Source organism: Pigmentiphaga soli (assembly GCF_039541095.1).
Classification (GTDB): domain Bacteria; phylum Pseudomonadota; class Gammaproteobacteria; order Burkholderiales; family Burkholderiaceae_B; genus Pigmentiphaga; species Pigmentiphaga soli.
In genome coordinates this window covers 1-56,417 of the sequence record NZ_BAABFO010000020.1, presented here as the reverse complement: position 1 = coordinate 56,417, position 56,417 = coordinate 1, and the positions used below count along the sequence as shown (strand labels likewise).

Genomic DNA, 56,417 nt, shown 5'->3' with positions numbered 1-56,417 from the left:
CACCTGGGCCACCGTGGGCTCGTGCGCGCAGATCGGCAAGAACGTGCACCTGTCGGGCGGCGTGGGCATCGGCGGCGTGCTGGAGCCGCTGCAGGCCAACCCTACCATCATCGAAGACAACTGCTTCATCGGCGCCCGCTCCGAAGTGGTGGAAGGCGTGGTGGTGGAAGAGAACTCGGTACTGTCGATGGGCGTGTTCATCGGCCAGAGCACCAAGATCTACGACCGCGAAAGCGGCGAGATCCTGTACGGCCGCGTGCCGTCGGGCTCGGTGGTGGTGCCGGGCAGCCTGCCGTCGGCCGACGGCAAGTACAGCCTGTACTGCGCCGTGATCGTCAAGCGGGTGGACGCGCAGACGCGCGCCAAGACCAGCATCAACGATTTGCTGCGGACCTGATGAACCCACCCCTACGCGCTTCGCGCGCCCGTAGGGAACGCCCACCCCTACGCTTCGCGCGCCCCTCAAGGGGCGATGCGGGCGGACCGGCGGAGCCGGATCCGCCGCATCCTGGAGGGGGCGGCGCGGTGGAGCAACTGAGACCTTCTTTTTTCCAATCGCCATGACCTCGCCTGTTCTTTCCCTGGTCGAAGACCTCATCCGCCTGCCGTCGGTCACGCCGGCCGATCTCGGCTGCCAGCCGCTGCTGGTCGAACGGCTGCGCGCGCTGGGCTTCGCCTGCGAAACGCTGGAAAGCGGCGGCGTCGTCAATCTCTGGGCGCGGCGCGGCACGCAAGGTCCGCTGGTCGTGTTCGCCGGCCATACCGACGTCGTGCCTCCTGGGCCGCGCGAGCAGTGGAATACCGACCCGTTCGTCCCCACGCATGTCGACGGCAAGCTGTACGGCCGCGGCGCGGCCGACATGAAAAGCTCGATCGCGGCCTTCGTGGTGGCAGTGGAGGAATTCGTGGCGCGCCGTCCCGACGCGCCCGGCTCGATCGCTTTTCTGCTGACCTCCGACGAGGAAGGCCCGGCCACCGACGGCACGGTCAAGGTGTGCGAAATGCTGGAGGCGCGCGGCGAGCGGCCCGACTTCTGCATCGTGGGCGAGCCGACCTCGTCGGCGCGGCTGGGCGATACCATCAAGAACGGCCGGCGCGGCTCGCTGTCGGGCCGGCTGACGGTGATCGGCATCCAGGGCCACGTGGCTTATCCGGAGAAGGCTCGCAATCCCATCCACCAGGCGGCGCCGGCGCTGGCCGAACTGGCCGCCACCCGGTGGGACGACGGCAACGAATATTTCCCGCCAACCACCTTCCAGATATCCAACTTCCACGCCGGCACCGGCGCCAGCAACGTGGTGCCAGGCACGGCGGTGGTGGATTTCAACTTCCGCTTCTCCACCGCCAGCACCGCCGAGTCGCTCAAGCAGCGGGTGCTGGAGATCCTGCATCGCCACGGGCTCGAATTCACGCTCGATTGGACGCTCAGTGGCCTGCCCTTCCTGACGCCGCGCGGCACGCTGTGCGATGCGCTGTCTGGCGCGATCCGCGCCGAAACGGGCATCGAGACGGAGCTGTCCACCACCGGCGGCACGTCCGACGGCCGCTTCATCGCGAAGATCTGTCCGCAGGTGGTGGAGTTCGGGCCGGTCAATGCCAGCATCCACAAGATCAACGAACACATCGAGCTGGCCAGCCTCGAACCGCTGAAGAACATCTACCGGCGCACGCTGGAAGCGCTGCTGGCCCCGCCAGCCGGCTGACACCCCTCGCCACCGAGGCAAGCGGCAAGGCGTCGACCGGACGCGCAGCAGATGAGTATTTTTCCGGGCAGACAGGAATAGGACCGGGGCCTGTCGAAAGAACGCCAAGCCTTCTAGGGTGGAACTCCCTTTTCAGGAAGATTCCACCATGCGCCTTTCCGCATCTTTCCATCAGGCCGCTCGTTCAGACTTTTCGCCGCTCCGCTTTTTATCGGAGTCCGAACCCCCACCCTATTCCCCGGAAACGCCCCCGCTCATGGACCTGCGCAACGACGCGGTGTTCAAGATGGTGTTCGCCGATGCGCCGGAACTGCTGACCGACCTGATCAACGCGGTGCGCTATGACGAGCCGCCGATCAAGGTGGTGCGCATATTGAATCCCCAGATCGATCCCAAAGAACTGGGCGGCAAGCTCATCGTGCTGGATCTGCTGGTGCGCGATGCGGCGGGGCATTTGTACAACGTCGAATTGCAAGTGCGCCGCCGTGGCCGTTGGTCGCCTCGGAGCACGTACTACCTGGCGCGTACGCTATCGAACCAGATTGGCAGTGGGGAAGGCTACGTACGCGATGGGCGCCTGCCCGCCGTCGTGCTGGGACGTGAGCTGGTGCTTCATATCGTAGAATTGCCGAAGGCGGATCGGCTGGGGAAGCATCCCGCAGCGCTGCCCGCGTGGATCACCTGCTTTCAGCATAGCCAGGAGGACGCCAGAATGGACGAAATCACCCACCCGCCGGTACGCCAGGCGCTGGAACGGCTGAAGGTGCTGCAGATGGACGACGAAGCCCGGCGGCTGGCGTTCGTGCGGCAACTGGCCCTGATGGACGAAGCCGAGGCGCTGAAAGAGGCTCGCGAAGAGGGGCTTCAAAAAGGCCAGGCCAGTCTTCTGGAAGGCCTGTTGATTCGCAAATTCGGCCCCTTGCCCGAATCCGTGACCCAGCGTCTACGCTCGGCCCCCGTCCAAGATCTCGAAGCCTGGGGCTTCGCCCTGATCGACGCCGCCACGCTCGACGACGTCTTCACGACTCCTCCCGCCTCCGCCGAGCGCGCATAACGCTTGAATCAATCCGCCGATTCACGATATTGGCCTTCCATGTAGGCGGCGCAACGATCCAGGGCCTGGCGCAGGGCCGTGTCCACCTTGCGCAAGGAAAGGCCGTGGCGCAGCGCCGCCTCGGCGCGCGTGAGCCCGTCCACTCGCAGTGCCATCAGCAGTGCCTGGTGGCGCGGCGGCAGGGCTTCGATGGCGCGGATCGCGCAGGCCAGTTCCGATCGGGCTTGCGCGATCCGTTCCGGTCCCGGGCCTAGATCGGGGGTACTGTCCAGCATGGCTTCGCCGGCCTGCAAATAACCGCGGTCGCCGCGCAGGCCATCCATCGCCAGGTTGCAAGCGACCCGGTACACGTAGGCGGCCGGGTTGCGCACCGACGCCGGCAGCCGCGACTCGCCCAGCCGCAGCCAGGCGTCGTGCAGGCAGTCGCTGGCGCGGTCGGGGCAGCCGAGGTAGCGCAGCAGGCGCCGGTGCAGCAGCGCGTAGTTGGCGGCCAGGCAGTCGCGCAGTGCGATGCCGTCGGCCTGGGCGGCATCGGAGCAGCGATACCCCCAGGCGCTGCGCCACCTCTTTCTGCTCCATGCCTTCCATGTGCACCAGCGCCATTACTTCGCGCCGGCGCGGCGGCATGCGTTCTATCAGTTCCTGCATGAGCGACAGGTCGGCGCGCGCCTCGGCCACTTCGGCCGGGCCGGCGGCGGGATCGGCCAGGTCCATCAGCGCATCGACCTCGTCGAGCGACAGCGACCGGGACTGGCGGCGCTGGATGTCGAGCGCGATGTTGACCGCCATCCGCACCAGATAGCCGCCCGGGCTCTGCATCGGCGCTTCGGGTTCGCGCCCCTGCACCCGCAGCCAGGCGTCCTGCAGGGCGCCGCCGGCCAGGTCGCCATTGCCCAGCAGCCGCGTCACGCGCAGCTTGAGGTTGGCATAGTGCTTGGTCAGGTAGTCGACCAGCAGCAGCGGTTCGTCGTCGGTCATGGCGTGGCCGCCCCGCCGCAGCCGGCGGCCGGCGGTTCCGTGGCGCCGGGCAGGATCAGGAGGGTGACCGGCTGCGGCATCGACGCCGGCGGGCGGTCCAGGCCGGCGCCGTCCAGCGCCGCGCGCAGCAGGGCGTCGCGGCGCGCGGCGCCGGTCGAGCCCAGCAGCCGCGGGCGCCGGATCCGGCCGCCCTCGTCCACCTCGAAGCGCAGCAGCGCACGATAGGCGCCAGGCGCCGCGCCGGCGCTGCGCCACAAGACGCCCAGCACGCGCGACTGGATCAGCGCGGGATACCCGGCGTCGCCGGCCATGCCCGCCGGCCCGTCATCGGCGGCGCGGGGACGGCGCGCAGCACGAAGGCGGCATCCGGGCCGGGCCCGGCCGGTTCGGCCGCCAGGCCGGAGCCTTCCAGCAGCAGCCGCAGCGCGGCCGCGGCCGTATGGCGGCCGCGCACGGCGGAAGACGTCCGGCCGGCCACCACCCCGCTCTGGTACAGCGCGGGCTGCCGGCTCTGCGAGGCGTAGCGGCGCAGCGCATCGGCCAGCGGCTGGGCGGGAATGTCGAAATCGACAAGATCGGACTGGGCCGCCGCCGATGCGGCCGGTAGCGCCGCGACAGGCGGCCCGTCCTCGCCGCCGATGGCCAGCGCCGGCGCGGCGAGCCCGCACAGCATCCAGGACGCCAGCCCACGGCGGCGCAGGCGGGACGGCGGCAGAAGGAGACGGGTCGGCAAGAGAAGGCACCATCGATGAGGCTGCGATCATCCCAGCCGCGCATGACGCTTTTGCTACAACGGCCCCGTGGCGCCGTTCCGCCCGCGCAGGCGCGGCGCGCGCCATTCCGCACCCGGGCTACACTAGCGGGCTGACGAGAACCCAGCGCCAGCCGCCGCCCTTCCAGGAAGGCGCGGCCCGGCACCGCGCCGCCGCGGCCGGGCCCGGCGCTCGCCCTATCCGCCATGCAGCCCACCGACACCCATCACCTCCGCACCATCCGCGACCTGCTGCGCTACGCGGTCAGCCGCTTCAACGCAGCCGGCATTGCGCTCGGCCATGGCACGCTCGACGTGTTCGACGAAGCCGCCTACCTTGTCCTGCACACGCTGCGCCTGCCGATCGACCGGCTCGATCCCTTCCTCGACGCCGCCGTGCTCGACGGCGAACGCGAACAGGTGCTGGCCATCGTCGAACGCCGCATCGCGGAGCGCCTGCCCGCCCCCTACCTCACCAACGAGGCATGGATGCACGGCCACCGCTTCTACGTGGACCGCCGCGTGATCGTGCCGCGCTCGCTCATCGGCGAGCTGCTGAACGACGCTCTGGCGCCGTGGATCGAAGACCCCTTCGCCGTCGAGTGGGCGCTCGACATGTGCACCGGCTCCGGCTGCCTGGCGATCCTGGCGGCGCTGGCCTTCCCGCACGCGCAGGTCGACGCGGTGGACCTGTCGGCCGACGCGCTGGCGGTGGCCCGCATCAATGTGGACGGCTACGGCCTGCAGGACCGCGTCGCGCTGCACCAGTCCAATCTGTTCCAGGACCTGCCGCCCACCCAGTACGACCTGATCCTGTGCAACCCGCCCTACGTCAATTCGGAATCGATGGCGGCGCTGCCGCCCGAGTACCGGCAGGAACCGGCGCTGGCCCTGGACGGCGGCAGCGACGGCATGGACCTGATCCGGCCGCTGCTGGCGCAGGCCGCCGACTACCTGCGACCCGGCGGCCTGCTGGTGCTGGAGCTGGGCCACGAGCGGCCGTATTTCGAACAGGCGTTCCCGCACCTGGACCCGATATGGCTGGACACCTCCGCCGGCAGCGACCAGGTATTGCTGCTGCGGCAGGAACAATTGGCATGATCCGCGCGTCCGGGCTGACGCTTCGACGCGGCACCAAAGTACTGCTGAACGAAGCCGAATTCGTCGTCCATCCGGGCGAACGGGTCGGCATCGTGGGGGCCAACGGCGCCGGCAAATCGACGCTGTTCGCGCTGCTCGACGGCCGGCTCGACGCCGACGCTGGCAACCTTTCGATCCCGGCCTCGTGGCGCATCGCCTCGATCGCGCAGGAAATCGACGACACCGACCGCGCCGCGCTCGACTTCGTGATCGACGGCGACGGCCGGCTGCGCCGCCTGCAGGCCGACCGCGCCGCGGTCGACGCCGAGCGCGACGGCGTGCGGCTGGCCGAGCTGGAAGCCGAGCTGTTCGACGCCGGCGCCTTCACGGCGCAGGCCCGCGCCGAACAATTGCTGGCCGGCCTGGGCTTTGCCGAATCCAGCTTCGGCGACCCGGTGGCGAGCTTTTCCGGCGGCTGGCGCATGCGGCTGAACCTGGCGCGCGCGCTGATGGCGCCGTCCGACCTGCTGCTGCTGGACGAACCCACCAACCACCTGGACCTGGACGCGATGCTTTGGCTGGAACGCTGGCTGGCGGCCTATCCTGGCACCGTGCTGGTGATCTCGCACGACACCGAATTCCTCGACGCGGTGGCGCGCACCATCCTGCATTTCGACGACGGCAAGCTGGTGCGCTACAAGGGCGGCTACCAGGACTTCCTCACCCAGCGCGCCGAACGGCTGCGGCAGAACCAGATCGCCTACGAACGCCAGCAGCGCGAGGCGGCCCACCTGCAAAGCTTCATCGACCGCTTCAAGGCCAAGGCCACCAAGGCCAAGCAGGCGCAGAGCCGGGTCAAGGCGCTGGCCCGCATGCAGATGCTGGCGCCGGTGCGCGCGGCCTCGGGCATCGACATCCGCATCCCTTCGCCCGACCACATGCCCGACCCGCTGCTGTCGCTCGACGCCGTCGGCGCCGGCTACGGCGACCATCCGGTGCTGCGCGGCGCGACGCTGTCGGTGCGGGCCGGCGCGCGGATCGGCATCCTGGGCGCCAACGGCGCCGGCAAGAGCACGCTGGTCAAGACGCTGGCCGGCGAACTGGCGCCGCTGGCCGGCCAGCGCAAGGCCGCGCGCGGGCTGGAAGTGGGCTACTTCGCCCAGCACCAGCTCGACATCCTCGACCCGGAAGCCACGCCGCTGCTGCACCTGGCCCGCATCGCCGGCGACACGCGCGAGCAGGAGCTGCGCAACTACCTGGGCGGCTTCGGCTTCTCCGGCGACTTCGCCACCTCGCCGGTGCGGCCGATGTCGGGCGGCGAAAAGGCGCGGCTGGCGCTGGCGCTGGTGGTATGGAAGAAGCCGAACCTGCTGCTGCTGGACGAACCCAGCAACCACCTCGACGTCGACACGCGCGAAGCGTTGACGGAAGCATTGGCCGAATTCGAAGGCACGATGCTGCTGGTGTCGCACGACCGGCACCTGCTGCGCACCACCGTCGACAGCTTCTGGATCGTGGCCGACGGCGTGGTGCGCGAGTTCGACGGCGACCTGGAAGACTACCGCGACTGGCTGGCCGGCCGGCATGCCGCGGCGCCGGCGCAGAAAGCGTCCGACGCACAGCCGGGCCAGGCGGCCGCCCCCGAACTCGACCGCAAGGCGCAGAAACGGCTGGAGGCCGAACAGCGCCAGCGGATGTCGGCACTGCGCAAGCCGCTCGAAACGCAGCTCAGGCAGATCGAACAGGCAATGGCCGCGCTGGAAGCCCGCAAGCAGGCGCTGGACGCCGACATCGCCGACCCGGCGCTCTACGACGACGCCCGCAAGGAAGACTGCCGCAGGGTGCTGGCCGAGCACGGCGACGTGCTCAAGCAGCTGGGCGAACACGAAGAACGGTGGCTGGCCCTGCAGGAAGAGCTGGAAGGACTGGCGTGATGCGGGCGCCGGGGCAAGCCCCGGGAGGGCCCGTCCTGGTGGTCGCCAAAGGCCTCGCGGCCATCAGCTGCCGCGATAGGTCGTCCAGCTCCACGGGCTCACCAGCAGCGCCACATGGTAATGCGCCCCTGGCTCCGCCACGCCGAAATCGATCGCGATGCGGTCCACATAGCGCGGCTCGGGCAGCATCACGCCGCGGCGGGCAAAGTAGTCGCCGGCGGCGAACACGAGCCGGTAACAACCGGCCGACAAGGCATCGCCTTCCAGCACGGCGCCATCGACCCTGCCGTCGGCATTGGTGCGCAGGCTGCGCAGCGGCACGGCGCGGCCCGCCTCGATCCGTTCGAGTTCGATCTGCACCCCGGCGGCGGCGCAGCCATGGGCGATGTCCAGGACGTGTGTGGTGATCTTTCCCATGGCGGCTCCGGCGCGTTCTGCAACGACGAAAAGTGTATATAGTTTCACGTACCGCGGCACGCCAGCCGCGCGTCTTCAGCCTTGCCCGCCATGCCCGAAGCCAGCTCATCCTCCCTGCCCTCCTATCCCCGCGACATGATCGGCTACGGCCGCCGCCCGCCCTACGCGGCCTGGCCAGGCGATGCGCGCGTGGCCTTGCAGTTCGTGCTGAACTACGAAGAGGGCGCCGAGAACAACGTGCTGCACGGCGATCCGGGCTCCGAACAATTCCTGTCCGAGATCGTCGGCGCGGCGGCCTATCCCGACCGCCATCTCAGCATGGAATCGATCTACGAATACGGATCGCGCGTGGGCGTATGGCGCATCCTGCGCGAGTTCGAGCGGCGCGGGCTGCCGCTTACCGTATTCGGCTGTTCGATGGCGCTCGAACGCAATCCCGAGGCCACCGCCGCCTTCGTCGAACTGGGGCACGAGATCGCCTGCCACGGCTGGCGCTGGATCCACTACCAGAACGTGGCGCCGGAGGTCGAGGCCGAGCACCTGCGGCGCGGCACCGAGCTGCTGCGGCAACTGACCGGCGGCGCGTGGCCGCTGGGCTGGTACACCGGCCGCGACAGCCCCAACACGCGGCGGCTGGTGGTCGAGCATGGCGGCTACGAGTACGACGCCGATTACTACGGCGACGACCTGCCGTTCTGGGTCGAGGTCGACACGGCCGGCGGGAAGAAGCCGCACCTGGTGGTGCCCTATACGCTGGACGCCAACGACATGCGCTTCGCCACGCCGCAGGGCTTCAACACCGGCGACCATTTCTACCGCTACCTGCGCGACAGCTTCGACGTGCTGTACGCCGAAGGCGCCGACACGCCGCGCATGATGTCGATCGGCATGCACTGCCGGCTGCTGGGGCGGCCCGGCCGGCTGCGCGGGCTGCAGCGCTTCCTTGACCACGTGGAGCGGCACGCCGGCGTGTGGGTGTGCCGGCGCATCGACATCGCCCGGCACTGGCGCCGGCATCATCCGCATCCGGCGAAGGCCGCCGCCATGCCGAATGCCGTGCCGGCCCCGGCGCCGCGCGCCTCATCGCCCTCCGGCAGAGGAGCGGAACAGCCGTGACCGCGTCCGCTTCCCCCGCCCCGCTCACGCTGGAACGGCTCAACGCGTGCGGCGCCGCCGAATTCGCCGCGCTGCTCGACGGCCTGTACGAACACAGCCCCTGGGTCATGCAGCGCGCCGCCGCGTCCCGCCCCTTCCGTTCTGCCGCCGCGCTCAAGTACGCGTTGTGCCGCGCCGTGCGCGAAGCCGACCGCGACGAGCAGCTGGCGCTGATCCGCGCCCATCCCGAACTGGCCGGCAAGGCGGCGGTGGCGGGCCGGCTCACGGCTGCCTCCACCGGCGAGCAGGCACGGGCCGGCCTGACCCATTGCACGCCGGAGGAATTCGCGCTGATCGGCCAGCTGAACGCCGCCTACGCCGCGCGCTTCGGCTTTCCCTTCATCATCGCGGTGCGCGGCCCCACCGGCGCCGGCCTGACCCGGCACGAGATCATCGCCGCCATGCAGCGCCGGCTGGGCAATGCGCCCGACACCGAGTTCGCCGAGGCGCTGCGCCAGATCGACCGCATCGCCGAGATCCGGCTGGCCGACCGCCTGCCGCAGCCGCGCGGCTACGGCGAGCAGGCCATGGCCTGGGCCGAAGCGTTGGCCGCGCACTCCGACGCGCCGGGCGAGCTGACCTGCACCTACCTGACCCCGGCCCACCGCGCCGCCGCCACGCTCATCGCGCAATGGATGCGGGAATCGGGCTTCGACAGCGTGCGCCTCGACGCGGTCGGCAACGTGGTGGGCCGCTACCGCGCCGACCCGGCGGTGGCCGCGCCGCCGCTGGTGGCCACCGGCAGCCACTACGACACCGTGCGCAACGGCGGCCGCTACGACGGCCGGCTGGGCATCCTGCTGCCGGTGGCCGTGGTCGCCGCGCTGCATCGCGGCGGCCGCCGGCTGCCGTTCGACCTGGAAGTGGTGGCCTTCGCCGAGGAAGAAGGCGTGCGCTTCGGCAGCACCTTCCTCGGGTCGTCGGCCTACATCGGCCGCTTCGATCCGGCGCTGCTCGATGCGCGCGACGCCGGCGGCGTCTCGATGCGAGAGGCCATGGCCGCTGCCGGGCTGGATCCCGCGCAGGCCTGCGGCGCGGCCGCGGCCGGGCGGTTCCGTGCCGCTGCCGGCGACGACACGGTCACCGCCTCACACGCCGTGGCCGCAGGCCTGCGGCTGGAGCATTATTTCGAGATCCACATCGAGCAGGGTCCGGTCCTGCTGGAACGCGGCCTGCCGGTGGGCGTGGTCACTTCGATCGCCGGCAGCGTGCGGCGCATGCTGAGGCTGGAAGGCACGGCCGGCCACGCGGGCACCACGCCGATGGACATGCGGCGCGATGCCGCCTGCGCCGCGGCCGAGATCGTGCTGGCGGTCGAGCGGCGCTGCGCCCAGGCGCCGGCGCTGGTGGGCACCGTCGGCGTGCTCGACGTGCCGGGCGGTTCGGTCAACGTCGTGCCGGGCGCCTGCGTGCTGTCGCTGGACGTGCGCGCGGCCGAGGACGCGGTGCGCGACGCCGCGCTGGCGGACATCGAACGCGAGATCGACGTCATCTGCGCGCGGCGCGGCGTGGCCGTCCGCAGCGAAGAACTGCTGCGCGCGGCCGCCGCGCCATGCGCGCCGGCGCGCATGGCCCAATGGGCGCGCGCCATCGAGGCGACCGGCCTGCCGGCCTTCGAGCTGCCGTCGGGCGCGGGCCACGACGCGATGAAGCTGGCCGAGGCGGTTCCGGTCAGCATGCTGTTCGTCCGCTGCGGCAACGGCGGCATCAGCCACAACCCGCTCGAAACCATGACGGCCGACGACGCCCAGCTGGCGGGCGAGCTGATGCTGGCGTTCCTGGAAGACAACGCCGCCGGACGCTAGAGCCGGCTGCCCGCCCCACCATGGTGCCGCCGCTGCGTCACCGGATTGGTGCGCCGTCCACGAATACCTTCAACTCCCCCGGTTCGAAGGCATGCCACCGTTCGTCGGCCGTGAGCGGTTCGGTAACGATGACGGCCACCCGGTCGTCGGGCGTGGTGACCTGCGAGAAATCGACGCTGACCTCGTCGTCGGCCAGCCGGGCCGATGCGAACGGATGCTGCCGCACCAGGTAGTGCAGGCGGGTCGAGCAATAGGCATACAGCGCCGTGCCGTCGGACAGCATGTAGTTGAAGCTGCCGTGCGCGGCGATCGCGGCCGTCAGCGTTTCCAGCTCGGCGGCCAGCCGCGCCGGCGGCGGGCAGTCCGCAAAGCGTGCGGCCAGCGATTGCATGATCCAGCAGAAAGCCTGCTCGCTATCGGTCGAGCCCACCGGGCGGTACGGCCCGTCCAGCGCCGGCCGGTAGTCCTTCAGGTCGCCGTTGTGCGCGAAGACCCAGTAGCGGCCCCACAGCTCGCGCACGAAGGGATGGCAGTTTTCCAGCGCCACGGCGCCGACCGTAGCCTTGCGGATATGGGCCACGACGTTGGTGGACTTGATCGGGTAATGGCGGATCAGGTCGGCGATGGGCGAGGTCAGCGCCGCTTGGTGGTCGACGAAGTGCCGCACGCCGCGCCCTTCGAAAAAGGCGATGCCCCAGCCGTCGACGTGCTCGCCGGTGCGGCCGGCGCGCGTGGCGAAGCCGGTGAAGCTGAACACGATGTCGGTCGGCGTATTGCAGTTCATCCCGAGCAGCTGGCACATGGCGATTCCGGAAAGTGCGACACAGGCGCGGCGCGCGGCCCCGCTACGGAAAGTTTAAGTCAGGCTGAGATGGGCATGAATCCTGCTTTTTGCCTGTTGCGGGGAAGGACCGCACCGGACTGGTTCAGCGCCGAGCATCGAGCGCGGGCTGCGGTGCCGTCCGGCCCGCCGTTGTGCAGCACCCGTTCAATAACATGGCCGCCCGGTTATGCGACGGCGGCCTTCTTCGAGGACCGCTCGCCATGACCTTCTTCATCCGCCGCCCGGGCTGCCGCGCACTGCTCGCCGGCCTGGCCGTCGCATTCGCCGCCTGGGGCGCGCCCGCCGCCGCCCAGAACACGCGCATCCGGTTCCAACTCGACTGGCGCTTCGAAGGCCCGAGCGCGTTGTTCCTGACGGCGGCCAAGAAGGGATACTTCAGCGAGGAAAAACTGGACGTGACGATCGACGCCGGCAACGGTTCGGGCGGCGCGATCAACCGCGTGGCCTCGGGCGCCTACGAAATGGGCTTCGCCGACCTGGCCGCGCTGATGGAATTCCAGGGCAACAATCCCAACGCGCCCAGCATCCCGACCGGCGTCATGATGATGTACAACAACACGCCGGCCGCGGTGTTCTCGCTCAAGAAGTCCGGCATCAAGACGCCCAAGGACCTGGAAGGCAAGAAGCTGGGCGCGCCATCGTTCGACGCCGGCCGCCGCACCTTCCCGCTGTTCGCCGCGGCCACCAGGATCGACGAGAAAACCATCACCTGGATCAGCATGGATCCGGCGCTGCGCGAGACCATGCTGGCGCGCGGCGACCTCGACGCCATCACCGGCTTCTACTTCACCTCGCTGCTCAGCCTGAACGCGCGCGGCGTCAAGGACGCCGACATCGCGATCATGTCCTACCCCGCCTATGGTGTGAAGCTGTACGGCAACGCGATCATCGCCGACCGCAACTTCCTGAAGAGCCATCCGGAGGCCGTCAAGGGCTTCCTGCGGGCGGTGGCCAAGGCCACGCGCGACGTGATCGCCGATCCGGCCGCGGCGATCAAGACGGTCAAGGAACGCGACGGCATCATCGACGAAGCGCTGGAGCTCAAGCGCCTGAAGGTCGCGATCGCTACCTCGATCGACACCCCCGACGCGCGCGCCGAAGGCTTCGGCGACGTCAATCCGGCGCGCGTGGCGCTGATGGCGTCGCAGGTGGGCACGGTGTTCGCCACCAAGGTGCCCGTCGACCCCGACCTGGCGTTCGACCGCTCCTTCCTGCCGCCCAAGTCGGTGCTGTCGACGGTACTGCGCGGCAAGTAAGGCCGCCATGGATCCGTTCGTCGAGTTCCGGCACGTCTCGCTGGCCTATACCGACGCCCAGGCGCGGGCCGGCGAGTATGCGGTGGAAGACATCAGCCTGGCCATCGGCGCGGGCGAATTCGTCGCCATCGTCGGCCCATCGGGCTGCGGCAAGTCTACCTTCATGAAGCTGACCACCGGCCTGAAGGCGGCCACCCGCGGCTCGGTCAGGGTCGACGGCCAGCCGGTGACCGGACCGCTGAAGATCGCCGGCATGGCCTTCCAGGCGCCCAACCTGCTGCCGTGGCGGACCACCCTGGACAACATCCTGCTGCCGCTCGAGATCGTGCAGTCCTACCGGTCGTCGTTCCGCGCGCGGCGCGCCGAATACGCCGAGCGGGCGCGCCGGCTGCTGGCCTCGGTGGGCCTGTCGGGCTACGAGGACAAGTTTCCCTGGGAGCTGTCGGGCGGCATGCAGCAGCGGGCCTCGCTGTGCCGCGCGCTGATCCACGAGCCGCGCATGCTGATGCTGGACGAGCCCTTCGGCGCGCTCGACGCGTTCACGCGCGAGGAACTGTGGTGCGCGCTGCGCGACCTGTGGAGCGCGCAGCGCTTCAACGTGGTGCTGGTCACCCACGACCTGCGCGAGGCGGTGTTCCTGGCCGACACGGTGTACGTGATGAGCGCGCGGCCGGGCCGCATCCTGTCGCGCCGCGAGATCGGCCTGCCCCGTCCGCGCGGGCTGGAAATCACCTACACCGACGAATTCAACAGCCTGGTGCTGGAACTGCGCACGCAGATCGGCCACGTGCGCGCGCAGTAACCACGAGACCGCATGAACAAGACCGCCCAACGACTGGCCCCCGTCGCCCTGCTGGCCGCCGTCATCGCGCTGTGGGAAATCCTGTGCCGCGCGCTGAACGTATCGGAGTTCATCTTCCCCAGCCCGTCGCAGATCCTGCAGGCCACCATCGACTACGCGCCGGTCATCGCCGGCCACGCCTGGCGCACCTACTGGGTGACGATGGCCGGCTTCGGCATCTCGATCGTGGTGGGCGTGGCGCTGGGCGCGCTGATCGGCAGTTCGCGCGTGGCCTATGCCGCGGTCTATCCGCTGATGACCTCGTTCAACGCGCTGCCCAAGGCCGCCTTCGTGCCGGTGCTGGTGGTGTGGTTCGGCATCGGTGTCGGGCCGGCGGTGCTGACGGCCTTCCTGATCTCGTTCTTCCCCATCATGGTCAACATCGCCACCGGGCTGGCCACGCTCGAGCCCGAGCTGGAAGACGTGCTGCGCGTGCTGGGCGCGCGCCGGCTCGACGTGCTGCTCAAGATCGGCCTGCCGCGCTCGCTGCCGTACTTCTACGCCTCGCTGAAGGTGGCCATCACGCTGGCCTTCGTCGGCTCGACGGTGTCGGAGATGAACGCGGCCAACGAGGGCATCGGCTACCTGCTGGTGTCGGCCGGCTCGGCCATGAAGATGCCGCTGGCGTTTTCCGGGCTGATGGTGATCGGCGTCATGGCGATGGCGATGTACGAACTGTTCGCGCTGGTGGAGCGCCGGACCACCGCCTGGGCGCACCGCGGCGGGCAGCGCTGACGGCGGCCGGCGGACGGGCGGCGGTGGGTCGCGCGCCCGCCCTGGTTTATAGTCGCGAACTTGCCCCGTACATCGCGGCCGCCTGCATGATCGCGGCCGAAGTCGCCCGCCCTCCATGGACCGCTTCAAACAGATCGAAACCTTCGTCGCCGTGGTCACCCGCGGCAGCCTGTCGGCCGCCGCGCGCGCCGAGGGCGTCGCGCCCGCGGTGGTCGGCCGCCGCATCGACGCGCTGGAAGCGCGGCTGGGCGTCAAGCTGCTGGTGCGCACCACCCGGCACGTCTCCACCAGCGCCGAAGGCGCCGCCTTCTTCGACGAATGCCGGCGCATCCTGGAACACCTGGAAAGCGCCGAAGGCGCGGTGGCCGCCGGCGGCGAAGTGCCCAGCGGCCCGCTGCGCATCACCGCGCCGGCCGGCTTCGGCCGCCGCCACGTGGCGCCGCTGCTGCCCGGCCTGCTGGCCGCCTACCCCGGCCTGAGCGTCGCGCTCGACCTGAGCGACCGCGTGGTCGACCTGGTGCACGAAAACTTCGACTGCGCGATCCGCATCGGCGACCTGGTCGACTCCAGCCTGGTCAGCACCCGCCTGGCCGACAACCGCCGCATGGTGGTGGCCGCTCCCGCCTACCTGGCCCGGCGCGGCACGCCCGGCCATCCCGCCGACCTGGCCGCCCACGACTGCCTGTCGTTCGGCGCCGGCGGCAGCCAGTCGCGCGGCTGGCTGTTCCGGATCGACGGCAAGGTGGTGGCGCAGCGCGTGGCCGGCAGCCTGGAATGCAGCGACGGCGCGGTGCTGCATGCGTGGACCCTGGCCGGCTGCGGGCTGGCCTGGCGCTCCGGCTGGGAAGTGGAGGACGACCTGCGGGAAGGCCGGCTGGTCACCGTGCTGGACGACTTCGCCGCGCCGCCCAACGGCATCTACGCCGTATTCCCCCAGCGCAAGCACCTGCCGCTGCGGGTGCGGGTGTTCGTCGACCTGGTGCGGCGCACCTTCGGCGACCCGGGCTATCGCTGGTAGCGCGCCGCCCCGGCACCGCCGACGGGACGCCCGGGGGCAATGCGAAGCGATGCGCGTCGTTCAGAACGGTAGCGGCTTGATCCTCAAGAGCCTCGCGTTGCGGGCCAGCACCTCGTCCAGGGTGGCCATGCCCCTCGCCTTGGCATCGAGGGCGACCGCCAGATGCAGTGCGTCACCGGCGCGCAATCCCGATGCGGGATCCAGGGTCAGCACGGCGGCGCGGTGAAAGGTGGCCGGCTCCACCGGCAGGAGATGCAGATCGCCGGCGCACAGCCGCTCGAACATCCGCCAGGCGGCAAGACCTTGTTCGGCCGTGATTTGCGCGGTTCTCTGCTTGATGCCCAACGCCCTGGCGAACTCGGTCACGCACCAGGAGGCCGACGCCAGTTCCTCGCGCGCGGCGGCGTACCACCTGGCGACGACGTCGCTCTTTGGCTCGTTGACGCACAAGGCGACCAAGACGCTGGTGTCGACGTACAGCATCAATAACGCCCGCCGCGGCGCAACTCATCGATGACGGATTCCCCCATGGGCATGGCTTCTCTGGCCTGCTCCAGCTCGCGTGAGAATGCCTTTCGATTCCACCGGGCGGGACGAATCGCGATGCCGCCGTCGATCGTCATGCTCGCCTCGACGCGATCGCCTTCCTTCAAGCCGGTGCTGCGAACGTAGTCGGCGGGAATGCGCAACGCAAGGCTGTTGCCCCATTTCGCTATGAGCAGGTCCATGCCGGTTTGCCTCGTTGATATCCGTATTCGGATATACATTGTACCTCTTCGACACAGTCCCCGGCTAGGTCGTCCAGCTCAGGCAGAAGCCTTGCAAGCGCAGCGTTTCGGGCAGCAGGATCGCCATGTACACGGCCGCCATGCCGGCGGCGGTCACCGCCAGCGCGCCGGCGATGCGCCAGGCGGGCCGGCCGGCCAGGCGGCGCAGCAGGCCCAGCAGGCCCGACATCGCCACCAGGTTGGGCAGCGTGCCCAGGCCGAAGGCCAGCATGGTGGCGCCGCCGGCCAGGGCGTTGCCGGCCAGGAGCGCGAGCCCCAGCATGCCGATCGACATGCCGCAGGGCACCAGCCCCCAGGCCAGGCCGCCGGCGTAGCGGGTGGCCAGCGGATGGCGCATCAGCCGCACTTGCCAGCGGCGTTCTCCGCCCTGCCGCACCGTATCCAGCACGCGGCGCCAGCCGCGCGCCAGCCACACTTCGAGCAGCGTGAAGCGCCAGACCGGCGCCGAACCCGCGGCGCGCGCCAGCAGCGCCAGGCCGTACAAAGCCAGCATCGCGCCGCCGGCCAGGAACAGGCCGCGCTGCAAAGGCAGCCACGACTGGCGCCACGCCACCGAGCCCAGGCCGCCGGCGATCGCGCCGGCGATGGCATAGGTGGAGATCCGGCCGGCGTGCAGCACCAGCGTCTCGGCCCACAGGCGGGCCGGCGACACCCGGCGCAGCAGCGCCACGCGCGCCGACTGGCGCTGCCCGACCGCCATCACGATGCCGCCGCACATGGCCATGCAATGGGCGCCGCCCAGCAAGCCGACCAGGAAGGCGCCCGACAGCACGGTCCACGAGATCATCGCAGCGCCTCCGGGCCGGGCAGCAGGGCGTAGGTCATCGCGCTGGAAGCGGCCGTGATCGTCCACAGAGCGAAGAAAGCCATCGTGTAGAGCGCCTCGCGCGAGGCTTCGATGCGGCGGTCGAACACTGCCAGCGTGGCCGGATCGACGAATGCGAACAGGCACAGGAAGGCCGTGGCGCTGCACAGGAAAGAAGGCCACGCGATGGCCATCCACGGCCGCCAGCGGCTCGCGCCGCCCGGCCCGGCATCGTCCGCGCCGGCGCCGTCCCAGGCCGGAGGCGGGCCGGCCTGTTCGCCGCCGCGGCCCACCAGCAGGCTGCCCAGCTCCGCGGCGCGCCGATTGCCCGGCCGGCCCGCCGGCGCACAGCCGCGCGGGTTCATGGCCCCACCCTGCCGCGCACCTCCGCCGGCCGCGGCGCCGCCACCTTATCCACCACCAGCCCGCGCCGGCTGACCTCGTGCACGATGGGCGGATCGTCATGCGTGACGGCCAGATAGATCGTCACCACGCAACCCGCCATCGCCACCGCCGGCCCCGCCATCAACAGCCACGGCCACGGCTCGCGCCACCACGGATTCGTTGCCTGCACTTGATTCATGACGCCTCCTTGCCTCCTCTAAAGGACCGGTTTCATTCAGGAATGATGAAACTCGACTTCTCGGCTAGCCGTTTTTCTTGGCCGCCCGCCTGCGCCTGCAATTCGAAATGGATCGTATGCGTCCCGGCCTCGGCCGCGCCCACCGGCACCGCCAGCCGCACCGGCCACAGCCGGTTCGACGCCGGCGCCAGTTCGATCACCGCCGGCGCGCCGGGCTGCAGATCGCCGATGCGCAGCGCCTCGATTCCGTCGGCGCGCACCGTGACCGTCATCGGCCGCTCGGTCGAATTCATCAGCTGCAGGCTGTAGACGTTCTCGATCAGCCCGCCCTCCACCTCGCGCGCCAGCACCGAGCGGTCGCGGATCACGTCGACCCGCAGCGGCGAGCGCGTCGCCAGCATGCCCGCGAACACGGCGATCAGCGCCAGCCACAGCCCGGCATAGGCCAGCACGCGGGGCCGCAGCGTGCGCCGCCGCACCTGCCGCGCCGAAAGCCCGTCGCGGATGCCGCGTTCCGAGGTGTAGCGGATCAGCCCGCGCGCATAGCCCATCTTGTCCATCACCTGGTCGCAGCCGTCGATGCAGGCGGCGCAGCCGATGCATTCGTACTGCAGCCCGTCGCGGATGTCGATGCCGGTGGGACAGACCTGCACGCAGATGCTGCAGCCCACGCAATCGCCCAGCCCCTGGGCGCGCGGGTCCACCTTGCGCGAGCGGCCGCCGCGCGGCTCGCCGCGCTTCCAGTCGTAGGTGACGACATAGGTGTCGCTGTCGACCATCACGCTCTGGAAGCGCGCATAGGGGCACATGTACTTGCAGACCTGCTCGCGCATGAAGCCCGCGTTGCCCCAGGTGGCGAAGCTGTAGAACGCCAGCCAGAACCATTGCCACGGGCCCAGCGAGCCGGCCAGCACGCCGGCGCCCAGCCCGCGGATCGGGCTGAAGTAGCCGATGAAGGTAAACCCGGTCCAGGCGCCGATGGCCAGCCACAGCCCATGCTTGAGCGCCTTGGCGTGCAGCTTGCGCAGGCTCCACGGCGCGGCGTCGAGCCGCAGGCGCGCGGAACGGTCGCCCTCGACCAGGCGCTCCACCCACATGAAGATCTCGGTATAGACCGTCTGCGGACAGGCATAGCCGCAGAACAGCCGGCCCGCCACCGCGGTGAACAGGAACAGCCCGAGCGCGCTCGCCACCAGCAGCAGCGTCAGGTAGATGACGTCCTGCGGCCACAGCACCATGCCGAACAGATAGAACTTGCGCGCGCCCAGGTCGAACAGCACCGCCTGCCGGCCGTTCCACTGCAGCCAGGGCAGGCCGTAGAACAGCAGCTGGGTGGCGGCCACCATCGCGATCCGCCAGTTGGCGAAATGCCCGCTGACCGAACGCGCCTGGATCTTGCGCCGCACTTCGTACAGCGTCTGCTCGATCGGCTCGCCGGCCTGCGCGCCGGCCTTCTGCGCGCCGGCCACGTGTCCGCCGGCGCCGGACGCGGCCGCGCCCTGCCCGCCGGCGGCGCGCGCCAGGCGGCGCGACTCGGCCCCGCTCGACGCGTTCATTGCGGCTCCGGCTTGGTCAGGCCCCACACATAGGCGGCCAGCAGCCGGATCTGATCGGGCGTCAGCAAGTGCTCGTGCGCCGGCATCTGATTGTCGCGCCCCTTGGTGATGGTCTCGACGATGGTGCTGCGCGCGCTGCCGTACAGCCATACGCGGTCGGTCAGGTTCGGCGCGCCGACGAACTTGTTGCCGGTGCCGTCGGCGCCGTGGCAGGCCACGCAATTGGCGCGGAACGCCGAACGCCCGCGTTCCTTGCGCAGCGGGTCGGCCGCAAGGCCCGACAGCGACAGCACGTAGTTCGACAGGTCGTCGATGGTCTCGCCGTCGAGCTGCCCGCCGAAGGGCGGCATCACGCCGTGCCGGCCCTGCGCGATGGTCTGCGCGATGGTGTCGGGTGCCGACCCGTACAGCCAGTCGCGGTCGGCCAGGTTGGGAAAGCCCTTGCTGCCGCGCGCGTCGGCGCCGTGGCATTGGGCACAGTTGTTCAGGAACAGCCGCTGGCCGATCTGGCGGCCCTGCGGGTCGTCGGCGATCTGCGGGATCGGCATCGTTTCGAAACGCGCGTACAGCGGCCGCAGCTGTTCGGCCACCTGGCGCTGCTGCGCGGCCAGCGACTGCTCTCCGCTGTAGCCCAGGAGGCCTTGGAAGAAGCCCAGCCCCGGATACAGCAACAGATAGCCCAGCGCGAACACGCAGGCCAGCAGATACATCCACATCCACCAGCGCGGCAGCGGATTGTTCAGTTCCCGCAGGTCGCCGTCCCACACGTGGCCGGTGTCGGTCACCGGCCCGGCGGCGGCCGCCTTCATCTTGCGCTGTCCGAGCAGCAGCCACACGCAGCAGGCAATGCCCACCAGCGCGATGGCGCCGATGTAATAGCCCCAGAAATCGGCCTGGAAGTCGTTCATGGACGCCCCCGCAGCTGCGCCGCCACGCGGTCCTCGTCGGGCAGGCCGAACGGCAGCAGGCTCGATTCGCGGTTGGCCCGGCGCCGGCCGGACGACCAGGCCCACGCGACGATGGCGATGAAGGTGAGGAACGAGACCGCCGTGGCGATCGAGATCAGCATGTCCATGTCATTCGTTTCCTTTCAGTTGCTCCACCGTGCTTCGCACGACCCACGCCGCACGAACCCGATGCCGCCGATCCAGGGCACTGGCGGATCCGGCTCCGCCGGTCCGCCAGTGCCGCCCCCTGGGGGCGCGCGAAGCGCGTAGGGGGGTCATTTCATTACAGCCATGCCGAGCCCCTGCAGATAGGCCACCAGCGCGTCCTCTTCCGTCTTGCCGGCCAGCTCGCCCGGGGCCGCCTCGATGTCGGCGTCGGTGTACGGCACGCCCAGCGTGCGCAGCGCGTGCATGCGGGCCCGGATGTCGCCGCGCTCGACCGGCGTCTCGCGCAGCCACGGATAGGCCGGCATGTTGGACTCGGGCACCACGTCGCGCGGGTTGTGCAGGTGGATGTGGTGCCAGGCGTCGCTGTAGCGGCCGCCCACGCGCGCCAGGTCGGGCCCGGTGCGCTTGGAGCCCCACAGGAAGGGACGGTCGTACACGCCCTCGCCGGCCATCGAGTAATGGCCGTAGCGCTGCACCTCGGCCTGCAGGGTGCGCACCTGCTGCGAATGGCAGCCCACGCAGCCCTCGCGGATGTAGATGTCGCGGCCGGCCAGCCGCAGCGCGGTATACGGCTCGACGCCGGCCACCGGCGCGGTGGTGGAATGCTGGAAGAACAGCGGCACGATCTCGATCAGCCCGGCGATGCTGACCACCGCGATAGTGGCGGCGATCAGCCAGCCGACGTTCTTTTCGATGGTCTCGTGCGAGAAGAAGGAAGCCTTGTGCGGTTGCGATGACATGATTTCCTCCTCAAGCCGCCAGCGCGGGCTGCGGCGCCGGTTCCGGCACCGGCGGCGGCGGTGGCGGCTCCGCCACCGGCGGGTCGAACGCCGCCTTGCCCTGCGCCGTCTTGAAGAAGTTCCATGCCATCAGCAGCATGCCCGACAGGAAGCACAGCCCGCCCAGCAGCCGCACCCCGTAGAACGGATAGGTGGCCTTGACGGTCTCGACGAAGGTGTAGGTGAGCGTGCCGTCGGGCTCGGTGGCGCGCCACATCAGCCCCTGCATCACGCCGGCCACCCACATCGCGGCGATGTACAGCACCACGCCCACGGTGGCGATCCAGAAGTGCAGCTCGATCAGGCGCTTGCTGTACATCTCCTTGGCGCCGAACAGGCGCGGGAACATGTAGTACATCGAGCCGATGGTGATCATCGCCACCCAGCCGAGCGCGCCCGAATGCACGTGGCCGATGGTCCAGTCGGTGTAGTGCGACAGCGCGTTGACCGTCTTGATCGACATCATCGAGCCTTCGAAGGTCGACATGCCGTAGAACGACAGCGCCGTCACCAGGAACTTCAGGATCGGGTCGGTGCGCAGCTTGTGCCAGGCGCCCGACAGCGTCATGATGCCGTTGATCATGCCGCCCCACGACGGCGCCAGCAGGATCAGCGAGAACACCATGCCCAGCGACTGCGCCCAGTCGGGCAAGGAGGTGTTCTGCAGGTGGTGCGGGCCGGCCCACATGTAGACGAAGTTCAGCGCCCAGAAGTGGACGATCGACAGCCGGTACGAATAGATGGGCCGTTCGGCCTGCTTGGGCACGAAGTAGTACATCATGCCCAGGAAGCTGGTGGTCAGGAAAAAGCCCACCGCATTGTGCCCGTACCACCACTGCACCATGGCGTCCTGCACGCCGGCGTAGGCCGAGTACGACTTCCACAGCGTGGCCGGCCATTCCATGTTGTTGACGATGTGCAGCAGCGCGATGGTCAGGATGTAGGCGCCGAAGAACCAGTTGGCCACGTAGATGTGGCGCGTGCGGCGGCGCATGATGGTGCCGAAGAACACGATCGCGTACACCACCCAGACCACGGTGATCAGCAGGTCGATCGGCCATTCCAGCTCGGCGTATTCCTTGCTGGAGGTGTAGCCCATCGGCAGCGTGATGGCGGCGGCCACGATCACCGCCTGCCAGCCCCAGAACGTGAACGCGGCCAGCGGCGCGGCGAACAGCCTGACCTGACAGGTGCGCTGCACCACGTAGTACGAGGTGGCGAACAGCGCGCTGCCGCCGAACGCGAAGATGACGGCGTTGGTGTGCAGCGGGCGCAGGCGGCCGTAGCTCAGCCACGGAATGTCGAAATTGAGCGCCGGCCAGATCAGCTGCGCGGCCAGCAGCGCGCCGACCGCCATGCCTACGATTCCCCACACCACCGTCATCACGGCGAACTGCCGCACGACGGTGTAATTGAAGCGCTCCGTTGGCGGCGCTCCGATTGCATAGGCGTCCATTCCCCACCCTTTGGCTTTATGACCGGGCCATGATGCCGGTCCGCCGCGGGGCCTTCATTGACGCAAGTCAATCATCGTCCATCAGTACCGAATGGGCGGCGCTGTCGAGGTCTTCGTACTGGCCGTCGTGGACGGCCCACCACAGCACCGCGACGATGGCGAATGCCAGCAAGAGGCTGAGCGGAATCAGCAGGTACAGGGTTTCCATCAGCGTCCGAGCCTCCATGCGTTGCCCACCACCAGCAGCGACGACAGCGACATGCCGATTGCCGACAGCCAGGGCGGCACCAGGCCGGCCGCGGCCAGCGGGACGGCGGTCAGGTTGTAGGCCAGCGCCCAGCCGAGGTTCTGCCGGATCACGGCGCGCGCGCGGCGCGCCGTATCGATCGCCTGCGCCACGCCGGCCACGCCGTCGGCCGCCAGGATGGCGTCGGCGCTGGCCCGCGCCAGCGCCGCGCCGCCGCCCACCGCCAGCGACACCTGGGCCTGCGCCAGCAGCGGCGCGTCGTTGATGCCGTCGCCCACCGCCAGCGCCACCGCGCCGGCCTGCTGCAGCGCCGCCGCGTAGCGCTTCTTGTCTTCCGGGCCGGCATTGCCGACCGCGTTGGCGATGCCCAGCCGCGTCGCCCAGTAGTGCACCGTGGCCGCATCGTCGCCGGACACCAGATGCACCTTCAGGCCGCGCGCCGCCAGGCCCGCCACGAGCGCCTCGGCCTCCGGACGCAGTGTGTCGCCCAGCACGAAGCGGGCGAGCGGGCCGTGTTCGTCGCCCAGCCAGACGCAGGTGTCGCCGGACTGGCTTTCGGCATCGGCGCCGGGATGGGAGCCGCCGGCGGCCAGGCGCGGGAAGCGGGTATCGAACGCGGCCTCCGCGCCGGCGGGCACCAGGGCGCGGACGAAGGCCCGGCTGCCCAGGCGCAAGGTGCACCCCGCGCGGCGCGCCTCCAGGCCGCAGCCGGGCAGATAGCGCGGCTCGCCGGCGGGGCCGACGCCATCGATGCCAAGTCCGCCGTCATGGTCACGCCCGATGGTAGCCGCACGCAGTCCGGTGGAATCGCCGGCCGTCCCGCACCCAGGCAAGGCCTGCGCGGCCGCGATCAGCGCGCGGGCGATCGGATGGCTGCTGGCGCCCTCCAGTTCGGCGGCCAGGCGCAGGCAGTCGGCGGCCGGCAGCGGGCCCAGCGCCTGCACCTGCCGCAGGGAGAACCGCCCCAGGGTGAGCGTGCCGGTCTTGTCGAGCACCACGTCGGTCACCTGGGCCAGCGTTTCGATCGCATGGCCGCGCACCACCAGCACGCCGCGGCGCGCCAGCGACGCGGTGGCGGCCGCCAGCGCCGCCGGCGTGGCCAGCGACAGCGCGCACGGGCAGCTGGCCACCAGCACCGCGATCGCCACCGGCAGCGCGCGGGCCGGCTCCAGCCACCACCACACGAGGCCGGCCGCCAGCGCCAGCGCCATCAGCGCCGCCACGAACACCGAGGCCACGCGGTCGGCCGCCTGCGCCAGCCGCGGCTTGTCTTCCAGCGCGCGGTCCAGCGCCTGCACGATGGCGGCCAGCCGGGTATCGGCCCCGGTGGCCGTCACCCGCATCCACAAGGCCGTGGCGCAGTTGTGGCTGCCGGCCATCAGCGCATCGCCGGCCTGCCGCACGGCCGGCCGGCTTTCGCCCGTCAACAGGGATTCGTCCAGCTCGGCGCCGCCTTCGAGCAGGACGCCGTCGGCCGGCACGGCCTCGCCCGGCAGCACGCGCACCACGTCGCCCGGCGCCAATTGCACGCGCGCCACCGTCCGCACTTCGCGCGCGGCGGGCCAGCCCTCGGCGCGTGCGCACACGGCCGGCAGCTGCATCGAGGCCGCCGGCACGCCGCGCCAGGCGTCGTGGCGGGCGGCCAGCTCCAGGTAGCGGGCGCCCAGCAGCAGCGCGACGAACATCGACACCGAATCGAAGTAGACCTCGCCATGGCCGGCGACGGTGGCCGCGGCGCTGGCGGCGAACGCGGCCAGCACGCCGATCGCCACCGGCAGGTCCATGCCCGGCCGCCGCAGCCGCAGGCTGCGCCAGGCGCCGGCGAAGATCGGCGCGGCGCTGTACAGCACCACCGGCAGCGTCAGCACCAGGCCGGCCCAGCGCAGCAGCGCCAGCTGGCCCGGATCGATCTCGGCCTCGTGCGCGTACACCGGCCACGCATACATCATGATCTGCATCATCGCCAGCATCGCCACCGCCATCCGCAGCAGCAGCCCGCGCCGCTCGCGCGCGGCGCCGCGCGCCTGGGCCGAGGGCTCGAACGGCACGGCGTGGTAGCCGATGCGCGCGAATTCGCCCAGCACGCGCGCCAGCGACGATGCGCCCGCCTGCCAGCGCACGCGGGCCCGCCCGGTGGCGTAGTTGATGCGGACCAGCGTCACGCCCGGCTGGCGCGACAGGTGCTGCTCGCACAGCCATACACAGGCGGCGCAGCGCAGGCCGTCCACCGCCAGCGTCGCCTCGCGCGTGTCGGCGTCGACCTCGCGCACGTATTGCGCCTGCACTGCCGGCAGGTCGTAGGCCTGCAGCTCGCCGTCGTCCGGCGCCGCCGCCGGCGGTCCGCCGCCTTCGGCGCGATGCCGGTAATAGCCGCCCAGCCCGCCGGCATGGATGGCATGGGCCACGGTTTCGCAGCCGGCGCAGCAGAAGCTGCGCAGCGTGCCGTCGAGCCTGGACTGCACGGGATGGCGCGGATCGAGCGGCTCGCCGCAGTGGTAGCAGCGCGCCGGCGGCGCGGCGGCCTGGGGCGCGGCGCCGGCCAGGGCCGGGGAGGAGATGAGCTGGGTCACGCCGGCAGTCTGCCCGGCCGCGCCCGGCGGCGCCTTGACGCACGTCAAACCGCTGTATGCTGCGGCTGGTACGTCGTTTGCTTGGTTCTTGCCATTCTTTGTCCGAGAGTCCCATGTCCGCCTGGATCCGCCAGTTCATTCCCCCGATTCAAATCCACAAGCAGGGTCCGCTGGCCAACCGCCGCGTGGCCGTCAAGGACAACATCGACGTCGCCGGCGAACCGACCACCTGCGCCTGCCCGGAATTCGCCTACACACCCCTGCAAAGCGCCGACGTGGTGCAGAAGCTGCTCGCTGCCGGTGCGTCCCTCGTTGGCAAGACCAACCTCGACCAGTTCGCCTGCGGCCTGAACGGCACGCGTTCGCCCTACGGCGCGGTGCCCAATGCGTTGCGCCCGGAATACGTGAGCGGCGGTTCCAGCAGCGGCTCGGCCTGGGCCGTGGCCACCGGCGCGGCGGACCTGGCGCTGGGCACCGACACGGCCGGCTCGGGCCGGGTGCCGGCCGGCTTCAACAACATCGTCGGCCTCAAGCCCTCGATCGGCCTGCTGAGCAACGCCGGCGTCTTCCCGGCCTCGCGCAGCTTCGACACCGCCAGCATCTTCGCCCGCACGGTGGCCGAGGCGGTCGACGCCCTGAACGTGATGGCGGCCGGCACCACGCTGCCGATCGACCTGCGCGCGATGCCCGAGGCATTCCGCTTCGGCGTGCCGGCCAGGCCCGAGTTCGACGGCGACGCGCTGTCGGAAGCGGCGTTCGCGCAGGCCGTCCGGCAGATGGAAGCGCTGGGCGGCACCGCGGTGCCGATCGACGACGCCCCGCTGGAAGAAGTGGCCCTGTGGCTGTACGAAAGCGCGCTGGTGGCCGAGCGCTACCAGGCGATCCAGTCCTTCTTCGACGCCCAGCCGGAAGCCGTGATCGAGCCGGTGCGCACCATCGTCGGTGGCGGCCGCGGCCATTCGGCGGCCGACGTGCTGACCATGCAGATCAGGCTGGAAGAAGCCCGCGCGCGGCTGGCGCCGACATGGCAGGACATCGACGTGCTGCTGGTGCCGACCGCCCCCACCCACCCGACCATCGACGCCATGCTGGCCGACCCGATCGGCCTGAACCGCCGCCTGGGCCGCTACACCAATTTCGTCAACCTGCTGCGCTGGGCGGCCCTGGCCGTGCCGGCGTCGATGCGGCCCGACGGCCTGCCGTTCGGCGTCACGCTGATCGGCCCGGGCGGCTCCGACTGGCGCCTGGCCCAGCTGGGCCAGCGCTTCCACCACGCCACCGGCCTGACGCTGGGCGCCACCGGCCAGCCGCTGCCGGCCCCGCGCCCGATCCTTCCCCCCATCGCCAACGGCATGCCGATCGCCGTGGTCGGCGCCCATCTGAGCGGCATGCCGCTGAACTGGCAACTGACCGAGTTGGGCGCGCAGAAGCTGGCCGAAACCACCACCGCGCCCATCTACCGCCTGTACGCGCTGCCGGGCACCGTCCCGCCCAAGCCCGGCATGGTCCGCGCCGAAGACGGCCGGGCCCTCGTGGTCGAAGTGTGGCAGGTGCCCATGGCCGGGGTCGGTACCTTCCTGCGCCAGATCCCCTCCCCGCTCGGGCTCGGCACCGTCACCCTGGCCGACGGCAGCCAGGTGCATGGCTTCATCTGCGAAGCGTGGGCGATAGAAGGAGCGCGCGACGTGACCGAATTCGGCGGATGGCGGAAGTACATCGCCAGCCTGAACAAGGGCTGAAGCTTACTTCTTGCCCTAGGTGGCGTCGTGGTCGGGCGGAATCGATAGCAGCCGGACGAACGCGCCATCGCGGTAGGCCACCGCCCGGCGGGCCTGCGTGATGCGCAGGCTATAGAGAGCGTCGATGCCTGCGGGGGGTTTGACGCTGGTAATTTTTTCCCAATGCAATCCCTTGTCGCGGTACACCTGAAGCCAGGTCAGCTGGCGCAGCTTGGCCAGCATGTCGAGCGCCGCATGGCGGTCGGCCTTGGGCAGGCCGAGCAGATCGCGCTGGAAAACGGGGTTGTTCAGATCCGGCCGGACCGGCTCGTCGCGCTCAGGCACGGCGATTTCGCAGGCGCTTCAGGGTGGCATCCGCCTGTTCGTCGCTGGGCGGGTGGGACTGCGCCCAGTCCATCGCCTCGCGCAGGCCGGAGGCGGCTGGCTCTTCATGCAGCCAGCGCTCATTGTCCGGAATCACCGTAGCCGTGCGTACCAACCATACGCCGGGTTCCTGCTCTTCGATCAGGACCTGGCGGCCGGCCAGGTGCTTGCCAAGGGAAATCTGCCCGTTGGCGCCGACCACTTTCACCACGGGGGCGGAAGCAGGCGTGGACATAGTGCGCTCCACCGAATCCTAAATTAGGAAGGCACCATAGCACGAAACATGCTGTAAGCCGGCGGCCGCCGCCAAGCCACCCGGTGCGCCGGCCGTTCGCAGCGCCGTCCCGGGGATGCCTTGCTGCCGACGCTCACACGGCGATCAGCCCTCGCACCCCGCGTTCGACCATCAGCGCCGACTCCCCGCCATCGACGATTTCCCCCCGGCTCATCACCCAGTAGAAGTCCGCCAGTTCTTCGGCAAATTCGTAATACTGCTCCACCAGCAGCACCGTCATGCCGGTTTCGTCGACCAGCCGCCGCAGCGTGCGGCCGATGTCCTTGATGACCGACGGCTGGATGCCTTCGGTCGGCTCGTCCAGGATCAAGAGCTGCGGCTCGCTCATCAACGCGCGGCCGATCGCGAGCTGTTGTTGCTGGCCGCCGGAAAGGTCGCCGCCGCGCCGGTGCTTCATGGTCCTGAGCACCGGGAACAGTTCGTAGATGCGGTCGGGCACGCCCTTCGGCGCCTTGCGGCTGGCCGCGCCCACCAGCAGGTTTTCTTCCACCGTGAGCCGGGCGAAGATGTCGCGCCCCTGCGGCACGTAGCCGAAGCCCCTGGCCACCCGTTCGTACGGCGGCAGCTTTTCCATCGCCTTGCCCCGCCACGCGATGCGGCCGCTCTTGATCGGCACCGTGCCCATCAGCGCCTTCAGCAGCGTGCTCTTGCCCACGCCGTTGCGGCCCAGCAGCACCGTCAGCTTGCCCGTCGGGGCGGTCAGCGACACGTCGCGCAGGATGTGGCTGCCGCCATAGTATTGATTGATGCCGGCGATCTCTAGCACGCTCGTCATCTCCCCAGATAGGATTCGATCACGGCCTCGTCGCTGCGGACCGCGGCCAGCGTGCCGTCGGCCAGCACGCGGCCTTCGGCCATCACCGTCACGCGGCCGGCGTCGCCGGCCAGGGCCGCGACGAATTCCATGTCGTGTTCCACCACCATCATCGAGCAGGTGCCGCGCAGCCGGTTCAGCAGCTCGGCCAGCTCCATCGTTTCCTGGTCGGTCATGCCGGCCACCGGCTCGTCCAGCAGCAGCAGCTGCGGCTGCTGCATCAGCAGCATGCCGATCTCCAGCCGCTGCTTCTGGCCGTGCGAGAGGTCGCCCGCCAGGCGGTAGGCTTCGGGCTCCAGGTGCAGCAGCGCCAGCACCTCTTCCACCTTGCGTTGCGCCTCGCGGTCCAGCCGGGCGCGCAGCGAGGCCCACCAGCCCTTGTCGGCCTTCATCGCCAGCTCCAGGTTTTCCCACACCGGGTGGCTGGTGAAGACGGTGGGCTTCTGGAACTTGCGGCCGACGCCGATGCGGGCGATGGACGGTTCGTCGAGTCGCGCCAGGTCGATGGTCTGGCCCAGGAAGACCTTGCCGGCGTCGGGCCGGGTCTTGCCGGTGATGACGTCCATCATGGTCGTCTTGCCGGCGCCGTTGGGGCCGATCACGCAGCGCAGCTCGCCCTCGTCGATCGACAGCGACAGGTTGTTGAGGGCCTTGAAGCCGTCGAAGCTGACGGTGACGTCTTCCAGGTACAGGATGGCGCCGTGCGAAACGTCGATCTCGCCGGGCCGAACCAGATGGCCCAGGCCTGTGGCGCTGCCGCCGGCGGTCTCGGGATCGAAGCCGTCGCCGGCCTTGCCGGGCAGGGGAATGGCGGTCGTCATCGTTTCTTGCTCCCGGCGAACAGCCCGACGATGCCGCGCGGCAGCAGCAGCGGGACCAGCACGAAGATGGCGCCCAGGAAGAACAGCCAGTATTCGGCGAAGCTGGTGGTGAAGAAGCTCTTGGCGCCGTTGACCGCGAAGGCGCCGATGATCGGCCCGATCAGCGTGCCGCGGCCGCCCACGGCCACCCAGATCGCCATCTCGATCGAGTTGACCGGCGACATTTCGCTCGGATTGATGATGCCCACCTGCGGCACGTACAGCGCGCCGGCGACCGCGCACAGCAGCGCCGACACCGTCCATACGAACAGCTTGTAGGCCAGCGGGCTGTAGCCCAGGAACATCAGCCGCGACTCGGCGTCCCGCACGCCGGTCACCACCCGCCCCAGCTTGGAGGTGACGATGGCGCGCGCGGCGATGAAGGCCAGCACCAGCACGCCGAAGGTGGCCAGGAACAGCACCGCGCGCGTTTCGGGCAGCGTGATGCCGTAGCCCAGGATGCGCTTGAAGTCGGTGAAGCCGTTGTTGCCGCCGAAGCCGGTCTCGTTGCGGTAGAACAGCAGCATCGCGGCGAAGGTCATGGCCTGCGTGATGATGGACAGGTACACGCCCTTGACCCGCGAACGGAAGGTGAAGAAGCCGAACACCCAGGCCAGCGCCGCCGGCACCACCAGCACCAGCAGCATCGCATAGGCGAAATGCTCGGTGCCGTGCCAGAACCACGGCAGCTCCTTCCAATCGAGGAACACCATGAAATCGGGCAGGTCGCTCTGGTAGTTGCCGTCGCGGCCGATGGCGCGCATCAGGTACATGCCCATGCCATAGCCACCCAGCGCGAAGAACAGGCCGTGGCCCAGGCTCAGGATGCCGCAGTAGCCCCACACCAGGTCCAGCGCCAGCGCGGCGATGGCATAGCACATCAGCTTGCCGACCAGGGTCATGCCGTAGGCCGACAGATGCAGCGGATGATCGGCCGGCAGCGACAGCGCGCACACCGGCACGGCCACCGCCACCACGATCACCAGCACGGCCAGCGCCAGCCAGGCGCGGCGGCTCAGCAGCGCCGGCCGTTCCGGCAGGCCCAGTTCGAAGGGCGCCGGCGCGGGCGAGCCGGGCGTTACGGCGAAAGCGGGAACCGCCATGTCATGCCTCCGCGCTGCGGCCTTTCAAGGCGAACAAGCCTTGGGGACGCTTCTGAATGAACAATACGATCAGGATCAGCACCGCGATCTTGGCCAGCACCGCGCCCCAGAACGGTTCGATCAGCTTGCTGAGCATGCCCAGCCCCATGGCGCCGATGACGGTGCCGGCCAGCTGCCCCACCCCGCCCAGCACCACCGCCATGAAGGAATCGATGATGTAGCTCTGCCCCAGGTCGGGCCCGACATTGCCGATCTGCGACAGCGCGCAGCCGCCCAGCCCGGCGATGCCGGCGCCGAAAGCGAAGGCGTAGCTGTCGACGCGGCCGGTCTTGACGCCGACACACGCCGCCATCGCCCGGTTCTGCGTGACCGCGCGCACGAACAGCCCGAGCCGGGTGCGGTTGAGCACCGTCCACGCGATGGCCACCACCACGAACGAGAAGGCCAGGATGATGAGGCGGTTGTACGGCAGGATCAGGTTGGGCATGATCGCGATGCCGCCGCTCATCCATCCCGGGTTGGCCACCTGCACGTTCTGCGCGCCGAACAACACCCGCACCGTCTGCATCAGCAGCAGGCTGATGCCGAAGGTGGTCAGCAGCGTTTCCAGCGGCCGCCCGTACAGATGCCGCAGCACCACCCGCTCCAGCACGAAGCCGGCGCAGGCCGCCGCGAAGAACCCGGCCGGCACCGACAGCAGCGGATACCACGCGAACAGCGCCGGCGCGTGCTGCTGCACCTGCTGCTGCACGACGTAGGTGGCATAGGCGCCGATCATCAGGAATTCGCCGTGCGCCATGTTGATGACGCCGATCAGGCCGTAGGTGATGGCCAGCCCGAGCGCGGCCAGCAGCAGCACGCTGCCCAGGCTGAGCCCGGCGAAAACGGTGCCGGCCAGTTCGCCGATCTGCTGCTGCCGGTCCAGCTCATCCAGCCCCGCCTGCGCCGCCGCCCGCACCTTGGCGTCGGTCTCGGACGCACCCGCCAACGGCTGCAGCAACGGCCGCATCTCCAGCCGCCCGCGCGCCGCCACCAGCTTGACCGCCTCCAGCCGCGCCGCCGGATCGGGATCGTGCAACGCGGTCATCGCCCACAGCGTTTCCAGCTTGTCCTTCACGGCGGGATCCGTCTCGCGCTGCCGTGCTGCATCCACCAGTGGCTTGAAGCCCGCATCCGGATTGCTTTGCAACAGCGTATCGACCGCCGCCGCCCGCGCGGCCGGGTCGGCCGCCTTCAAGCCCAGCGCCGCCTGCGCCCCTGCCACCACGCCGCGCAGCCGGTTGTTCAGCATGATCGGATTCGCCGACTCGACCACCGATGCCGGCCCCGGCGCGCCCGTGACCGAATCGGCCACCGCCTCGCCCTGCTGGATCCACACCCGCCCGTCGTCGCCGGCCAGCGCATCGCCGTCGGCCAACGCCTCCAGCAGCGCCTGCGCCCGCTCATCCCCCACCACGGCCAGCCGCTGGATCGCCGCCACCTTGGCATCGAAATCATCTTCCGCCAGCGGCTGCACGTCCTGCTGCGTCAACGCCATCGCGCCCACGTGCCAGCACAGCGCCAGGACGGCCCACCACCCCCGGGACCACCATCTCATATCAATACTCCACCCGAGCCGCACACAACGCACCTTACCCGGCCAGCACCAAGCCCAGCACACGCCCCAAGGCCGTGCGCCGAATCCCCAATGCTCCAAACCCGCACCGCCCCCATCCAGGACGCGGCGGATCCGGCTCCGCCGGTCCGCGCGCGTCGCCCCCTTGAGGGGGTGCGGCCGAAGGCCGCGCGGGGGTGGGCCTCCCTGAAGCCGGACGTAGTGGCCTTCAGGCCACTACGTCCGGCTTGCCTTTGTTGCCCTCGATGAAGGGACTCCACGGCTGCGCGCGGATCGGGCCCTTGGTGCGCCACACGACGTTGAACTGCCCGTCGGCCCGCACTTCGCCGATCATGACGGGCTTGTGCAGGTGGTGGTTGCCGTCCATCTCGAGCGTGAAGCCCGACGGCGCGGCGAATTTCTGGCCGATCATCGCCGTGCGCACCTTGTCGACGTCGGCGCTCTTGGCCTTCTCGACCGCCTGCTTCCACATGTGCAGGCCGACGTAGGTGGCTTCCATCGGGTCGTTGGTGACGCGGCCCGCGCCGCCGGGCAGCTTCTGCGACTTGACCCAGTCGGCCCACTGCTTCTTGAACTTGTCGTTGGTCGGGTTCTTGACCGACATGAAGTAGTTCCACGCGGCCAGGTGGCCCACCAGCGGCTTGGTGTCGATGCCGCGCAGTTCTTCCTCGCCCACCGAGAAAGCCACCACCGGCACGTCGGACGCCTTCAGGCCCTGGTTGCCCAGTTCCTTGTAGAACGGCACGTTGGAGTCGCCGTTGATGGTCGACACCACCGCCGTCTTGCCGCCCTGGGCGAACTTCTTGATGTTGGCCACGATGGTCTGGTAGTCGCTGTGGCTGAAGGGGGTGTAGACCTCTTCGATGTCGCTGTCCTGGATGCCCTTGGTGTGCAGGAAGGCGCGCAGGATCTTGTTGGTGGTGCGCGGGTAGACGTAGTCGGTGCCGAGCAGGAAGATGCGCTTGGCGCCGCCGCCTTCGCTGCTGAGCAGGTATTCCACCGCCGGGATGGCCTGCTGGTTGGGCGCGGCGCCGGTGTAGAACACGTTGCGCGACATTTCCTCGCCTTCGTACTGCACCGGGTAGAACAGCAGGCCGTTGAGTTCCTCGAACACGGGCAGCACCGATTTGCGCGACACCGAGGTCCAGCAGCCGAACACCGCGGCCACCTTGTCCTGGGTCAGCAGCTGGCGGGCGCGTTCGGCGAACAGCGGCCAGTCGGAAGCCGGATCGACCACCACCGGCTGGATCTTGCGGCCCATCACGCCGCCGCCGCGATTGATCTCGTCGATCGTCATCAGCGCGACGTCCTTGAGCGAGGTCTCGGAAATCGCCATGGTGCCGGACAAGGAATGCAGGATGCCGACCTTGATCGGCGCATTGCTCTGCGCCCACAGCGCCGAGGGCGCACTGCCCAGCGACAGGGCGCCTGCCATCGAACCCAGCTTCAGCATTTCGCGTCGATTCATTTTGATTCCTTCTGTTGAGGTCTAGTGCAAGGAGGGAGGGGTAACGCGGCTTCCGATGATGCAGATACGCAAACTCAGGCCGCCGGCGTCATCGACACCAGCGGATCGCCGGCATTGATCAGCATGCCGGTCTTGCAGTGCAGGGCCATCACCACGCCGTCGTGCGGCGCGGCGATGTGGAACTCCATCTTCATGGCTTCGAGAACCAGCAGCGGCTCGCCGGCCTTCACTTCGGCGCCGGCCTCCACCACCAGCTTCCAGACGTTGCCGCTGATGTCGGCCGCCACCACGTGGCCTTCCAGTTCGGCGGCATCGAGCGGCGGCGCCTCGTCCTGCTCGGCCGCCAGGGCGTTCTGGCCGTCGGCCTGCCAGCGCGCCACCTCGGCGTCGAAGGCCGCCTTCTGGCGCGCGCGAAAGCCCTGCAGCTCGGGCTCGATGGAATCGAGGAAGGCGTTGTATTGCGCCAGGTCGAACCATTCCTCGGTGATCTCCACCGGCTGCCGGCCGGCGCGGAAATCGGCGCGCAACACGTCCAGCTGGGCCTCGCTGACCGGGTAGAAGCGCACCTGGTCGAAGAAGCGCAGCAGCCAGGGATGGCCGTCGGCGAACACCTTGTTCTTCAGGAACTTGTTCCAGATCGGCAGCGTGCGGCCCACCAGCTGGTAGCCGCCAGGCGAGTCCATGCCGTAGATGCACATGTAGACGCCGCCGATGCCGACCGTGCCTTCGGCGGTATAGGTGCGCGCCGGGTTGTACTTGGAGGTCAGCAAACGATGGCGCGGATCGATCGGCACCGCGCACGGCGCGCCCAGGTAGACGTCGCCCAGGCCCAGCACCATGTAGCTGGCCGAGTAGAGGATGTCGCGCACGTCGTCCACCGAATCGAGGCCGTTGATGCGCCGCATGAACTCGGTATTGCTGGGCAGCCACGGCGCCGTGTCGCGCACCGACTGGCGGTAGCGCGCCACCGCGTCGAGCGTGGCGGAATCCTCGAAGGCCAGCGGCAGGCGCACCACCCGGCTGCGCACCTTCATGTCGCGCACGTCGGGCAGCGCCGCCTCCAGCGCCAGCAGGCGCTCGACCAGCTCGCGCTGCGAGATGCGGCGGCTGTCGTACCTGACCTGCAGCGAACGCACGCCGGGCGACAGTTCCAGCACGCCGTCGACCGGCGTGGCGCGCAGCGCTTCCATCAGCGCGTGGATGCGGAAGCGCAGGTTCAGGTCGAGCACGTTCTCGCCGTACTCGATCAGGACGTATTTGTCGCCGGCCTGGCGGTAGACCGCCTTGGGCGTGCTGCCGGCGGCCTCGATCTGCGCTAGGATGGTGGGCGACGGCGGCTGGCCGCATACCGGCGCCGGCCGGCCGGCGAACGGCGCCAGCGGCGGCAGCGCGGCATCGGCCAGCGTCTGCGCCACGGCGTCCTGCGCGCGCTCCAGCGCCAGCGCCTGGTCGAACGAGATCGGCACGAAGCGGATCTTGTCGCCCGGCTTGACCTGGCCCACCTTCCACAGCTCGGCCTTGGCGATGGTGACCGGGCACACGAAGCCGCCCAGGCTGGGGCCGTCGCGCGTCAGGATGACCGGCATGTCGCCGGTGAAGTTGACGCTGCCGATGGCGTATTCGCAATCGTGGATGTTGGACGGATGCAGGCCGGCCTCGCCGCCGTCGCTGCGGGTCCAGCCCGGCTTGGGGCCGACCAGGCGGATGCCCAGCCGGTTCGAGTTGTAGTGCACCTCCCACGGCGAAGCGAAGAAGGTCTCGATCGACTCCTCGGTGAAGAAATCGGGCGCGCCATGCGGGCCGTACAGCACGCCGATTTCCCACTGCGTGCCGTAGGACGGAATCAGCGACGGCGGCAGCGGCGCCGGTTCGGCCACCGGCGCCGGCGTGACGCTGGCGGCCAGCGCCGGGTCGTTGACGGTCAGCATGTCGGCCGCGCGCAGCGGGCGGCCTGCATGGCCGCCGAACTGGCCCAGCGCGAAGGTGGATTTGCTGCCCAGGTAGTCGGGCACGTCGATGCCGTTGCGGATCGCCAGATAGGTACGGCAGCCGCTCTGCACCTTGCCCACGCGCAGCACCTGGCCGGCGGCCACCGTCACCGGCCGCCAGAACGGCAGCTCGGCGCCGTCCAGCGTGGCCGCGGTGGGCGCGCCGGTCAACGCGATCACGGCATCGCAGTGGAAGCGCAGCGCCGGTCCGATTACCGTGCATTCCAGCCCTGCCGCCGCGGCATCGTTGCCGACGATGCGGTTGGCGATGCGGAAGGCCCAGTCGTCCATCGGGCCCGAGGGCGGCACGCCGATGTCCCAGTAGCCGACGCGGCCCGGGTAGTCCTGCACCGTGGTGTAGGTGCCGGGTTCCAGCACTTCGACCGTGGGCGGACGGAACGTAAAGCCTTCCAGGAAGCGGGTCGACAACCGGTCGGCGCGGCGGAAGCCGTCGCTGGCGGCGATCTGCCGCAGGTATTCCAGATTGGTGGCGATGCCCGACAGCCGCGTGGCCGACAGCGCCGCCGACAGCTTGGCGATGGCCTCGGCGCGGTCGCGCCCGTGCACGATCAGCTTGGCCAGCATCGGGTCGTAGTGCGGCGAGACTTCGGAACCGGTCTCGACCCAGCCGTCGATGCGCGTATCGGCCGGGAAGCGCGCTTCTGTCAGTACGCCCGGCGAGGGCTGGAAGGACTTGAGCGGATCCTCGGCATACAGCCGCACCTCGATCGCCGCGCCCTGCGCCGGATGGGGCGCGGACAGGTCCGGCGGTTCGCCGGCGGCGGTGCGGATCATCCATTCGACCAGGTCGACGCCGGTCACCGCCTCGGTGATGCCGTGCTCGACCTGCAGCCGGGTGTTGACCTCGAGGAAATAGAAGGCATCGCGCGCGGCGTCGAAGATGTATTCCACGGTGCCGGCCGACCGGTAGCCCACCGATTCGCCCAGCCGCCGCGCCGAGGCCAGCAGCTTTTCGCGCGTGGCGGCCGACAGGCCGGGCGCCGGCGTTTCCTCGATCACTTTCTGGTTGCGCCGCTGGATCGAACAGTCGCGCTCGCCCAACGCCGCCACCCTGCCCTGCCCGTCGCCGAAGATCTGCACTTCCACGTGGCGGGCATTGTCGACGAAGCGTTCGAGGAACACGCCGGCGTCGCTGAAAAAGCTCTTGCCCAGTCGCTGCACCGATTCGAAGGCCTGGTCCAGCGCGGCCCGGTCGTCGCAGCGCGTCAGGCCGATGCCGCCGCCGCCCGCGGTGCTCTTGAGCATGACCGGATAGCCGATGCGGGCGGCCCACTCGCGCGCTTCGTCCAGGTCTTTCAGCAGGCCCGAGCCGGGCGTGAGCGGCACGCCGGCGCGCTGCGCCAGTTCGCGCGCCGCGTGCTTCAGGCCGAAATCGCGCATCTGCTGCGGCGTTGGGCCGACGAAGGCCAGGCCGGCCGCTTCGCAGGCCTGGGCGAAGCCGGCGTTTTCCGACAGGAAGCCGTAGCCGGGGATGACGGCCTGGGCGCCGGTGTCGAGCGCGGCCCGGATGATGAGGTCGCCGCGCAGATAGCTTTCCGACGGCGCCGCCTTGCCGATCGCCACGGCCTGGTCGGCCAGCCGCACGTGCGCGCTGTCGCGATCCGCCTCGGAGTAGACCGCCACGCTTCTGATGCCCATGCGGGACAGCGTGCGGATGATGCGGACGGCGATTTCGCCGCGGTTCGCGATCAGTACGGTATGAAACATGGATCCTTCCGGCGTCTGGTGGGACGGCCCGGCGCGCGAAGCGACGCACGGGTCACATGGAAGGATTTAGCAATAGCTGTGCCATCCGGTAGCACGCCGGCCGGCACCGCCGCCGCGCCGTTTTGGCGCGCGAGGCACCAAACTGGCGCGGCCCGGACGGCCCCGGTGGTGCACAGACTGGTATACAAGTTGGCCGCACCCGGCGGGCGCCGCCTTCAGTGGGTCTGCGCCAGTTCCACCGGGCCGGCGTCGTCGCGCCCCAGCAGTTCGCGCGCGCCGCGCACTTCCCACAGCTCGTCGCCGCCCGTCACCTCGCCCAGGCAGACCCGCAGCAGTTCGATATGGGCGGCGGCCGGCCGCTGCACATGGCCCGCCAGACTCAGCACCGCGCGCAGCAGCAGCGTGGGCGACGCATACTGGCGGGCGCTGTCGACGGCGGTTTCGAGCCAGGGGCGGAAGATCGCCTCGGGGAAGCCCTGGGCCGCCAGGAACTTGCCCTTGAGCCGCTGGAATTCCGACAGATTGTGGCGGTCCTGGATGTCGTCGGCCGCGGCCAGCCCGCGGCCGGCGGCGGCCAGGCCATTGCCGGCGTTGCCGGCCAGGTCGCTGGCTTCGGTCCAGAGCACCATCAGCAGGGGCGCAAGGCCGTTGACGATGCCGGACATGCGATGGGCGCTGGCGGCGATGCGCTCCGGCGCGCCGCCGTCGCCGCGGGCCGCCGCCGCCCAGTGGCGAAAGGCGGCGGCCAGTTCTTCCCATTGCGGCGTGCCCAGCGACTGGGCCAGCCGCCCGGCCTCGCCGGCCAGGCCGTCCACGGCGTCGACGTGGCCGCACAGCCGGTGCACGCCGGCCGCCTTGACCAGCGCGCCGGCCAGCGAATAGGCGTGGTCCAGGTGGCGGGCGCGTTCCACCGCCGCCGCGGCGGTGGCCTGCGCATCGCCGATGCGGCCCACGTACCAGTAGGCCAGGCCCAGCATGCCCTGGGCCGCCGCCAGGGGATCTTCGCCCAGCGCCAGGCTGCCCGGGCCGGGGCGATAGGCCGCCACGCCGCGTTCCAGTTCCTCCACCGCCTCGGCGAAGTAGCCGAGGAACAAGGCCGTCTGGCCGCGCGCCCCGTGGGCATGGCAACGCAACACCGGATCGCCGGCCGCCTCGGCCAGCCGCAACAGCGTCTGCGACAGCTCGGCCGCCATGCCGAAATCGGCCCACGAGCTGGCGCCGGTCCACAGCCCCCAGTACACCGGGAACAGGCGCGGATCGTCGCCCAGCGGCCGCGCCAGCCGCAGCGCCTCGCGAAAGGCTTCGACCGCTTCGGGCGAGCCCACGCCGTGCAGCGCGCCGAGCTGGATGCCGAATTCCATGCGGATGTCGAGTTCTTCCATCACCGCCGATGGCGTCTCGGCCGGCGCCACCACGTCGAGCGCGGTGCGGTAGTAGCCGGCCGCCTCGCGGTAGGCCAGCTTGGCGGCCGCGTTGCGGGCCGCCAGCAGCAGGTAGTCGAGCGCGCGCCGCCGGTTGCCCGCGCGCAGGTAGTGCCACGCCAGCGACTCGGGCGACTGGCGATGGGTGTAGGGATCCTGCGCCATCACCTCGGCCAGCCGCCGGTGGGCCTCGAGCCGCGCGTCGCGCGCCTGCGACTGGTAGGCGGCCTCGCGCAGCAGCGCGTGGCGGAACATGTAGCGCTGCTCGTCGAGCCGGACGATCAGGTTGTGGCGTAGCAGCGCGGCCACCGCCTCGGCCACGTCGCCGCGCGGCCGGTTCATCGCCGCCTGCAGCAGCGCCAGCGTGAACTCGCCGCCGGCCGCGGCGGCGAACTGCGCGATCGGCTTGACGTCGCCCACGCTGTCGATGCGCGACATCAGCAGATCGTTGAGGCTGCGCGGCAGCGGCACATCGGCCGGCTCTTCGGCGCCATCGTCGGCCGTGGCCGACGCCGAGCTCAGCACGTCGCGCGTCAGTTCTTCCGCGTACAGCGGCACGCCCTCGGACAGCGCCACGATACGCTGCAGCACGTCGTCGGACAGCGGCTGACCGCCGGCCACCGAACGCACCAGACAAACCACGTCGGCGCGGTCCAGCGGGCCCAGCTGCAGCTGCTGCACCGGCGCGCCGTGCTGCCACGGGGCGACGAAATCGGGCCGCGCGGTCACGAACACCGAACGCCGCGGCAGCGGCGCATCGACCAGCCCGGCCAGCATTTCGCGGGTGGAGGGATCGGCCCAATGGGCATCGTCGAACACCACCACGCCGCCTTCGGGCACGCACAGGTCGATCAAGGCGCGCAGTTCTTCCAGCAGGCAGCGGCGCATGGCCGGCGGCGGCACCGCGCCCAGGGCCTGGTCGCGCGGCGCATGCAGCAGGCCGGCCAGGCGCTCCAGATTGGGCGCCAGCCCGCGGTCGAGCGCGCCGGCGGCCTGGTCGGCGCGCAGCCGGTCGATCCAGTGCACGAAGGGATGGAACGGCATCTGCCGCAATTCGGGCCAGCACTTGAAGACGATGCCGTCGATGCGCTCGCGCGCCACGAAATGTTCGATCAGACAGGACTTGCCCAGCCCCGCCTCGCCGATCACCAGACAGGCGGGCTGGGCGTCGTCGCGCCATACGCCCGACAGGTGTCCCAGTTCGACCTGGCGGCCGCAGAAGGCCACCGGGTGGCGCGCGCCGCGCGCGGGCAGCGCCGGCCGGTCGCGGCGCAAGCGGAACAGGTCGATCTGGTCGCTTTGCTGGCGGCCGTGCAGCGTGCCGGCGAATTCGAGTTCGGCCGCATCGGCCAGCAACTGGCGGGTGGCGCCGCTGACGAAGACCTGGCCGCGGCCGGCCAGGCTGCTGAGCCGGACGGCCACGCGCGATACGGCGCCGCCGGCGTCGGCCACGCCATCGATGGCCGAACTGATCACCAGTCCGGTGTGCACGCCCACGCAGACGCCGACCGCCGAACCGGGCGGCGCCGGCCGGGCATCGGCCGGCTCGACGCATTCGGCCGCGGCGGCGACCGCATGGCGGGCCGCGTTCTCGATCGCCAGCGGATAGCCGAAATAGGCCAGCAGGCCGCCGCTGGGCGTGCGCACCGTATGCGCGCAGGCGCGCTGCAGGATCGCCTCGCAACGCGCGACGTGGCCGGCCACGGCCTCCACCACGTCTTCCAGTTCGCCCTGCGCGTCGAACTCGCACGACACGGCCGTCAGTTGCCGACGCTCGGTCATCCGCGACGGCGGGCGCGGCGCGCCGCCACACGGCGCATCGAGGATGCGGCGCACGGACTCGTCGGGCTGGGCGCCCATCTCGGCGCTCAGCATCTGCCGGTAGTATTCGAACTCCTGCTGCGCGCGCTCATGCTGGCCGGCCTTGACCAGCAGGCGCAGCAGGTATTTCCAGCCGCTGTCGTCCCACGGCGCCGCGGCCGTGAGCTGGTGCGCCCGTTCGATGGCTTCGTGCAGGGCGCCGTCGCGCTCGTGTCCTTCGGCCAGCAGGCGGATCGCGTACAGAAAGGCATTGAGGTATTGCTCGCGCCGCAGATGCACCCAGTTGCTGAACTCCGAGGCGTCGTCCAGCTCCAGCCCCTGGAGGAATTGGCCGCGGTACAGCGCCGCGGCGCGTTCGACGCGGTCGAGCCCGGCGCTGGCGCCGACGCCGCGGTCGCGGCGCGCGCTTTCGATGGCCTCGGTGAACACGCCGACGTCGGTCCAGACGTCGGCGCCGGCGCGCAGCCGGAGCACGTCGCGATTGCCTTCGAGCAGCTCGGCCCCGAGATTGTCCTTCAGTTCGAACAGCATGCGCTTGAGCCGGGCGCGGCCGACCTGCACGGAGGCCTCGGGCCACAGCAGGAAGGCCAGCGAATCGCGCGTATGGAAGCCGCGTTCGAGCGCCAGGTAGACCAACAGCGCGCGCGCCTTGTTGTAACGCAGCGCGGCGACCGCCCCGCCATCGGTCTGGACGACCAGGGGACCGAGCAGAAAAAGAGACAGCGTGGATGCCATGGGGGCGGAGGGCGATACGCTCAATCTGTGAAGCTTAGTGACTCATATACATCGATTCGAAAGTATTTACTGCAGGTAACAGACGTCGCGTCCGAGTTACGGATTTGTCATTGTGTAGTAAACGCACACCGACCAAAGATGGAATATGCCGGCTCCGGCGGGGTTGTTTCGCCGTTGCGCTCCGCCCGGATCTGCGCGGCGATCGCCGCGCCGGCGGTCAAGTCGAATTCTTGATGGCCGGCCAGGCCCGCCGCAGGTAATACATCATCGACCAGACCGTCAGGATGGCCGCGATCTCGATCAGCCGCGAACCCCACCAGCGCGTGTCGACCACGTCGAACACCGTATGGCCGTACAGCAGGCAGGGAATCGCGATCATTTGCGCCACCGTCTTGACCTTGCCCAGCCAGTGCACCGCCACGCTGGTGCGGGCGCCGATCTGCGCCATCCATTCGCGCAGCGCCGAGATCGTGATTTCGCGGCCGATGATGACCAGCGCGATCAGCGCGTCGACCCGGCCGAAGTTCAGCAGCACCAGCAGCGCCGCGCTGACCATCAGCTTGTCGGCCACCGGATCGAGGAAGGCGCCGAAGGCCGAGGTCTGGTTCAGGCGGCGGGCCAGCCAGCCGTCGAGCCAGTCGGTCAGCGCCGCGACCACGAACGTGCCGGTGGCCAGCACGTCGCGCGCATAGGCGCCGAGCAGTTGGTCGGGCAGGTAGTACAGGGCGACCAGCAGCGGGATCAGCACGATCCGCACCCAGGTCAGGATGATCGGCACGTTGAGCGGCATGGTTGAATGCTAACAGGCTCCGCGCCGCGATTGGGCGCCGCGCTCAATGAAGTTGGCGATAGATGCGTTCGGCCAGTTCGGTGGAGATTCCTTCGACGCCGGCCAGGTCTTCCACGCTGGCCGACACCACGCCGCGCAGGCCGCCGAAGCGCGCCAGCAGGCGTTGCCGCCGCTTGGCGCCCACCCCTTCGATCTGCTCCAGGCGCGACACGCTGCGCGTCTTGGCGCGCCGCGCCCGCATGCCGGTGATGGCGAAGCGGTGCGCCTCGTCGCGGATCTGCGCGACCAGCATCAGCGCGGCCGATTCCGCGCCCAGCGCCAGCGGCGGGCGGCCATCGGCGAACACCAGGGTCTCGAGGCCGACCTTGCGGCCCTCGCCCTTGGCCACGCCCACCAGCAGCGCGATATCCAGGCCCAGCTCGGCGAAGACCTGGCGCGCCACCTCCACCTGCCCCTTGCCGCCGTCGATCAGCACCACGTCGGGCATCACGCCGTCGCCGTCGGCGATCTTCTCGTAGCGCCGGGTGAGCACCTGCCGCATGGCCGCGTAGTCGTCGCCGCCGACGATGTCGCCGATGTTGTAGCGGCGGTATTCCTTGGGCTGCATCGCATGGTGGTGATAGACCACGCACGAGGCCTGGGTGGCTTCGCCCGCGGTGTGGCTGATGTCGAAGCATTCGACGCGCAGCGCTTCCAGCGCGGCTTCGTCGGCCTCCAGCGCCAGCACCTGCGCCAGGGCGCGGGTGCGGGCCTGTTGCGAGCCGGCTTCGGCCAGCACGCGCGCCAAGGCCAGTTCGGCGTTCTTGCGCGCCTGTTCCAGCCAGCTGCGCCGCACGCCCTGCGGCTGGCGCACCAGGGTGACGCGGCTGCCGGCCTGGGCCGACAGCATGCCGGCCAGGTCGGGATCGGGCAGTTCGTGCGACAGCACGATCACCGGCGGCGGGGCGCGGTCGACGTAGTGCTGAGATACGAAGGCCTCCAGTACGTCGCCCGGCGACTCGTCGTCGGCGTGGGTGGGGAAAAAGGTCTTGTCGCCCAGGTGGCGGCCGCCGCGCACCATCGCCAGGTTCACGCAGGCGCGGCCGCCCGACAGCGCTACCGCCACCACGTCGGTATCGCGGCCGCCCGTGCCTTCCATCGTCTGCTGGTGCAGCACCTTGGACAGGGCCGACAGCTGGTCGCGCAGCACGGCGGCCTCTTCGAAGCGCATGGCCTGGGAAGCGGCCTGCATGCGCTGTTCGATCTCGCCCAGCACCGCCTGGGTGTCGCCGCGCAGGAAACGGGTGGCGCGGTCGACGTCGCGCGCGTAATCCTCGTGCGTGACCAGCCCCACGCAAGGGCCCGAACAGCGGTGGATCTGGTGCAGCAGACAGGGCCGCGAGCGGTTGGCGAATACCGTGTCTTCGCAGGTGCGCAGGCGGAACACCTTCTGCAGGATCTGGATGCTTTCGCGCACCGCCCAGGCGGTGGGGAACGGGCCGAAGTACTGGTTGTCGCGGTCGGTGGTGCCGCGGTAGTAGGCGATGCGCGGGAATTCGTGGCCGCTGATCTTCAGGAAGGGGTAGGACTTGTCGTCGCGGAACAGGATGTTGTAGCGCGGCGTCAGCGACTTGATGAGATTGTTCTCGAGCAGCAGCGCCTCGGCCTCGGAGCGCGTGACCGTGACCTCGACCCGCGCCACCCGCGCCACCATGTGGGCGATGCGCGGGCTGTCCGGCTGCTTCTGGAAATACGTGGTGACGCGCTTCTTCAGGTCGCGCGCCTTGCCGACGTACAGCACCTGGCCGTCGGCGTCGATGTGCCGGTATACGCCGGGCAGGTGCGGCAGCCTGGCCAGGAAGTCCTTCAGGTCGAAGGACGGCGGAGCCTCTTGCGGCTGCGCTTCCATCGGCTTGCCTCTCAGCCCTGCGTCCGCACGCAGGCGCGCACGGCGCGGCGGGCGGCGCGGTAGCGGTCGTCGGCTTGCAGCGCGGCCCAGTCGGGCGCGCCGAAGGCCGGGAAGAGACGGCGCAGGCGGCGCACCGATGCGGCCGGGGCGCCGGTGCCGAGCCGGGCCAGCAGCTCGTCGGCCTGGTCGGGCCGGTTGCACACCAGCACCATGTCGCAGCCGGCATCGAGCGCGGCCCGCGCGCGGGCGACGATGTCGCCGGCCACCGTGGCGGCTTCCATGGTCAGGTCGTCGGAGAACACCACGCCGCCGTAGCGCAGCCGGCGGCGCAGGATGCCGCGGATCCACTTGCGCGAGAAGCCCGCCGGCTTGCGGTCCACCGCCGGGAACACGACGTGGGCCGGCATCACCGAACCCAGCACGGCATCGCCCAGCCAGGCATAGGGCGCGGCGTCCTCGGCCAGGATTTCTTCCAGCCCGCGCGGGTCGACCGGGAACTCGAGGTGCGAATCGCCCTCGGGATAGCCATGCCCCGGGAAATGCTTGCCGCAGGCGGCCATGCCGGCCAGCGCCAGGCCCTGGACCAGCGCGCGCGCCAGCATCGTCACCACGCGCGGGTCGCGGTCGAAGGCGCGGTCGCCGATGACGCGGCTGCCGCCATAGTCCAGGTCGAGCACCGGCGTGAAGCTGAGATCGACGCCGCAGGCCCGCAGCTCGGCCGCCAGTACCAGGCCGGTGTCGCTGGCCAGTTTCATCGCGGCCAGCGGGTCTTCCATCCAGCGCCGGCCCAGCGTGCGCATCGCCGGCAGCACGGTGAAGCCGCCGGTGCGGAAACGCTGCACACGACCGCCTTCGTGGTCGACCGCGATCAGCAGCGGCCCCGGCCGCGCGGCGCGCATGGCGGCGGTGAGCGCGGCCAGCTGCGCGCGGTCGCGGAAGTTGCGGGCGAACAGGATCGCCCCGCCCACCAGCGGATGGGCCAGCCGGCGCGCTTCGGCGGCGGTGAGTTCGAGGCCGGCGACGTCCACCATCACCGGGCCGGGCGGCAGGCCCTTGGCGGCCCGCTCGGAAATGTCATGCATCTTTGCTCTTCGTCTCCACGATCACGTAGGCCGCCGCCATGTCGCTCTCGTCGGTCAGCGAGACATGGGCGGCGCCGAAGCGTTCTTCGAACCAGCTGCGCAGCGGCTCGGCCAGCACCACGACCGGGCGGCCGCCGGGCGCGTTCAGCGTCTGCATGCGGCGCCAGCTCATGGGCATGCGCATGCCCAGCCCGATCGCCTTGGAGAACGCCTCCTTGGCGGCGAAGCGCGTGGCCAGGAAGCGCAGGCCGCGCCCAGGGTCGCGCGCGCGGCGGGCCAGGAAGCGTTCGAATTCCTGCGGGCCGAGCACCTTGCGGGCGAAGCGGTCGCCGTGCCGGGCCAGCGCGCGCGCCACGCGGTCGACCCGCAGCAGGTCGATGCCGATGCCGGCGATCGCGCCGCCTGCCGGATGCTGGGGCATCAGTGCGCGGGCCGCAGCAGCACGCCGCGCTGGCTCTGCTGGCGCGCGGCCACCATCAGCGCCTTCATGTCGCGCACGGCGGCCGTCCAGCCGCTGAACACGGCCTGGGCGACGATGGCATGGCCGATGTTCAGTTCGGCGATGCCGTCGAGCTCGGCCACCGGCTGCACGTTTTCGTAGTGCAGGCCGTGGCCGGCGTTGACCCGCAGGCCATGGCGCAGGCCCTCGGCCACCGCTTCGCGGATGCGCGCCAGCTCGGCGTCGCGCGCGCCGGCGGCGGCTTCGGCATAGGCGCCGGTGTGCAGTTCGATCACCGTGGCGCCGGCGCGCACCGCGGCGTCGATCTGCGGAGCTTCGGGATCGATGAACAGCGACACGCGCACGCCGGCATCGTGCAGCCGCGCCACCGCGGCCGCCACCGCGTCGAAATGGCCGAGCACGTCGAGCCCGCCTTCGGTGGTGAGTTCCTGCCGCTTCTCGGGCACCAGGCAGACGTCGTGCGGCCTGACGCGGCAGGCGATGGCCAGCATTTCGCCGGTGATCGCGCATTCGAGGTTCATGCGGGTACGGAGCTGGCCGCGCAGCGCGTCGACGTCGGCATCCTGGATGTGGCGGCGGTCTTCGCGCAGGTGCAGCGTGACGAGGTCGGCCCCCGCCTCTTCGGCCAGCAGCGCGGCCCGCACCGGATCGGGGTAGGAGACGTGCCGCTGCTGGCGCAGCGTGGCCACGTGGTCGATGTTGACGCCGAGCTCGATCATGGCATGGACGGATGAAGAGTCAGGGAAGGTAGTCTTGCAGGTCGCGCAGGACCTGGCGCGTGGCGAGCGGACGCCCGCTCATATGATAATCGAGACGTTCGCGCAGCAGCCGGCGCAGCTCCGGCTCGACCGCCGGCTCGTCGAAACGGCCGGCCGCCAGCGCCAGCAGCGCGCGGCCGCTGACGGCGCCGGGCGGCTCGGCAGCGCCGGCCGGCAGCGGCTGCGGGCCGGCCTCCAGCGGCACCCGGTAGCGCAGGCCGGCCTGTACCGGCTCGCCGTCGTCGGTGGCGCCGGCCTCGAAGCCGTAGCCGATTTCCTGCAGCAGCCGCCATTCGAAGCCACGCAGCGAGGCCGACAGCCGCGGCTGCGCCGCCAGCCGCGCCAGCGCGTCGGCGTAGGCGTCGAACAGGGCCTCGTGCGGGTCGTCGCGGCCCAGCAGGCGCAGCAGCAGTTCGTTCAGGTACCAGGCCGACATCGCCGCCGCGCCCAGCAGGCGCTGGGGCGGCCCGGACCATTCCGCGCGCACCAGGGTCTTGATCTCGCCGGCGCCGCTCCACGACAGGCTCAGCCGCTGGAACGCCACCAGCACCGGGCGCAGCGCGGAATGCGGCCGCTTGGCGCCCTTGGCCACCAGCGCCTGGCGGCCGTGCGAATGGGTGAAGACGTCCAGGATCAGCGAGGTTTCGCGGTAGGGGTAGCTGTGCAGCAGATAGGCCGCCGCGTCGTCGACCCGGTTGCCGCGCGGGCGCGCCGCGCGGCGCGTGGCCGGTGCCTGGCCCCGGGGCGCCCTTCCCGCGGCCGGCGCCGCGCCCACCGGCGCCCCGGCGGCGAACGCCGGCGCTTCGCCCGCGGGCGGACCGCCGTTATTCATAGCCCAGGTCGCGCAGCGCGCTGTCGCGCTCGGCCCAGCCCTTGCGGACCTTGACGTAGATTTCCAGGTGGACGGGCTTGTCGAGCAGCTTGGCGATGTCCTGCCGCGCCTCGGTGGCGATGCGCTTCATGCGCTCGCCGCCGGCGCCCAGCAGGATGGGCCGGTGGCTGTCGCGGTCGACGATCACGCAGGCGGCGATGCGGGCCAGCCGCGGCTGCTCTTCCCACTGCTCCACCACCACGGTGGCGCCGTAGGGCAGTTCGTCGCCCACCAGACGGAAGATTTTTTCGCGGATCAGCTCGCCGGCGATGAAGCGCACCGGCCGGTCCGTGAGCGTATCGGCCTCGAACATGGCCTCGCCCTCGGGCAGGCCCTTGGCGATCTCGTCCAGCAGCACGTCGAGCTGGCGGTCGCGCGCGGCGCTGACCGGCACCACGGCGTCGTAGCCGCGCTGTTCGACGACCTTCTGCACATAGGGGAACAGCGCGTTGCGATCCTTCAGCAGGTCGACCTTGTTGACCGCCAGCACGGTGCGCGTGCCCTCGGGCAGCAGCGGCAGCACGTTGGCGTCGCCGGCCGACCACTTGCCCGCCTCCACCACGTGCACCACCACGTCCACCCCTGCCAGCGCCTGCGTGACGACGCGGTTCATCATGCGGTTCATCGCGCCGCCGTGGCGGGTCTGGAAGCCGGGGGTATCGACGAACACGAACTGCTCGGCGCCGCGCGTGAGCACGCCGTGGATCCGGTGGCGCGTGGTCTGCGCCTTGCGCGAGACGATGCTGATCTTGGCTCCGACCAGCGCGTTGAGCAGCGTCGACTTGCCGACGTTCGGGCGGCCGACGATGGCCACCAGGCCGCAGCGCGTAACGGCTTCGGCCATGGTCATTTGCGCACCGGCGCGGAAGCCGGCGGCGCCGCCGCGGGCATGTCGGGCCGCGCCGGCGCGGGGCCGGAAGCGCCGTCGACCGGTTCCGGCGCCGCAGCGGCCTGTGCCGCTGCCGGCCTGGCCGCCGCCGGGGAAGCTGCCGCCTCAGGCGCGACGGCCGCGGCCTGCATCTTGGCCGCCGCGGGCGCGGCGGCATCCGGGGCGGATTCGGCGCCTTCGACCGCCTGCGCCACCGCCACCGGCAGCGACAGCTGCGCCGCCTTGCGCGCCCGCGGCGCGCGCCTGGCCGGGCCGGGGTTGGCGGCCAGGGCCGCCTCCAGCGCCTGCTTGGCGGCGGCCTGCTCGGCGGCGCGCCGGCTGCCGCCGATGCCCACCACCTGCACGTCGAGCTTGGGGATCGCGCACTCGACCTCGAACTCCTGGCTGTGCGCGGCGCCATGGGTGGCCACCACCGTATAGACCGGCAGCGCGATCTTGCGGCCCTGCAGGTATTCCTGCAGCAGCGTCTTGGCGTCTTTGCCCAGCGTCTTGGGATCGACCGTTTCCAGCACCGGCTTGTACAACCGCGCGATCACCGCGCTGGCGGCCGGAAAGCCGGCGTCGATGAAGATCGCGCCGAAAATGGCCTCCAGCGTGTCGGCCAGGATCGACGGCCGGCGGAAACCGCCGCTTTTCAGCTCGCCCTCGCCTAGCCGCAGGAAACGCGACAGCTCCACGCGCTGCGCGATCTCGGCCAGCGAGGCCTGCTTGACCAGGTTGGCGCGCAGCCGTGACAGATCGCCTTCGTCGATGCGGCTGAAGCGGTCGTACAGCAGCGCGGCGACGGCGCAGTTCAATACGCTGTCGCCCAGGAATTCGAGCCTCTCGTTGTGCTTGCTGCTATGGCTGCGATGCGTCAGAGCCTGTTCGAGCAGGCTCTTGTTCTTGAAGCTGTAGTCCAGGTTGGTTTCAAGCGCGCTGAAACTCATGCATCGACCTTGAGGCCCCGGCGCGCGCGCTGCGGCACGCGCGCCCATGGGTAGATATTAATGAAAGCTGCCAATCCGCTTCAGGTCTCCGAAATTCATCCAGACGAAGAAGGCCTTGCCGACGATATTTCCTTCCGGCACGAAGCCCCAATACCGGCTGTCGGCACTATTGTCGCGGTTATCGCCCATCATGAAATAGTTGCCGGGCGGCACTTTGCAACGAACCCCTTCGCGCGAATAGCTGCACATATTCTTGTTGGGAAAATCCGCAAACGGCTCGATTTCCGGCGATCTGCGTTCTTCCAGCAATATATCGTGGCCAACGCCGTTCAATGTTTCATGATACAGGCCGGCGTAGGAAACCCGGTCCGGATCGAAATATTCCCCTTTCGACTCCAGCGGAACCGGCTGGCCGTTGACGGTGAGCCGCTTGTTCAGATAGGAAATCTCGTCGCCCGGCACGCCGATCACGCGCTTGATGTAATCGACCTGCGGATCGACGGGGTAGCGGAACACCACCACGTCGCCGCGCCTGGGCTCGCCCAGCGGGATGATTTTCTTGTCGACGATGGGCAGCCGGATGCCATAGGTGAATTTGTTGACCAGGATCAGGTCGCCGATCTGCAGCGTGGGAATCATCGAGCCCGACGGAATCCGGAACGGCTCGAACAGGAAGGAGCGCAGCACGAACACGAACAGGATCACCGGGAAGAAGCTGACGGAATACTCCACCCACCACGGCATCCGCCCTGCCTTGTCGGCCACTTCCTGGCGCTGGCGCACCACCTCGGCGTCGCCGCCGGCGGCGCGCAGCGCGGGCGCGCGGCCGGCATCGAATTCGGCCACCGCCAGGCCGACGCGGCGCAGGCGCGCAGCCCGCAGCGAAAAACGGTCGACCGCCCACACGATGCCCGTCACGATCAGCAGGACGAACAGGATAAGGGCAAAATTCAAACTCATGACTGCGCCTCCCGGCGGCTTTTCGTTGGAAGTTGAGGGTTATTTGTCTTCGACTTGCAGAATCGCCAGGAACGCTTCCTGGGGAATCTCGACGCTGCCGACCTGCTTCATCCGTTTCTTCCCCGCCTTCTGTTTCTCGAGCAGTTTCTTCTTGCGCGTGATGTCGCCGCCATAGCATTTGGCCAGCACGTTCTTGCGCAGCGCCTTGACGTTCTCGCGCGCGATCACCTCGGCGCCGATCGCCGCCTGGATCGCGACGTCGTACATCTGGCGCGGAATCAGTTCGCGCATGCGCGCGGTCACGTCGCGGCCGCGCGCGCGCGCATTCGAGCGGTGCACGATCAGCGACAGCGCGTCGACCTTGTCGCCGTTGATCAGCAGGTCGACCCGCACCACGTCGGCGCTGCGGTACTCCTTGAATTCGTAATCCATCGACGCATAGCCGCGCGATACCGATTTCAGCCGGTCGAAGAAATCGAGCACGATCTCGGCCAGCGGTATTTCATAGGTGAGGTGCACCTGGCGGCCGTGATAGGCCATATTGATCTGCACGCCGCGCTTGGCGGTGCACAGCGTGATGACCGGCCCCACGTATTCCTGCGGCATGAACAGCGTGACGGTGACGATCGGCTCGCGGATGTCGGCGATCCGGCCCACCTCGGGCATCTTGGACGGACTGTCGACCATGACCACCGAGCCGTCGCGCAATTCGACCTCGTACACCACCGACGGCGCGGTGGTGATCAGGTCCATGTCGAATTCGCGCTCCAGCCGCTCCTGCACGATCTCCATGTGCAGGAGGCCCAGGAAGCCGCAGCGGAAGCCGAAGCCGAGCGCCTGCGACACTTCCGGTTCGTACATCAGCGCCGCATCGTTGAGCTTGAGCTTTTCGAGCGAATCGCGCAGCTGGTCGTATTCGCTGGATTCCACCGGATAGAGGCCGGCGAACACCTGCGGCTTGATTTCCTTGAAGCCGGGCAGCGCCTCGGGCGCCGGCCGCGCCGCGCTGGTGAGGGTGTCGCCCACCTTGGCGTGCTTCAATTCCTTGATGCCGGCGATCACGAAGCCCACCTCGCCGGCCGACAGCTGGGTGCGGCTTTCGGACTTGGGCGTGAACACGCCCACCTGCTCGCACAGGTGGCTGGCGCCGGTGGCCATCAACAGCACCTTGTCCTTCGGCTTGAGCGCGCCGTTGACCACGCGCACCAGCATCACCACGCCCACGTAGTTGTCGAACCAGGAGTCGATGATCAGCGCCTGCAGCGGGCCGGCGGGGTCGCCCTCGGGCGGCGGGATGCGCGCGATCACGGCTTCGAGGATGTCGTCGATGCCCATGCCCGTCTTGGCGCTGGCCGGGATCGCGTCGTCGGCCGGGATGCCGATGACTTCCTCGATTTCCTGCTTGGCGTTGTCGGGATCGGCCTGCGGCAGGTCCATCTTGTTGAGCACCGGCACCACTTCCACGCCGAGCTCGATCGCGGTGTAGCAATTGGCGACCGTCTGCGCTTCAACGCCCTGGGAGGCGTCGACCACCAGCAGCGCGCCTTCGCAGGCCGACAGCGAGCGGCTGACCTCGTACGAGAAATCGACGTGGCCCGGGGTGTCGATCAGGTTCAGCTGGTAGACCTTGCCGTCGCGCGCGGGATAGCGCAAGGCGGCCGTCTGCGCCTTGATCGTGATGCCGCGCTCGCGCTCGATATCCATCGAATCCAGCACCTGGGCTTCCATCTCCCGGTCGGACAGCCCGCCGCAGCGCTGGATCAGGCGGTCGGCAAGCGTCGACTTGCCGTGGTCGATGTGGGCGATGATGGAAAAATTGCGAATGTGCTGCATGCGGTCCGTGATGTGGTGGAATGCCGGGGCCGACGAAAAAAGGGGGCGCCACGCGCCCCGCTCCGCACCCGGCGCGGCGGAAACCCGCCGCCCGAGCCGATTTTTTCATGCCGTAACCGTATTTTACCCGGTGTACGCCCCCGGGGCCCATCCAGGCTGCAGATGTGCCGCATCCAGGCTGCAGCCCATCCAGGATGCGGCGGATCCGGCTCCGCCGGTCCGCCCGCATCGCCCCCTGGGGGGCGCGCGAAGCGCGTAGGGGGGGCCTTACTTCACCGGCCGCAGCGGCACCCATTGGGTCAGATCGTCGCGCCGGACCAACACCACGCAGGGGCGGGAACGGTCGAGCTTGGCGACCAGGGCGTTGAACTGCGTCGCGCTGGTGATCTCGGAATTGTTCAGCGCCAGCAGAATGTCGCCCTTGCGGATGCCGGCCCGGGCGGCGGGGCCTTCGGCCGTTTCCACCACCACCCCGCCGCGCACGCGCAGTTCGCGGCGCTGGTCGGCCGGCAGGTCGGTCACCGTCACGCCCAGGGCGTTGGTTTTCTGTGTCTGGCTGCCTTCGTCGCCCGGCTTGCCGGTGGCGGCGCTGTCGGACTGCAGTTCGGCCACGGTGATGTCGAGGTTACGCGTGGCGCCGCGGCGCCAGACCTGGATCGTGGTCTTGGTGCCGGGCTTGGTGTCGCCCACCGCGCGCGGCAGGTCGGAAGCGCGATCGATGGTCTTGTCGCCGAACTTCAGGATCACGTCGCCGGCCTCGATGCCGGCCTTCTCCGCCGGGCTGCCCGCTTCGACCATGCCGACCGAGGCACCGGTGGTGCGGCCCAGGCCGATGGCGTCGGCCACTTCCTTGGTGACTTCGCCGATCTGCACGCCGATGCGTCCCCGGATCACGCGGCCGCTGGTGCGCAGCTGTTCGACCACGCGCATCGCGTCGTCGATCGGGATCGACAGCGAGATGCCCATGAAGCCGCCGCTGCGGGATATGATCTGCGAATTGATGCCGACCACCTCGCCGCGCATATTGAGCAGCGGACCGCCCGAATTGCCGGGGTTGACGGCGACGTCGCTCTGGATGAACGGAAGGTAGTCGCCGGTGTCGCGGCCCTTGGCGCTCACCACGCCGGCAGTTACCGTGGATTCCAGCCCGAACGGCGACCCGATCGCCAGTACCCATTCGCCCTTGCGCAGCTGGTTCGGGTCGCCGATCTTGAGCGGAACCATGTTGCTGGCCTCGATCTTGATCAGCGCGACGTCGGTGCGCTCGTCGGAGCCGATCACCTTGGCCTTGAATTCGCGGCGGTCGGTCAGCGTGACGTAGATGTCGTCGGCGCCCTTGACCACGTGGTGGTTGGTCAGGATGTAGCCGTCGGCCGAAATGAAGAAGCCGGAGCCCACGCCGCGCGGCACTTCCTGTTCATCGTCGCCGGAATCGGGCGCATTGGGCGATTTGGGCGTATTCGGCGCGGGCCGGCCGCGGCCCTGTCCCGGCGGCACGAAATCGGGCCCGAAGAACCAGCGGAACAATTCGTAGGGATCCTGGCCGCCGGCGGCCGGCCCGCGCGACGGCGCCTTGGCCGTGGTGCGGATGTTGACCACGGCGGGATCGGCCTTCTCGACGATGTCGGTGAAATCGGGCAGGACACGGGTCTGCGCCTGGGCGCCGGGGGTCTGGGCCTGCGCGCCGGGCAGCGATCCGGCCTGCAGGGCCAGCGCTGCGAACAGCGCCAGGAAACAGTTGCGCGCAGTCGCTGCGAGCGACGGCTGGGACAGGCGTGGCATGGTGGAACTCCGGGAAAAGGACAAGGGGTGCGTGCTCCCAGGCCCGCAAGGTCGCTCAGGGTTGGCTGGCGCCGGGCTTGTTGTATTGGATGGAATCGGCAACCTGCTGGATGGTGGCCAGCGGCACTTCGCCCAGCACGGTGATCCAGTAGTCGCCCAGGCGGCGGCCCACCACGTGGATGGCCCCGCGCGGCCCCGGGCCGACCTGTTGCGGGTGGCTGGGGCTGAACGGTTCGATGAAGACCGAAATGGCCGCCAGGCCGTCGGACAGCATGACCTGCTTGACGTTGGGCTTGCCGCCCATCGAGCGCTGCACCTGGGTGATCCGGGTGAAACCGGCCGGCTCGCCCACGCTCCACCCGGCGGCGGCCAGGTCGGTGGGAATGAGGTTGGTGCGCACCACCTTCCAGCCGGCGGTGGACCAGCGTGGCTTGAGCTGCTTGCGATCGATGCCGCCGATCTGCACCGACGTGAAGGCCACCTGTTCGATGACTTCTTCCTGCGGCGCCAGCGTCTGGGCGCGCAGCAGCAGCCCGGAGTCGGTATCGGCGCACAGCCGGTAGCCGTAGCGGCTATCGTCTTTGGGATCGAGGCTGATGACCTGGCAGTCGCGGTCGGCCACCCGCTCGGGCTCCGGCTCGACGCTGACGTCGTACTGCCCCAGCAGTTGCTGGGCGCTGCCCAGCATCAGGCCGGGAAAGCGGTCGCGCGCGGTGCGCTGTTCCACCAGGATCGCGCGCCGCGACGGAATGAGGCACTGGATTTCGTCGTTGTTGCGCAGGAATTCGAGCGGCTGGCCGTCGAGCACCTCGAGCCGCTCGTATTCGCCCTTGGCGTCGGCCATGTGGGTGACCCGCGACGATTGCAGCGCCGGCCCCTGCTGGTAGGTGAACACGCCGGTGTAGTCGAGCCGCTGGGCGGCCGTCTGGATGCGCTGCAGCAGCGCCACGCTGGCGGCCGGATCCGGGGGGGTGTCGTGGGCCGCCGTCTGGGCCTGGGCCTGGGCGGCGAGCGCACAGGCCAATGCGAACAGGATGTGGCGGGCCGCGACGGCGAAGTGCGCCGTGCGGGCCGGCTCGAGCACTGCGCGGTATTTCAACGCTGTCCTTCCTGGCTTTCGTAAGACGTGTTCGAAATCTCGCGGATCGCGCTGCGGCCGGAAATCTGGCGGTGGGCCTCGAGGTATTCGGCCAGCGACATTTCGAAGCCCGGATCGATCCGGTTCGAAACGGCGGGCTGGGTGGCGGCCACCGGGGTGATGCCGGCCACCGTGCCCGCGGGCGGGGCGGCCGCCTGCACGGCCAGCCGGGGCGCGTCGGACGGCGTGCCGAAGAACGGCTGCGCCACCCAGGTGACCGAGGCCACGGCAGCGGCCGCCGCCAGGCCCGGGAAGCCGTAGCGCGCCATGAAGCGGCGCGACTTCGACCGGCGCGGCGCGGCGATGATGGCCGGCTCCTGCGCCAGCGCCTGCGCCAGGCGCTGCTGGAAGGCGGCGGACATCGGCTGCGCCAGTTCAGGGGTGCGAAGAACGTCTCCGATGAGATGATAGGTATCCCAACGGGCACGCCCCTCGGCGGTATCCAGGAAGGCAGGCAGTTCGCCGTCGGGATCCTCCGCTTCGCCGTCCATGAAGCCGGACAGCCATTCCGGCTCCGGGATCCCCGCCGCACCGTCGGTAAACGAACTCGCCGTGCCGCTGCGCGATGTGACCTGCATTTCCTTCACCTCCGCGGCCGTTGCCGGCCGGTATGCCTGTTGCCTGGACGTCATGCCTGGAATTCGATCGAGTGCGGTTCACCGCAGAGGTTCACCACCGTTTGTCATCCTGCGTACCCAGCAAAGGCCTGAGCCGGGTGGCGATCGCCTCGCGCGCGCGGAAGATGCGGGAGCGGACCGTGCCGATCGGACATCCCATGGACTGGGCGATGTCTTCATAGCTCATGCCTTCGATTTCACGCAGAACGATAGCCGTGCGAAGCTCTTCAGGCAAAGCTTCGATGGCCTGGTTGACGGTTTCCGCGATTTCGCGGCTCGCCATCATCGATTCAGGCGTGTTGATATCGCTTAGGTTGTCGGTTTCATCGAAAGTTTCACCGTCTTCATTTTCGTATTCGGACGGCGAGCTGGGGCGCCGGCCGGACGCCACCAGGTGGTTCTTGGCCGTATTGATGGCTATCCGGTACAGCCAGGTATAGAAGGCGCTTTCGCCACGGAATTGCGGCAGCGCACGATAGGCCTTGATGAAGGCTTCCTGGGCGACGTCTTCGACCTCGCTCGGATCGCGCACGAAACGCGACAGCAGGCGCACGATCTTGCGCTGGTACTTCAGCATCAACAGCTCGAACGCCTTCTTGTCGCCGCGCTGCACGCGCAGGACGAGTTCGGCATCGACCTCGCGTTCGGTCGTCATGCCGGCGGCTCCAGGCGCGGGTCGGCCGTGCCGGCCGGCATCGCCAGCGGGGCCTGCCGCCGCATCGCCCAGCGGGCGCCGATGCGCAGCCGGCGCCAGTGGTCTGGCGCCATGGCGTCGGACCACAGCGTGAAGCGGATGCGGCGCCACGGCGCGCCGGGCGCGGCGGACAGCGGCCGCGCCGGCCCTTCGAGGGTCAGCCAGCCCCAGGGCGACAGCCAGATCCGTTGGGGCTCCACGCGCTGCCAGCCGCCGCCGGCGTCGACCGCCCAGTGTCCGCCGGCGTCGAGCGCGACGGCGCGCGGACCGGCGGCCGGCCGGCGGCGCGCGCGCGCCGTCCAGGCG

At 69.8% G+C, this 56,417-nt stretch carries 50 protein-coding genes and 4 pseudogenes (1 of these 54 running past the window's edge); 12 read left to right on the top strand and 42 right to left on the bottom strand.

The window, feature by feature from the left end; translation table 11 throughout:
- The 3 genes from dapD to ABD927_RS18320 all read left to right on the top strand — a co-directional run.
- Positions 1–397: the 3' end of a 2,3,4,5-tetrahydropyridine-2,6-dicarboxylate N-succinyltransferase gene (gene dapD / locus ABD927_RS18330; RefSeq protein WP_345251293.1), read on the top strand. It extends 425 nt beyond the left edge of the window; 397 of the gene's 822 nt are visible here — the last part of the coding sequence; its start codon lies off the left edge, out of view; the stop codon is at positions 395–397.
- 163 nt (positions 398–560) lie between these two features.
- A complete protein-coding gene (gene dapE / locus ABD927_RS18325; protein ID WP_345251292.1) occupies positions 561–1,703 on the top strand; it encodes a succinyl-diaminopimelate desuccinylase in 1,143 nt (380 codons plus the stop codon).
- Between the two features lie 256 nt (positions 1,704–1,959).
- Complete coding sequence (locus tag ABD927_RS18320) at positions 1,960–2,757, top strand: PD-(D/E)XK nuclease family transposase (protein WP_345251291.1); 798 nt, start codon at positions 1,960–1,962, stop codon at positions 2,755–2,757.
- An 8-nt stretch (positions 2,758–2,765) separates the two neighbouring features.
- On the opposite strand, the gene ABD927_RS18315 is transcribed toward ABD927_RS18320, so the two are convergent.
- The 4 genes and pseudogenes from ABD927_RS18315 to ABD927_RS18300 all read right to left on the bottom strand — a co-directional run bounded on the left by ABD927_RS18315 (position 2,766) and on the right by ABD927_RS18300 (position 4,408).
- Entirely contained in the window at positions 2,766–3,263 is a 498-nt protein-coding gene (locus ABD927_RS18315; protein ID WP_345251319.1) for an RNA polymerase sigma factor, read from the bottom strand.
- Between the two features lie 40 nt (positions 3,264–3,303).
- Positions 3,304–3,576 (bottom strand): annotated as a pseudogene (locus ABD927_RS24575) (RNA polymerase sigma factor); the annotation flags it as partial.
- Between the two features lie 155 nt (positions 3,577–3,731).
- Positions 3,732–4,046, bottom strand: coding sequence for a hypothetical protein (locus tag ABD927_RS18305; protein WP_345251289.1), 315 nt, complete (start codon positions 4,044–4,046; stop codon positions 3,732–3,734).
- Entirely contained in the window at positions 4,016–4,408 is a 393-nt protein-coding gene (locus ABD927_RS18300; protein ID WP_345251288.1) for a hypothetical protein, read from the bottom strand. The genes ABD927_RS18305 and ABD927_RS18300 overlap by 31 nt, the downstream gene beginning before the upstream one ends.
- Before the next feature lie 285 nt (positions 4,409–4,693).
- On the opposite strand from ABD927_RS18300, the gene prmB reads away from it, so the two are divergent.
- Complete coding sequence (prmB, locus tag ABD927_RS18295) at positions 4,694–5,587, top strand: 50S ribosomal protein L3 N(5)-glutamine methyltransferase (RefSeq protein ID WP_345251287.1); 894 nt, start codon at positions 4,694–4,696, stop codon at positions 5,585–5,587.
- A complete protein-coding gene (locus ABD927_RS18290; protein ID WP_345251286.1) occupies positions 5,584–7,500 on the top strand; it encodes an ABC-F family ATP-binding cassette domain-containing protein in 1,917 nt (638 codons plus the stop codon). Before prmB ends, ABD927_RS18290 begins: the two co-directional genes overlap by 4 nt.
- A gap of 63 nt (positions 7,501–7,563) precedes the next feature.
- Here ABD927_RS18290 and uraH read toward each other — a convergent pair whose 3' ends face one another.
- On the bottom strand, positions 7,564–7,917 hold the full coding sequence (gene uraH / locus ABD927_RS18285) for a hydroxyisourate hydrolase (protein WP_345251285.1): 354 nt from the start codon (positions 7,915–7,917) through the stop codon (positions 7,564–7,566).
- A gap of 90 nt (positions 7,918–8,007) precedes the next feature.
- Between uraH and puuE the strand changes: the two are divergent.
- Together puuE and uraD are read left to right on the top strand one after the other, a co-directional pair.
- A pseudogene (gene puuE, locus ABD927_RS18280) lies at positions 8,008–8,943 on the top strand (allantoinase PuuE); the annotation flags it as partial.
- 86 nt (positions 8,944–9,029) lie between these two features.
- On the top strand, positions 9,030–10,877 hold the full coding sequence (uraD, locus tag ABD927_RS18275) for a 2-oxo-4-hydroxy-4-carboxy-5-ureidoimidazoline decarboxylase (RefSeq protein WP_345251284.1): 1,848 nt from the start codon (positions 9,030–9,032) through the stop codon (positions 10,875–10,877).
- A 37-nt stretch (positions 10,878–10,914) separates the two neighbouring features.
- Here uraD and ABD927_RS18270 read toward each other — a convergent pair whose 3' ends face one another.
- A complete protein-coding gene (locus tag ABD927_RS18270; RefSeq protein ID WP_345251283.1) occupies positions 10,915–11,679 on the bottom strand; it encodes a class II glutamine amidotransferase in 765 nt (254 codons plus the stop codon).
- Between the two features lie 242 nt (positions 11,680–11,921).
- On the opposite strand from ABD927_RS18270, the gene ABD927_RS18265 reads away from it, so the two are divergent.
- From ABD927_RS18265 to ABD927_RS18250, 4 genes are all read left to right on the top strand, one after another.
- Positions 11,922–12,977 (top strand): ABC transporter substrate-binding protein, encoded by a 1,056-nt coding sequence (locus tag ABD927_RS18265; RefSeq protein ID WP_345251282.1) that lies wholly within the window; start codon positions 11,922–11,924, stop codon positions 12,975–12,977.
- A gap of 7 nt (positions 12,978–12,984) precedes the next feature.
- On the top strand, positions 12,985–13,779 hold the full coding sequence (locus tag ABD927_RS18260) for an ABC transporter ATP-binding protein (RefSeq protein WP_345251281.1): 795 nt from the start codon (positions 12,985–12,987) through the stop codon (positions 13,777–13,779).
- A gap of 12 nt (positions 13,780–13,791) precedes the next feature.
- Positions 13,792–14,553 (top strand): ABC transporter permease, encoded by a 762-nt coding sequence (locus ABD927_RS18255; RefSeq protein WP_345251280.1) that lies wholly within the window; start codon positions 13,792–13,794, stop codon positions 14,551–14,553.
- 115 nt (positions 14,554–14,668) lie between these two features.
- A complete protein-coding gene (locus ABD927_RS18250; RefSeq protein ID WP_345251279.1) occupies positions 14,669–15,571 on the top strand; it encodes a LysR family transcriptional regulator in 903 nt (300 codons plus the stop codon).
- Positions 15,572–15,631: 60 nt separating this feature from the next.
- Here ABD927_RS18250 and ABD927_RS18245 read toward each other — a convergent pair whose 3' ends face one another.
- The 12 genes from ABD927_RS18245 to ABD927_RS18190 form a co-directional block, all read right to left on the bottom strand.
- Positions 15,632–16,054, bottom strand: coding sequence for a type II toxin-antitoxin system VapC family toxin (locus ABD927_RS18245; RefSeq protein ID WP_345251278.1), 423 nt, complete (start codon positions 16,052–16,054; stop codon positions 15,632–15,634).
- Positions 16,054–16,299, bottom strand: a complete 246-nt coding sequence (locus ABD927_RS18240) for an AbrB/MazE/SpoVT family DNA-binding domain-containing protein (protein WP_345251277.1) — start codon at positions 16,297–16,299, stop codon at positions 16,054–16,056. The genes ABD927_RS18245 and ABD927_RS18240 overlap by 1 nt, the downstream gene beginning before the upstream one ends.
- Before the next feature lie 64 nt (positions 16,300–16,363).
- Positions 16,364–17,143 (bottom strand): sulfite exporter TauE/SafE family protein, encoded by a 780-nt coding sequence (locus ABD927_RS18235; protein ID WP_425570302.1) that lies wholly within the window; start codon positions 17,141–17,143, stop codon positions 16,364–16,366.
- The gene (locus ABD927_RS18230) at positions 17,143–17,529 is read right to left on the bottom strand and encodes a hypothetical protein (protein ID WP_345251275.1); all 387 of its coding nucleotides are present in this window, start codon (positions 17,527–17,529) and stop codon (positions 17,143–17,145) included. The genes ABD927_RS18235 and ABD927_RS18230 overlap by 1 nt, the downstream gene beginning before the upstream one ends.
- Positions 17,526–17,747 (bottom strand): FixH family protein, encoded by a 222-nt coding sequence (locus ABD927_RS18225; RefSeq protein ID WP_345251274.1) that lies wholly within the window; start codon positions 17,745–17,747, stop codon positions 17,526–17,528. Before ABD927_RS18225 ends, ABD927_RS18230 begins: the two co-directional genes overlap by 4 nt.
- A gap of 32 nt (positions 17,748–17,779) precedes the next feature.
- On the bottom strand, positions 17,780–19,303 hold the full coding sequence (gene ccoG, locus ABD927_RS18220; protein ID WP_345251273.1) for a cytochrome c oxidase accessory protein CcoG: 1,524 nt from the start codon (positions 19,301–19,303) through the stop codon (positions 17,780–17,782).
- Entirely contained in the window at positions 19,300–20,211 is a 912-nt protein-coding gene (gene ccoP / locus ABD927_RS18215) for a cytochrome-c oxidase, cbb3-type subunit III (RefSeq protein ID WP_345251272.1), read from the bottom strand. Before ccoP ends, ccoG begins: the two co-directional genes overlap by 4 nt.
- Positions 20,208–20,378, bottom strand: coding sequence for a cbb3-type cytochrome oxidase subunit 3 (locus ABD927_RS18210; RefSeq protein WP_345251271.1), 171 nt, complete (start codon positions 20,376–20,378; stop codon positions 20,208–20,210). The genes ccoP and ABD927_RS18210 overlap by 4 nt, the downstream gene beginning before the upstream one ends.
- Positions 20,379–20,525: 147 nt before the next feature.
- Complete coding sequence (ccoO, locus tag ABD927_RS18205; RefSeq protein ID WP_345251270.1) at positions 20,526–21,158, bottom strand: cytochrome-c oxidase, cbb3-type subunit II; 633 nt, start codon at positions 21,156–21,158, stop codon at positions 20,526–20,528.
- 10 nt (positions 21,159–21,168) lie between these two features.
- Entirely contained in the window at positions 21,169–22,653 is a 1,485-nt protein-coding gene (ccoN, locus tag ABD927_RS18200; RefSeq protein ID WP_345251269.1) for a cytochrome-c oxidase, cbb3-type subunit I, read from the bottom strand.
- 67 nt (positions 22,654–22,720) lie between these two features.
- Positions 22,721–22,861, bottom strand: coding sequence for a cbb3-type cytochrome oxidase assembly protein CcoS (ccoS, locus tag ABD927_RS18195; protein ID WP_345251268.1), 141 nt, complete (start codon positions 22,859–22,861; stop codon positions 22,721–22,723).
- Entirely contained in the window at positions 22,861–25,518 is a 2,658-nt protein-coding gene (locus ABD927_RS18190) for a heavy metal translocating P-type ATPase (protein WP_345251267.1), read from the bottom strand. Before ABD927_RS18190 ends, ccoS begins: the two co-directional genes overlap by 1 nt.
- A 65-nt stretch (positions 25,519–25,583) precedes the next feature.
- Here ABD927_RS18190 and atzF point away from each other — a divergent pair, with 65 nt between their 5' ends.
- On the top strand, positions 25,584–27,209 hold the full coding sequence (atzF, locus tag ABD927_RS18185; protein WP_345251266.1) for an allophanate hydrolase: 1,626 nt from the start codon (positions 25,584–25,586) through the stop codon (positions 27,207–27,209).
- Between the two features lie 15 nt (positions 27,210–27,224).
- Here atzF and ABD927_RS18180 read toward each other — a convergent pair whose 3' ends face one another.
- The 24 genes and pseudogenes from ABD927_RS18180 to ABD927_RS18065 form a co-directional block, all read right to left on the bottom strand.
- Complete coding sequence (locus ABD927_RS18180) at positions 27,225–27,533, bottom strand: hypothetical protein (protein ID WP_345251265.1); 309 nt, start codon at positions 27,531–27,533, stop codon at positions 27,225–27,227.
- Positions 27,526–27,807: a hypothetical protein gene (locus ABD927_RS18175; protein ID WP_345251264.1), complete on the bottom strand. Its 282-nt coding sequence runs from the start codon at positions 27,805–27,807 to the stop codon at positions 27,526–27,528. The genes ABD927_RS18180 and ABD927_RS18175 overlap by 8 nt, the downstream gene beginning before the upstream one ends.
- A 133-nt stretch (positions 27,808–27,940) precedes the next feature.
- Entirely contained in the window at positions 27,941–28,642 is a 702-nt protein-coding gene (gene urtE / locus ABD927_RS18170; RefSeq protein ID WP_425570296.1) for an urea ABC transporter ATP-binding subunit UrtE, read from the bottom strand.
- Positions 28,639–29,439: pseudogene (urtD, locus tag ABD927_RS18165) on the bottom strand (urea ABC transporter ATP-binding protein UrtD); the annotation flags it as partial. The pseudogene urtD and the gene urtE, both read right to left, overlap by 4 nt.
- 59 nt (positions 29,440–29,498) lie before the next feature.
- Positions 29,499–30,644, bottom strand: coding sequence for an urea ABC transporter permease subunit UrtC (urtC, locus tag ABD927_RS18160; RefSeq protein WP_345251262.1), 1,146 nt, complete (start codon positions 30,642–30,644; stop codon positions 29,499–29,501).
- 1 nt (position 30,645) lies between these two features.
- Positions 30,646–32,241, bottom strand: a complete 1,596-nt coding sequence (urtB, locus tag ABD927_RS18155) for an urea ABC transporter permease subunit UrtB (RefSeq protein ID WP_345251261.1) — start codon at positions 32,239–32,241, stop codon at positions 30,646–30,648.
- Between the two features lie 226 nt (positions 32,242–32,467).
- Positions 32,468–33,727, bottom strand: coding sequence for an urea ABC transporter substrate-binding protein (gene urtA, locus ABD927_RS18150; RefSeq protein WP_345251260.1), 1,260 nt, complete (start codon positions 33,725–33,727; stop codon positions 32,468–32,470).
- Between the two features lie 74 nt (positions 33,728–33,801).
- Positions 33,802–37,443, bottom strand: a complete 3,642-nt coding sequence (gene uca, locus ABD927_RS18145) for an urea carboxylase (protein WP_345251259.1) — start codon at positions 37,441–37,443, stop codon at positions 33,802–33,804.
- Positions 37,444–37,658: 215 nt separating this feature from the next.
- Positions 37,659–41,420 carry an ATP-binding protein gene (locus tag ABD927_RS18140; RefSeq protein WP_345251258.1) on the bottom strand — a complete coding sequence of 1,254 codons (3,762 nt, stop codon included), beginning with the start codon at positions 41,418–41,420 and terminating at the stop codon, positions 37,659–37,661.
- Positions 41,421–41,637: 217 nt separating this feature from the next.
- A complete protein-coding gene (gene pgsA / locus ABD927_RS18135) occupies positions 41,638–42,210 on the bottom strand; it encodes a CDP-diacylglycerol--glycerol-3-phosphate 3-phosphatidyltransferase (RefSeq protein WP_345251257.1) in 573 nt (190 codons plus the stop codon).
- Between the two features lie 43 nt (positions 42,211–42,253).
- The gene (uvrC, locus tag ABD927_RS18130) at positions 42,254–44,098 is read right to left on the bottom strand and encodes an excinuclease ABC subunit UvrC (RefSeq protein ID WP_345251256.1); all 1,845 of its coding nucleotides are present in this window, start codon (positions 44,096–44,098) and stop codon (positions 42,254–42,256) included.
- Between the two features lie 11 nt (positions 44,099–44,109).
- On the bottom strand, positions 44,110–45,180 hold the full coding sequence (gene nagZ / locus ABD927_RS18125; RefSeq protein ID WP_345251255.1) for a beta-N-acetylhexosaminidase: 1,071 nt from the start codon (positions 45,178–45,180) through the stop codon (positions 44,110–44,112).
- Positions 45,173–45,601: a holo-ACP synthase gene (gene acpS, locus ABD927_RS18120; protein ID WP_345251254.1), complete on the bottom strand. Its 429-nt coding sequence runs from the start codon at positions 45,599–45,601 to the stop codon at positions 45,173–45,175. The genes nagZ and acpS overlap by 8 nt, the downstream gene beginning before the upstream one ends.
- Positions 45,601–46,359, bottom strand: coding sequence for a pyridoxine 5'-phosphate synthase (locus tag ABD927_RS18115; RefSeq protein ID WP_345251253.1), 759 nt, complete (start codon positions 46,357–46,359; stop codon positions 45,601–45,603). Before ABD927_RS18115 ends, acpS begins: the two co-directional genes overlap by 1 nt.
- A gap of 19 nt (positions 46,360–46,378) precedes the next feature.
- Positions 46,379–47,230 (bottom strand): DNA repair protein RecO, encoded by an 852-nt coding sequence (gene recO / locus ABD927_RS18110; RefSeq protein ID WP_345251252.1) that lies wholly within the window; start codon positions 47,228–47,230, stop codon positions 46,379–46,381.
- Positions 47,223–48,113: a GTPase Era gene (gene era / locus ABD927_RS18105; protein ID WP_345251251.1), complete on the bottom strand. Its 891-nt coding sequence runs from the start codon at positions 48,111–48,113 to the stop codon at positions 47,223–47,225. The genes recO and era overlap by 8 nt, the downstream gene beginning before the upstream one ends.
- Before the next feature lie 2 nt (positions 48,114–48,115).
- Positions 48,116–49,087 (bottom strand): ribonuclease III, encoded by a 972-nt coding sequence (gene rnc / locus ABD927_RS18100; protein WP_425570295.1) that lies wholly within the window; start codon positions 49,085–49,087, stop codon positions 48,116–48,118.
- Positions 49,088–49,144: 57 nt separating this feature from the next.
- Positions 49,145–50,047 carry a signal peptidase I gene (gene lepB / locus ABD927_RS18095; RefSeq protein WP_345251250.1) on the bottom strand — a complete coding sequence of 301 codons (903 nt, stop codon included), beginning with the start codon at positions 50,045–50,047 and terminating at the stop codon, positions 49,145–49,147.
- A 39-nt stretch (positions 50,048–50,086) separates the two neighbouring features.
- Entirely contained in the window at positions 50,087–51,880 is a 1,794-nt protein-coding gene (gene lepA, locus ABD927_RS18090; RefSeq protein WP_345251249.1) for a translation elongation factor 4, read from the bottom strand.
- A 267-nt stretch (positions 51,881–52,147) separates the two neighbouring features.
- A complete protein-coding gene (locus ABD927_RS18085; RefSeq protein ID WP_345251248.1) occupies positions 52,148–53,662 on the bottom strand; it encodes a DegQ family serine endoprotease in 1,515 nt (504 codons plus the stop codon).
- A gap of 55 nt (positions 53,663–53,717) precedes the next feature.
- Positions 53,718–54,761: a MucB/RseB C-terminal domain-containing protein gene (locus ABD927_RS18080; RefSeq protein ID WP_345251247.1), complete on the bottom strand. Its 1,044-nt coding sequence runs from the start codon at positions 54,759–54,761 to the stop codon at positions 53,718–53,720.
- Positions 54,758–55,378 carry a sigma-E factor negative regulatory protein gene (locus tag ABD927_RS18075; protein WP_345251246.1) on the bottom strand — a complete coding sequence of 207 codons (621 nt, stop codon included), beginning with the start codon at positions 55,376–55,378 and terminating at the stop codon, positions 54,758–54,760. The genes ABD927_RS18080 and ABD927_RS18075 overlap by 4 nt, the downstream gene beginning before the upstream one ends.
- Positions 55,379–55,469: 91 nt before the next feature.
- The gene (gene rpoE, locus ABD927_RS18070) at positions 55,470–56,072 is read right to left on the bottom strand and encodes an RNA polymerase sigma factor RpoE (protein WP_345251245.1); all 603 of its coding nucleotides are present in this window, start codon (positions 56,070–56,072) and stop codon (positions 55,470–55,472) included.
- Positions 56,069–56,417: pseudogene (locus ABD927_RS18065) on the bottom strand (hypothetical protein); the annotation flags it as partial. The gene rpoE and the pseudogene ABD927_RS18065, both read right to left, overlap by 4 nt.

Bases quoted from the DNA above. Each gene is read 5' to 3' on its own strand.
- ABD927_RS18075 (WP_345251246.1), bottom strand. From the start codon at position 55,378: ATGCAGGTCACATCGCGCAGCGGCACGGCGAGTTCGTTTACCGACGGT.
- ccoN (WP_345251269.1), bottom strand. From the start codon at position 22,653: ATGGACGCCTATGCAATCGGAGCGCCGCCAACGGAGCGCTTCAATTAC.
- ccoO (WP_345251270.1), bottom strand. From the start codon at position 21,158: ATGTCATCGCAACCGCACAAGGCTTCCTTCTTCTCGCACGAGACCATC.
- uvrC (WP_345251256.1), bottom strand. From the start codon at position 44,098: ATGGAAGCGCAGCCGCAAGAGGCTCCGCCGTCCTTCGACCTGAAGGAC.
- ccoS (WP_345251268.1), bottom strand. From the start codon at position 22,861: ATGGAAACCCTGTACCTGCTGATTCCGCTCAGCCTCTTGCTGGCATTC.
- ABD927_RS18085 (WP_345251248.1), bottom strand. From the start codon at position 53,662: ATGCCACGCCTGTCCCAGCCGTCGCTCGCAGCGACTGCGCGCAACTGT.
- ABD927_RS18230 (WP_345251275.1), bottom strand. From the start codon at position 17,529: ATGAACCCGCGCGGCTGTGCGCCGGCGGGCCGGCCGGGCAATCGGCGC.
- ABD927_RS18265 (WP_345251282.1), top strand. From the start codon at position 11,922: ATGACCTTCTTCATCCGCCGCCCGGGCTGCCGCGCACTGCTCGCCGGC.
- ABD927_RS18210 (WP_345251271.1), bottom strand. From the start codon at position 20,378: ATGGACATGCTGATCTCGATCGCCACGGCGGTCTCGTTCCTCACCTTC.
- ABD927_RS18255 (WP_345251280.1), top strand. From the start codon at position 13,792: ATGAACAAGACCGCCCAACGACTGGCCCCCGTCGCCCTGCTGGCCGCC.
- ABD927_RS18245 (WP_345251278.1), bottom strand. From the start codon at position 16,054: ATGCTGTACGTCGACACCAGCGTCTTGGTCGCCTTGTGCGTCAACGAG.
- acpS (WP_345251254.1), bottom strand. From the start codon at position 45,601: ATGCCCCAGCATCCGGCAGGCGGCGCGATCGCCGGCATCGGCATCGAC.
- lepB (WP_345251250.1), bottom strand. From the start codon at position 50,047: ATGAGTTTGAATTTTGCCCTTATCCTGTTCGTCCTGCTGATCGTGACG.
- ABD927_RS18240 (WP_345251277.1), bottom strand. From the start codon at position 16,299: ATGGACCTGCTCATAGCGAAATGGGGCAACAGCCTTGCGTTGCGCATT.
- ABD927_RS18250 (WP_345251279.1), top strand. From the start codon at position 14,669: ATGGACCGCTTCAAACAGATCGAAACCTTCGTCGCCGTGGTCACCCGC.
- ccoG (WP_345251273.1), bottom strand. From the start codon at position 19,303: ATGAACGCGTCGAGCGGGGCCGAGTCGCGCCGCCTGGCGCGCGCCGCC.
- prmB (WP_345251287.1), top strand. From the start codon at position 4,694: ATGCAGCCCACCGACACCCATCACCTCCGCACCATCCGCGACCTGCTG.
- ABD927_RS18305 (WP_345251289.1), bottom strand. From the start codon at position 4,046: ATGGCCGGCGACGCCGGGTATCCCGCGCTGATCCAGTCGCGCGTGCTG.
- urtA (WP_345251260.1), bottom strand. From the start codon at position 33,727: ATGAATCGACGCGAAATGCTGAAGCTGGGTTCGATGGCAGGCGCCCTG.
- nagZ (WP_345251255.1), bottom strand. From the start codon at position 45,180: ATGCATGACATTTCCGAGCGGGCCGCCAAGGGCCTGCCGCCCGGCCCG.
- rpoE (WP_345251245.1), bottom strand. From the start codon at position 56,072: ATGACGACCGAACGCGAGGTCGATGCCGAACTCGTCCTGCGCGTGCAG.
- recO (WP_345251252.1), bottom strand. From the start codon at position 47,230: ATGAATAACGGCGGTCCGCCCGCGGGCGAAGCGCCGGCGTTCGCCGCC.
- ABD927_RS18270 (WP_345251283.1), bottom strand. From the start codon at position 11,679: ATGTGCCAGCTGCTCGGGATGAACTGCAATACGCCGACCGACATCGTG.
- dapE (WP_345251292.1), top strand. From the start codon at position 561: ATGACCTCGCCTGTTCTTTCCCTGGTCGAAGACCTCATCCGCCTGCCG.
- era (WP_345251251.1), bottom strand. From the start codon at position 48,113: ATGGCCGAAGCCGTTACGCGCTGCGGCCTGGTGGCCATCGTCGGCCGC.
- urtB (WP_345251261.1), bottom strand. From the start codon at position 32,241: ATGAGATGGTGGTCCCGGGGGTGGTGGGCCGTCCTGGCGCTGTGCTGG.
- ABD927_RS18300 (WP_345251288.1), bottom strand. From the start codon at position 4,408: ATGCTGTGCGGGCTCGCCGCGCCGGCGCTGGCCATCGGCGGCGAGGAC.
- pgsA (WP_345251257.1), bottom strand. From the start codon at position 42,210: ATGCCGCTCAACGTGCCGATCATCCTGACCTGGGTGCGGATCGTGCTG.
- uca (WP_345251259.1), bottom strand. From the start codon at position 37,443: ATGTTTCATACCGTACTGATCGCGAACCGCGGCGAAATCGCCGTCCGC.
- lepA (WP_345251249.1), bottom strand. From the start codon at position 51,880: ATGCAGCACATTCGCAATTTTTCCATCATCGCCCACATCGACCACGGC.
- ABD927_RS18290 (WP_345251286.1), top strand. From the start codon at position 5,584: ATGATCCGCGCGTCCGGGCTGACGCTTCGACGCGGCACCAAAGTACTG.
- atzF (WP_345251266.1), top strand. From the start codon at position 25,584: ATGTCCGCCTGGATCCGCCAGTTCATTCCCCCGATTCAAATCCACAAG.
- ccoP (WP_345251272.1), bottom strand. From the start codon at position 20,211: ATGAACGACTTCCAGGCCGATTTCTGGGGCTATTACATCGGCGCCATC.
- uraH (WP_345251285.1), bottom strand. From the start codon at position 7,917: ATGGGAAAGATCACCACACACGTCCTGGACATCGCCCATGGCTGCGCC.
- rnc (WP_425570295.1), bottom strand. From the start codon at position 49,087: ATGAGTTTCAGCGCGCTTGAAACCAACCTGGACTACAGCTTCAAGAAC.
- urtE (WP_425570296.1), bottom strand. From the start codon at position 28,642: ATGACGAGCGTGCTAGAGATCGCCGGCATCAATCAATACTATGGCGGC.
- ABD927_RS18320 (WP_345251291.1), top strand. From the start codon at position 1,960: ATGGACCTGCGCAACGACGCGGTGTTCAAGATGGTGTTCGCCGATGCG.
- ABD927_RS18260 (WP_345251281.1), top strand. From the start codon at position 12,985: ATGGATCCGTTCGTCGAGTTCCGGCACGTCTCGCTGGCCTATACCGAC.
- ABD927_RS18115 (WP_345251253.1), bottom strand. From the start codon at position 46,359: ATGATCGAGCTCGGCGTCAACATCGACCACGTGGCCACGCTGCGCCAG.
- ABD927_RS18225 (WP_345251274.1), bottom strand. From the start codon at position 17,747: ATGAATCAAGTGCAGGCAACGAATCCGTGGTGGCGCGAGCCGTGGCCG.
- ABD927_RS18175 (WP_345251264.1), bottom strand. From the start codon at position 27,807: ATGTCCACGCCTGCTTCCGCCCCCGTGGTGAAAGTGGTCGGCGCCAAC.
- urtC (WP_345251262.1), bottom strand. From the start codon at position 30,644: ATGGCGGTTCCCGCTTTCGCCGTAACGCCCGGCTCGCCCGCGCCGGCG.
- ABD927_RS18140 (WP_345251258.1), bottom strand. From the start codon at position 41,420: ATGGCATCCACGCTGTCTCTTTTTCTGCTCGGTCCCCTGGTCGTCCAG.